We start from the raw sequence: 56861 nt of genomic DNA, 5'->3' as shown, positions 1-56861 counted from the left end.
CATGCAGCGCGAGCCGAAGCGCCGCCTTCTCCGCGTCGGTGAACAGCGGGCTCTCCTCGAACGTCCAGATCGCCGCGATCTTCTCGTCGGAGACGCCGTAGACGCTGGAGAGGTTCGCCATGTGGCCCTGGCAGTAGCGGCATCCGGCCGCCGAGCTCGACATGTAGGCGACCATCATCTTGAGGTCTTCCGGAACGGTGCCCTCGTAGAGGATCGCCTGGTTCAGCAGCATGAAGGCCTCGGCGATCTTCGGCCGCCGGCTCATGGTCAGGATCGAGTTCGGCAGGAAGCCGCGGATGCGGTCGTAGCGTTCGAACAGTTCGGCGAACTGCGGCAGGGTCTCGCGGTCAAGCGGCGTCACGTGGGGCATTGTCGTCCTCCCGGGTTTCGAGCCTGCGCCAGTTCGCCGGCCGGCGATTGCGACGGGCGGGAAGCGCTCTGCGGCTCCGGCCGCCGGTTGATCCGGCGGCCCCTTTGTCTGGCGTGCGCTCCCGGTGGGGCCGGGCGCGCGGTCGACGCGTCGCTCCGGTCAGTTGCCGGTTTCGGCCGCGATCGCCTTCATCTCGTCCTTCAGGGATCCGAACGCGCCATCGCCGTCGGCGGTGTGGATGTCGTCGATCACCACGCGGCCGTTCTCCTCGACGACGTCGAAGCGCGTCTCGGAGACCGCCTGGTATTCGGGCTCGCTGCCGAAGCAGGTCAGGAACCTGTAGCGCGCGACGACGACGCTCGGCGGTCCGGCGCCCGGCTCGGCCGCGATCGCGATGTCCTTCAGCGGACAGCCGTCCTGGGCATTCACGATCACGTCGTAGTCGAAGGGCGTGCCCGCCTCGCTGGCGAACGCGCTCTTGCTGGCCTCGGCGAACAGCGCCCGGAAGTCCCGGCTGTAGAGCTGCGCCAGCCGTTCGTCGGAGAACAGCGGCTGGAAGTCCGAGCCGTCGTCCGCCCAGTTCGACTGGGTCAGCTTCATCACCTCGACGACGGGCGCGGTCGCGTCCGCCGCGAACGCCGGTCCGGCGATCAGCAATCCGGCCAGGGCCAGGCCCGCAAGCCTAGCCATCGTATTTCTCGACCGTCTGCTCGATGGCGCCGAAGATCGAGTGGTGCTTGTCGTCCATCATCTCGATGCGCACGGTATCGCCGAAGCTCATGAACGGCGTCTTCGCCTCGCCGGTGTCGATGGTCTCGACGGTGCGGATCTCCGCCAGGCACGAATAGCCGACGCCGCCTTGGTCGACCGGCTTGCCGGGGCCGCCGTCGAGCTTGTTGGAGACGGTGCCCGACCCGATGATCGCGCCGGCGCCGAGCGGGCGCGTCTTGGCGGCGTGGGCGACCAGCGTCGGGAAGTCGAAGGTCATGTCGATGCCGGCATTGGCGCGGCCGAACGGCTTGCCGTTGTAGTCGACGCAGAGCGGCAGGTGCACCTTGCCGCCGTCCCACTTGTCGCCCAGCTCGTCGGGGGTGACGGCCACCGGCGAAAAGGCCGACGACGGCTTCGACTGGAAGAAGCCGAAGCCCTTGCCGAGCTCGGCCGGGATCAGCCCGCGCAGCGACACGTCGTTGACCAGCATGACCAGGCGGATGCGTTCGGCGGCCACCTCGCGCGACGCGCCCATCGGCACGTCGTCGACGATCACCGCGACCTCGCCCTCCATGTCGATGCCCCACGCCTCGTCGGCGAGCCGGATCGGATCGCGCGGGCCGAGGAAGGCGTCCGAGCCGCCCTGGTACATCAGCGGGTCGGTCCAGAAGGTCGCCGGCATCTCCGCGCCGCGCGCCTTCCGCACCAGCTCCACGTGGTTCACGTAGGCCGAGCCGTCGGCCCACTGGTAGGCGCGGGGCAGCGGGCTCATGGCGTCGTGCTCGTGGAAGCGCTCGGCCGGCACCGAGCCGTGCTCGAGGCTCTCGGCGAGCGCGGCGAGCTTCGGCCCGCAGCGGGTCCAGTCGTCAAGGGCGGCCTGCAGGGTGGGGGCGATCTCGCCCGCGTCGGTCATCTGCGTCAGGTCGCGCGACACGACGACGAGGCGGCCGTCGCGGCCGCCGGACTTCAAGGTTGCGAGTTTCATCGATCCCAGTTCCCTTCGGGCGTTCCATCAAAGCGCTTCTTAAGGCCGTCCCAGCAGTCGTGGTAATTCTCCTGCAGGGTCTTCGTTTCCGAAGCGTAGCGCGTCAGGTGCTGGGGGTATCGAGTTTCGAACATGAAGGCCATGGTCTCTTCGAGCTTGGTCGGCCGAAGCTCGGCGGTGGACGCCTTCTCGAAGCCGAACGCGTCGGGGCCGTGCGGCAGCATCATGTTGTGCAGGCTCATGCCGCCGGGCACGAAGCCCTCTTCCTTGGCGTCGTACTGGCCTTTGATGAGGCCCATGAACTCCGACATGATGTTGCGGTGGTACCAGGGCGGCCGGAACGAATGCTCGGCCACCATCCAGCGCGGCGGGAAGATCACGAAGTCGATGTTCGCCGTGCCCGGCTCGCCCGACGGCGCGGTCAGCACCGTGAAGATCGACGGATCGGGATGGTCGAACAGGATCGCGCCCACCGGCGAGAAGGTCGACAGGTCGTACTTGTAGGGCGTGTAGTTGCCGTGCCAGGCGACGACGTCGAGCGGCGAATGGTCGATCTCGGTCTCGTAGAAGCGCCCGCCCCACTTCACGTGGACGCGGCACGGCACTTCCTTGTCCTCGTAGGCGGCCACCGGCGTGCGGAAGTCGCGCGGATTGGCGAGGCAGTTGGCGCCGATCGGGCCGCGGTCGGGCAGCGTGAACTTGGCGCCGTAGTTCTCGCAGACGTAGCCGCGCACCGGCCCGCCCGCGAGACCCACCTTGAACATCATGCCGCGCGGGACGATGGCGATCTCGCCCGGGGCGACCTCCATGCGGCCGAGCTCGGTGAACAGGTCCAGCGTGCCGTCCTGCGGCACGAACAGCATCTCGCCGTCGGCGTTGAAGAAGTAGTCGTCCTCCATCGCCTCGTTGAAGGCGTAGACGTGCGCCGCCATGCCCACATGGGTGTGGACGTCGCCGGCCGTCGTCATGGTGCGCATGCCGTGGACGAAGGTCGTCGCCTCGTTCGGCATCGGCGTCGGATCCCAGCGGAACTGGCCGATCGGCAGCGTGCTGTCGTCGAGGTTGGGGGCGCTCTTCCAGTTCGGCGCCTCGAACGGCGTGAAGCTGCTGGTGTGGCGGACCGACGGGCGGATGCGGTAGAGCCACGAGCGCTCGTTGGTGCCGCGCGGCGCGGTGAACGGCGAGCCCGACAGCTGCTCGGCATAGAGGCCGTAGGGGCAGCGCTGGGGCGAGTTCTGCCCCTGGGGCAGCGCGCCCGGTAGCGATTCGGTCTCGAAGTCGTTGCCGAAGCCCGGCATGTAGGCGATGCCCATGGCGTTCTCCCTGTCGCGAAATTCAGCTGCGTTTCTGTCAGGCCCCGGGCCCGTCGGGCGGGGCCCGGCCCGGTCGGATCGGGCGGGCGCGCTCGATTGCGGCCGGCGGCGCCGCGCCGCGCCATTGCCTCGACGGCCCGGACGGGCCAGATTGGCACGCAAGATCATATCATCTGAAACGGTTGTCAACCGAATGACGGAACCGCGTCCCGACGCCGAGGCAGCCTTCCACCTCGACGATTTCCTGCCCTACCTGGTCAACGTGCTGGGCACGCGGCTGTCGGTCGAGCTCGGCGCGGACTACGGCCGGCGCTTCTCCATCTCGATCCCGGAATGGCGGGTGCTGGCGCATCTCTCCCAGTACGAGCACGTCTCCGTGCGCGAGATCTACCGGCGGGTGGAGATGGACAAGGCGAAGGTCAGCCGGGCGGCGGCGCGGCTGGAGGCGGCCGGGCTGATCCGCAAGGACGTGCCGGAGGACCGCCGGCTGGTGGCGCTGTCGCTGACGGAGAAGGGGCGGGCGCTGTTTTCCGAAATCGCCCCGCTGGCGCTCGCCTTCGAAGAGCGCTTCCTGGAGAAGCTCACGCCCGAGGAAGCGGAGACGTTTCGCCGGCTGGTGGGCAAGCTTCTGCGCTGAGGGCGGCGGTCGCCGCGTCGGCGCTGGAAAGCGCCTTGTCGAGCAGCGCCAGGAAGGTCTTGCGTTCGGCGGCCGTGAGGCCGGCCAGAAGGTCTTCCTCCTGCCGCAGCATGTCGGCCTCGATGAGGTCGGCGACCGACGCCCCGGCCTCCGACAGCCGCAGCTCGAAGGCGCGGCCGTCCCGGGGCGAGCGGACGCGGGCGACCAGACCCGCCCGCATCAGCGGCGTCAGCGCCTGCATCAGCGTCGGCGCTTCCACCTGCAGCAGCCGGGCGAGCGCCACCTGGCTGATGCCGGGGTTGGCGCGGATGAGCAGCAGGATGCCGCCCTGCACCGGCGTGGTGGACACACCGAGCGCCCGGAACCAGTGGCCCCAGTGGGTGATCCAGCGGGCCTGCAGCCGGCGCAGCCGGTAGCCGACGATCCCCTCAAGGGGCGTCAGCACCGGCTCGCCGCCGGCGGAGGGGGCGTCGCCGTCGCTCAAGCGCCCCGCACCGCGATCGTCGTCTCGCCGATGCCCTGCATCCAGGCCTGCATCACGTCGCCCGGCACGACCGGCGCGACGCCTTCCGGCGTGCCGGTCAGGATGACGTCGCCCGGATAGAGCGTGTAGGCCTTCGAGGCGACGGCGATCAGGCGCTTCACGTCGAAGACGAGGTGCTGCGTGTTCGACTTCTGCCGCGTCTCGCCGTTGACCTTCAGCTCGAAGTCGAGGGCGCTCGGGTCCGGCAGCTCGTCGGCCGTCACCACCCACGGGCCCAGCACCGTGAAGGTGTCGAGGGACTTGCGGTAGCTGCGGTCCTCGGTGCCGCGGATCGTCATGTCGAAGCCCATCGTGTAGCCGGTTACATAAGACAGGGCGTCCTCCTCGGAGATCCGGAAACCCTGTTTGCCGATCACCACCGCCAGCTCGATCTCGTGGTCGATGCGGCGGTCCGACCAGTCGGCGACGACGCCCTCGCCGGGGCCGACGAGCGAGCTGGTCGCCTTCAGGAACACGCCGCACTCGGCGATGGTCTTCACGCTGGAGCCGAAGTTGATCTGGGTGTCGACGCGGGATTCGTCGAGGTGGAGCTGGTAGTTCACCGGCGCGGCGACGATCTTGCCCGGATTGGCGATCGGGCTCAGCAGCTTCACCTCGCTCAGCTTCTTCGCCGGCGCGTCCGGGGCGAGCCGCTCCATGGCCGCGCGCATCTCGCCGAAGTGGGCCATGAACAGGTCGCCGTGGGGCAGCGGCCAGCGGACCGGCGGCAGGGCATCGGCGGCGGCCGTCACGTCACGGACGGTGTCGCCCTCCACGAGGCCGAGGCGGTTGTCGTCGAACCGGCAAAAGCGCATGCATGTCTCCCTGAATTTTGTTGGATTTTCGTGAGGCAGGACCGCTCGCCCGGCCGCCATGGGCCGGCCGGGCAGGGCTGTCCGCTTGGGCGTCGTGTCAGCCGCGCTGTTCGCGGAACAGGCCGAGCTTCTCCTGGGCGACCCGGTCGGACAGGCAGAACAGGAAGGAATCCTCTTCCGCCTTGAACGAGCGCCACGCCCACGCCGGCAGCACGACGACGTCGCGCGGGCCGTAGGTGAACGTCTTGCCGCCGGTCGTCACCTGGCCGCGGCCTTCGGCCACGCACATGACGATGCCGTCGGTGGAGCGCATGCGGGTGGTCTCGAAGCCCTTCTGCACGTGGGTCATCCACGCCGACATGGTCGGCATCGTCCAGCCGCCGTCGACCGGGTTGGCGTAGCGCAGCGTCGTCGCCAGGTGCGGATCCGGGGCCTCGCCCTTCGCCGCCGTCACCAGCGCCTCGCGGGTGCGCTCGTAGGGATAGTTGAAGATCGGCGTGGTCTGGCCGTAGCGGCGGCCGGAGTCGTCGAGCGGCAGCATGCGGCTGCCGAAGCGGGCCAGCGCGTCGCCCTCGGGCCGGGTCAGGCTCTGGCTCTTGTCGTTGTAGCCTTCCGAGAACACGGTCTCGAAGAAGCGCACCATCGGGATGTCCAGGCCGTCGAGCCAGGCGCACGGGCCGGAGCCCTCGTTGCCGTGGTCGTGGTAGGCCCAGCTCGGCGTGATGACGAAGTCGCCGGCGCGCATGGTGGTGCGCTCGCCGCCCACGGCGGTGAAGGCGCCTTCGCCCTCCAGCATGAAGCGCAGCGCCGACGGGGTGTGGCGATGCGCCGGCGCCGTCTCGCCCGGCATGATCAGCTGCAGCCCGGCATAGATGGTGGCGGTGGCGCGGCTCTCGCCGGTGAAGGCCGGGTTCTCGAGCACCAGCACGCGGCGCTCGGCCTCTTCCGCCGTCAGCAGCCCGCCGGATTCCATCAGCAGCGGCCGCACCTCTTCGTAGCGCCACTGGTGGGGCACCGCCTTGGAGGTCGGCTCCGGCGGCATCAGCCCCTTCAGCACTTCCCACAGCGGGGCGAGGTTGTTCGGCGCCAGCCGGTCGTAGAACTCCTGGCGCTTGGCGCGGGTGGCGCCGTCGATGGTCTCGGTCATCGTGTTTCCTCCACAAGCGGGGTTGCCGGAAGGCGAACCCGTCATTGTCCCGACCGCCTGGCGGATCCGGCGCGGCACGCCGTGTCGCGGGTCCGAAAGCGCGGTTGATTTAGTTAGGTATACTAAGTAAATCGATCTCAGGCAACGGTGCGACAAACTGGACGTCGCGCGCGTATCGCCCGATCGCGGGATTGGTGTATGAAGCCGGTCCGGCCGTTTCTGGACTTGCCAAATCGGCGTCGCTGCGCAAGCGTCGCCTGCGCTCGCCGGGTCCCGCGGGTTCCGGCGCGACGAGATGACTTGGTTACGACGTGGCGGGGCGGCCGGCTTGGGTCGGGCCCCGGAAGACTGTCAAGAAGACCGTGAACGTGCCCGTCGCGCCCGTCCTGCGGCCGACGTGTGAACCCAGTTCGGGAGGAACCGCCTCATGACTTTCAGGGCCAATCGCAGAACGTTTCTGGCCGGATCGGTCGCCGCCGTCGGAACGCTGGCGATGCCGGCGATCCTGCGCGCCGAGACCATCAAGCTCGACATCACCCACTACCTGCCGCCGACCCACGGGGTCGAGGTCGACATGCTCCGCCCGTGGGCCGAGCAGCTGCGCGAGAAGTCGAACGGCCAGGTGGATTTCGAGATCCACAACGTCTCCAGCGCGCTGGGCCGGGCCGATCGCCAGGCCGACCAGGTGCGCGCCGGCGTGACCGACATCGCGTTCGGTCTGGCGGGCATTCCGCGCGGCCGCTTCCCGCACACCTCGGTCATCGAGCTGCCGTTCGTGGTGGAGAAGGCCGGCGCCGGCAGCCGCGCGCTGTGGGAGCTCTACAACACCGGCCAGCTCGGCGGCGAGTATGACGGCTTCAAGGTGCTGGGCCTGATGACCCATCACGGCGCGCTGTTCCACACCGTCGACCGGCCGATCAAGCAGCTCTCCGACCTCAAGGGCCTGCGCATCCGCTCGCCCGGACCGGCCGTCAACGCGATGCTGGAGTTCGAGGGCGCGAGCGCCATCGGCATGCCGCCGTCGCAGATCTACGAGGCGCTGCAGAAGGGCGCGCTCGACGGCGTGGCCACCACCTGGGATCTGGTCGGCGCGATCAAGCTCAACGAGGTTCTGAAGTATCACACCGACGCGCGCGTCTATGCCGCCGCGTTCTACATCGTGATGAACCCGAAGTCGTACCAGGAGCTCCCGGAGAACGCCCGGAAGATCATCGACGAGACCACCGGCGAAGCCTGGCAGTCGCAGATGGGCCCGTGGTGGGACAAGTGGGACGCCGCCGGCAAGAAGGACGCCGTCGATCGTGGCCAGGAGATCATCGTCATCGACGACGCGACCCGCGACCAGTGGCGCGACGAGCTGAAGCCGATGATCGACTCCTACCTCGACAGCCTGAAGAAGGAAGGCGTGGAGAACCCGCACGAGCTCTACGAGAACGCGCTCGCGCTCGTGCAGAAATACTCCAACTCCTGACGGGCGGCGGGCGAGCGTGAGTGAACTCGGAGAGATCGATCCCGGAATGCAGCAGACGGGCGGGATGCGCTTTGCGCCCGCCCGCGGCCTCGGCCGCCTGACGTTCTGGCTCGCTCTGGCGGGCATCTCCACGCTCCTCGTGGCGATCCTGCTGACCTGCGCCGACATCCTGTGGCGGCAGCTGGTCGGCGGGGCGTTCATGGACACCGCCGACATCACCAAGCTGTGCCTGGTGGCGGCGGCCTCGCTGTCCATCCCCTACGGCTTTGTCCTCGGCTCGCACATCACGGTCGACCTCCTGGCCGACCGCTTTCCGCGCGGCGCGCGGATCGTTCTCGACGTGGTCGTGTCGATCGTCTCGGCCATCCTGCTCGGCTTCCTGGTCTGGCTGACCTGGCAGGGGGCGATGCTCCACTACGCCTACGGCGACACCACCCCCAACCTGCAGATCCCCGTCATCTACTACTGGGGCATCTTCCTTCTCGGTCTGGCGCTCGGCGCGCTCGCGGCGCTTGCCCGCGCCGCCGAGACGATCGTGTCCGGTCCTGCGGAGAAGCCCCTTTGAGCCCTGATCTCGCCGGTCCCGTCGGCTTTGCCGTCGTCGTGGCGCTGATCGCGCTGCGCGTGCCCATCGCGCTCGCCATGGCGCTGGTCGGCACGGTCGGCTCGATCTGGCTCGGCGGCTGGTCCAGCGCCACCTATGTGCTGTCGAACCTGCCGTACGAGGCGATCTCCAACGACGGCATGGAAGTCGTGCCGCTGTTCATCTTCATGGGGGTGTTCGCCACCTATTCGGGGCTGTCGGCCAACCTCTATGCCGGCGTGCAGGCGCTGATCGGCCACTGGCGCGGCGGCATCGCCATGGCGACCATCGGCGCCTCGGCCGGCTTCGGCGCCATCTGCGGCTCGTCGCTGGCCACCGCCGCCACCATTGGCCGGGTGGCGATGCCGGAGATGCGCGCCCGCAACTACTCCGACAGCCTCGCCTCCGCCTCGGTCGCCGCCGGTGGCACTCTGGGCGTGCTCATCCCGCCGTCGATCATCCTGATCCTCTACGCCATCCTGACGGGTGAATCGATCGGCGCACTGTTCGCCGCCGCCCTGCTTCCCGGTCTCCTCGCCACCGCCCTCTACATGGCCGCCGTGCTCGTCCAGGTGCTGCGCAAGCCCGAGCTCGGGCCGGCGGGACCGCGTTACTCGTTCCGCCAGAAGCTGGTGGCGATGGGGCGGATCTGGGACGCCGCGCTGCTCATCGCGCTGGTCATCGGCGGCATCTACGGCCGCATCTTCTCGCCCACCGAGGCCGCCGCGGTGGGCGCCGGCGGGGCGCTGCTGATCACCATCCTGCGCGGCAAGCTCACCGCGAACATCCTGGTGAAGGGCCTCGCCGAGACCGCCGGCATGACCGGCATGATCTTCCTCATCCTGATCGGCGCGTCGCTGTTCAACTACTTCATCGAGCTCAGCCACCTGACCTCGGTGCTCACCGACGCGATCCAGGCCTCGGGCCTGCCGCCGCTCGGCATCCTGCTGCTGATCATCGTCTTCTACCTGGTGCTCGGCTGCTTCATGGACAGCCTGTCGATGGTGCTGCTCACGGTGGTGCCGCTCTACCAGCTCGCCACCGGCATCGGCTTCGACGGCATCTGGTTCGGCATCCTGGTGGTGACGGTGGCCGAGATCGGGCTGATCACGCCGCCCATCGGCATGAACCTGTTCGTCATCCAGGCGGTCACGCCGGGCCTCGCGATCAGCACCGTCATCCGCGGCATCCTGCCCTTCATCACCGCCGACATCGTCCGCGTCGCGATCCTGATCGCGTTCCCGACAATCGCGCTCTACCTGCCGCGCCTGTTCGGCTTCTGAGCGGCGCTTCGCGCCGGCGTCCGAACCGCCGGCGCCCCGGCGCGCTGCGTGCACCTTGAAATTGCCGGTCAGATCGGGCACCCCGCTGGGTGTGCGGTGCGGCATTCGGATCGGTGCGGGGAAATGGAATGAGCGGCGGAATGGGTGGCGGACAAACGGGAGTGCTCGGCCTGGCGCGGAAGGAAGGCCCCTTCTTCGCCGGGCTTCTGACGACGGTCGTCTTCACCCTCTACGGCAAGGCCTGGCTGGCCGATCTCTCCAACCCGGTCATCACCGCGGTGCTCTTCATCTGGCTGTTCGCCGCGATGCTGTGGGCCGCCTTCGGCGTCGTCCGCCACGCCGACTGCCTCGCCGAACTCCTGGGCGAGCCCTACGGCACGCTGATCCTGACGGTCGCGGTCATCACCATCGAGGTGGCGCTCATCTCGGCGATCATGCTGACCGGCAGCGAGACGCCGGAGCTCGCCCGCGACACCATGCTCGCCGTCATCATGATCGTGCTCAACCTGATGATCGGCCTGGCGCTGCTCATCGGCGGCCTGCGCCACCGCGAGCAGGAGTTCAACTTCCAGGGCGCCCGCGCCTACATCGGCGTCCTGCTGCCGCTCGCCACCCTGTCGCTGATCCTGCCGAACTTCACCCATTCCACCGACACGCCGACGCTCACCACCTTCCAGGCGATCTTCTTCGGCGGCCTCACGGTGGTCCTCTACGGCACCTTCATCGCCATCCAGACGATGCGGCACCAGAGCTTCTTCGTGCAGCCGCGGTCGAGCGGTCCGGCGCTCGACGCGCACGGCGACGTCGAGGACCTGGGCGGCCATTCCGGCCACAACCCGGTCAACGTCCCCTTCCACGCGGTGATGCTGTTCCTCACCCTCGTGCCGATCGTGCTGCTCTCCAAGAAGCTCGCCGTCCTGGTCGACTACGGCACCGGGCAGCTCGGCGCGCCGGCGGCGCTCGGCGGCGTGCTGGTCGCCATCCTGGTGCTGGCGCCGGAGGGTCTGGCGGCGCTGGAAGCGGCCGGCAACAACCACCTTCAGCGCTCCGTCAACATCTGCCTGGGCTCGGCGCTCGCCACCATCAGCCTCACGGTCCCGGCCGTCGTGGTCATCGGGCTCGTCACCGGCGACCCGGTGGTGCTCGGCCTCGACTCCACCGAAACGGTGATGCTGGTGCTGACGCTGCTGATGAGCATCGTCACCTTCGGCGCGTCGCGCACCACCATGCTCCAGGGCATGGCGCACCTGGTGGTGTTCGTCGCCTACATGGTTCTGATCTTCGACCCGTAACGGCTGCGGGAAACGCCTAGCCGCTAGGAGCCTCAGGCCCCCCGGCGGAGCGCCACCAGCTGCCTGAGCGCCTCGGCGAGATCGTCGCCGGGTAGCCGGTCGTGGGGCAGGCTCCCCATCTTCTGCTGCACGTCGGCGATGGCGTCGCCGAGCGCCCCGTGCAGCCCCAGCTCGGCGACCGTCGCGGCGCTTTCGCGCATCTCCTCCGACCGCCGGATGCCGTGCTTCAGCGTGCGCTCGAACTGGTAGGGCGCCAGCGCCGGCAGGTCGAGGCCGGGATACGACGCCGCCAGCGACTTCATCGTGTAGTCGAGGCAGCCCGAGGCCGAGGCGGCCAGCAGCGTTTCCACGGTGATCGCCTCCAGCCCCTTCACGAACTGGCTGCGCACCATCTTGATTGCCGTGGCGGCGCCGAGCGTCTCGCCGACCACCTCCAGGTCGAAGGCGAGCGCCGCGAGTCGATCCAGGAACCCGTCCGGCAGCGCGCCCGCCACCAGCACAGGGGTGCGGTGGCCGCGCGGATGCACCGGCGCCATCACCGCCATGTCCACGTAGGCCGCGCCCTTCGCCGTCATCGGCGCGGCGGTCTCCTGCTTGCGGCCCGGCGACACCGAGTTGATGTCGATGAACACCTGCCCGGGCCGGATCGCCGGCCCCACCGACTGCCCGGCCGCCAGGCTGGAGCTGGCGGTGACGGCGGAGACGATCCAGTCGGCGTGGGCGATCGCTTCCGACGGGCTGCCGAGTGCGGCGACGCCGGCGGCGCGCGCGGCCTCCGCCGTTGGCCCGTCCATGCCCTGGCTGTCGAACAGGATGTCGTAGGCGGAAAAGCCGAGCGCCGGGTCCGTCGCCGCCAGGCTGTCGCGGAAGGCCCGGGCCGCTTCGCCGAAACCGATGAAGGCGATCTTCATGATGAGGGATCCGTCGGGGCGGCGTTCGCGGTGGCGGCGCCGCGTCGTTGCGCTACTCGATGATCGTCTCGCCCACCGGCGGGGTGCCGTGGGTGTGGAAGCTCTCGATGGTCTTCAGGCCCCAGGCCTGGCCCTTGCGGCGCTCCGCCTCGGTCCAGGTCACCGTCTGCCAGTCAGGCGCCAGGATCAGCCGCGCCCCGGCGTTGGCCACCTCGACCCGGTTTCCGGCGGGCTCGTAGACGTAGAGAAAGAACGTCCCCTGGATCGCGTGCTTGTGCGGCCCGGTCTCGATGAACACGCCGTTCTCCAGGAAGATGTCGGCGGCGCGCAGCACGTCCTCGCGCTGGTCCACGGCGTAGGTGATGTGGTGGAAGCGGCCGGAGGCGCCGGAATGGTCCTCGGTGAAGGCGACGTCGTAGCTCTTGTTGTTCACCGTGAACCAGCAGCCGCCGAGGCGGCCGTTGTCGAGCTGGATCTGCTCGGTGACCCGGCTGCCGAGTGCGGCCACCATGAAGTCGCGGATCTTCGAGACGTCGGTGGCGAGCAGGTTGAGGTGGTCGAGCCGGCGCACCGCCACGCCGCGCCCGTGATAGCGCTGGGCGATGTTCTTCAGCGCCGGGCGTTCGGCCTCGGGCGCCACGTATCGGCGGGTGTCGTAGTAGAGCTCGAAGACGTGCCCGTCCGGGCTGCGGAAGCGGTAGGCGCGGCCGTGGCCGAGGTCGCCGTCGGTCCAGCCGATGCCGCAGCCCATCGCCTCGATCGCGGCGACGCGGCGGGCGAGCGCCGCCTCGGAGGTCGCGCGGTAGGCGACGTGGCCCATGCCGGTGGTCGCCGCGGCGGTCAGCTTCAGGGTGTGGAACTCGTAGTCGTCCCAGGCGCGCAGGTAGACCGAGTCTCCCTCGCGGCCGCTCTCGGTCAGGCCGTAGACGTTGACGAAGAAGTCGAGGCTCTCCTCCGGCCGGTCGGTGAACACCTCGACATGGCCGAGATGCGCGACGTCGAAACAGGGTTCGCTGTCGGCCATGGGCGGTCTCCTCGTGCGGTCGTGTCTCTCAGCCGGTGCTGGCCGGCCGCGGCTCTCCGGCCGCCGTCGACCGATAGGCGAGAAAGGCGAGGGCGACAATGCCGACGAGCCGGGCGACGATGGTCACCGGCTCCGTGGAGGCCACGTCGGTCGGCCACAGCACCAGCAGCGACGCCACGATCATCGCCATCCGTTCCGCGAAGACCAGCGGCCGCACCAGCCACCCGGCGAAGCCCACCGTGATGCCCACCACGCCGATCCCCGCGAACACGATCGACAGGAAGATCTGCGTGCCGGTGCCGATCATCAGCAGGCCCGGCATGGTGACGAACAGGAACGGCACCAGCAGCTTCACGAAGCCGAGGCGCACCGCCTCCATCGCCGTCTTCGTCGGATCGCCGCCGGAGATCGAGGCAGCCGCATAGGCGGCGAGCGCCACCGGCGGCGTGATCGCCGACACCAGCCCGTAGTAGAAGATGAACATGTGCGCGACGATGATGGGCAGCCCGAGCTGGGTCAGCGCGGGGGCCACCAGCACCGCCAGCAGCAGGTAGGCGGCCGACGTCGGCAGCCCCATGCCGAGCACGAACGAGGCCGCCGCGGTCAGCAGCAGGATCGCCCAGATCTTGTCGCCGCCGGTCTCGACGATCAGGCTCGACAGCATCAGCCCCAGGCCGGTGAGGTTCAGCACGCCGATCACGGTGCCGGCGGCCGCCACCGCGGCGACGATCGGCAGCGTGGCGATCAGCGTGTCCCGGCACACCAGCACCAGCCCGGCCGGGCCGACGCGGGTGTCCTTGCGCCAGGGCGAAATCGCCAGGCCGAACACGATGCAGATCACCGCCGCCTGGGTGGGCGTGTAGCCGTTGGCCAGGAAGGCGATCAGCGCGATCAGCGGGATCAGCAGGTAGCCGCGCTTCAGAAGCGTCTCGCGCAGCAACGCCAGGCCGGCGGTGGTGTCGCGCTCGAGGTTCAGCTTGCCGGCTTCCAGGCGCACGGCAACCATCAGCGCGACGACGTAGAGCAGGCCGGGCACCAGCGCGGCGAGCGCGATCTGCGAGTAGGGCACGCCGATGATCTCGGCCATCAGGAACGCCGCGGCCCCCATGACCGGCGGCAGGATCTGGCCGGCCGAGGAGGCAGCCGCCTCGATGGCGCCGGCGAGCGCCGGGCTGTAGCCGACCCGCTTCATCAGTGGAATGGTGAAGGTGCCGGTGGTCACCACGTTGGCGACGGCGCTGCCGTTGATGGTGCCGAGCAGCGAGCTCGACAGCGCCGCCGACAGCCCCGGCCCTCCCTGGACGCGGCCGGTGATGCCGCGGGCGAGGTCGACGAACACCTCGCCGGTGCCGATCTTCATCAACAGCCCGCCCAGCAGCGCGAACAGGAAGATGTATTCCACCGCCACGCCCATGGGGACGCCGTAGACCCCTTCGGTCGACAGCATCAGCGTCGAGGTCAGGCGGTGCAGGTCGTAGCCGCCGTGGCCGTACTTGCCGGGGATCAGGTAGCCGAACCAGGCGTACGCCAGCGACAGGATCACGAGGATGACCAGCGTCCAGCCGAGCGTCAGGCGGGCGAGCAGCAGGATGACGGCCATCAGGCCGACGAAGATCCACAGGTCCGGCGGCGTCGCCATCGCGCCGCGCATGACGATGTCGATGTAGGACTGCCAGAGGTGCAGGCCGGGGATCGGCGCGAACAGCGCCAGCGCGTAGCACAGCACGCGCACCCAGCCGGACTGGGTCTTCAGGCCGAGATAGAGCAGGCCGGAGGCAGCGATCAGCGAGAAGAACGCCGAGCGCAGGATCAGCGCGGTGATCAGGCCGTAGTAGGCGCCGTAGATCACGAGTGCGGTGGCGGCGACCGCGCCGGCGGCGACGAGGGCGGAAACGATGACCGTTTCCGTCCCCGGCCGCTCGACGGCGGGCCTCAGACGCAATTGTTCAAGGCCGAGATTCATGTCGCCGCCGCCCGTTTCTTACTTTTTCTCGTCGAAGTAACGCTGGGCACCGGCCTGCAACGCGATCGGCGTCTTGGTCGCGGTGTCGAGCTTGATGGCCTTCGCCTGCGGATGGATCTGGCCGAGCTCGTCCAGGTGGTCGAACAGCGTCTTGGTGATCGTGTAGATCATGTCGGCGTCGGCATCCTCACGGGTGAAGATCGTCGCCGGGTCGTTGATCACCGCCACCGCTGCGGTCTGGTCCGGGTAGGTGCCGGCCGGGATCTCGTAGACCTGGTAGAACGGGTACTTCTTGATCATGTCGGCGACCTTGGCTTCGTCGACCGGCAGCAGCACCATGTCGCGCTGGGCGTCGAGGTCGATCAGGGCCGAGGTCGGCGCGCCGGCGAGCACCACGGTGGCGTCCACGGTGCCGTTCATCAGCGCGTTGGTGCCTTCGGTGTACGACAGGAACTGCGCCTTGCCGGGATCGAACACGCCGTAGGCCTCGAGCAGGCGCTGGGCGAGCACGGCGGCGTTGGAGCCCGGAGGTCCGAGGTTCACCCGCTTGCCCTGCAGGTCGGAGAGCGACGCGATGCCGGTGTCCTTGATGGTCGCGACCTGCAGGACCGCCGGATAGAGGTAGGCCATCGCGGCGACCGGCTGGGCGCCGTCCTTGAACGGGCCTTCGCCGTTCTTCGCCTCGTAGAGGGTCGACGACGACGAGAAGCCGAACGTCATCTGGTCGGCGCCGACGCGGCGGATGTTCTCCACCGAGGCGCCGGTCACCTCGGCGCGCGCCGTGGTGTCCTTCATGTGCTTGTTCAGCACGTCGGCCATGCCGGCGCCGATCACGTAGAACAGGCCGCCGGTGCCGCCGGTGCCGATGGAGATGCGCTCCTCGGCGGCGGCGGGCGTCGTCAGGATGGCGGCTCCGAGTGCGAGTGCCGTCAGTGCGTGGGTCAGCTTCATGCCATTCCCTCCCAGGGTTTGTTGCCGGTCAACGTGACTCAGGCGGGGTGAAACGTCTGCACCCGGCTCTTCCGGCCGGGTTCCGCGAGCGCCTTGAAGCTCGCGAAGCTTGTGGAGACGAGCTCGTCGATGGCGCGCTCGTGGTCGCCGCCGTCGGTGCGCCCGTCCGAGAGGCGGGTGATGCGCTCCGGATTGATCAGCGTGTAGTAGAGCGAGCCGAGCAGGAACTGGCAGCGCCAGACGATCGCGTCGCGGTCGGCGCCGGGCAGGCAGCCCGCGATGGCGTCGATGAAGGCGCGGGTCGTTGCGTCGAACGCGTTGGCGATGATCTGGCGGGCTTCCGGGTTGCCCTCGGCCGACAGCACCGCGCGCATCCGGGTGAAGCGCGCGCCGCCGCCGGAATCGGCGTGCGACGAGGTGAAGGCCGGCATCACGTAGGCCCGCAGCACCGCCATCAGCCGTTGGTCGTCGTCGGAAATCCGCATCGCCTCGCCGATCAGCTCCAGGCGGCGGGCGTTCATCGGCTCGGTGTGGGCCGTGTAGATCGCTTCCAGCAGGCCGAGCTTGTCGCCGAAGTGGTAGGTGACGCTGCCGACGTGGACGCCCGCCGCGCGCGCGATCTCGCGCAGCGGCACGGAACCGAAGCCGCGCTCGGCGAAAAGGTCCTTGGCGACCTCGAGAATGGTCTGTCGCGTATCGGCGCGGGCCACGTCGGTCCATCCGGTCGGGCGGGGCGGCTGCCCCCTCGTTTGGCTCTCCCCTACAGGGGACTTGCCCTTCTGTCTATCGCATTTGGACGATTGTTCAAAGACGTGCGACGGCGGGTCGCGGCGCCGGCGCGCGCCGGGGGAGCGGCCCGGCCCTTCCGCCATGACCGCCCGCCTTTCCCGAGAATGACCGGCCGGCGGGCGGCGCGGCCCGGCGGATCCGCGTATACATTTCCCTGATTGCGCCCGCGCGCGCCCGGATTTTGACCGCATTTGCGCTGTTGGACGGGGACGCGTCCGTGCGACGCATGCACGTGCAACGGAGCCTGGAGGGCAACCATGGAATGGGGCGGTGGTTTGGACGTTGACAGAAGGCGCCTGCTGATGGGCAGCGCGGCGCTGCTGGCCGGGCTCGGGGCGCCGCCGTTCGTCAGGCTGGCGCACGCGATGACGGAGCTGCCGCTGGATCCGCCCACCCGTTTCGATTTCGAGGTCCTGAAGGAGCGCGCCCGCGCGATCGCCGCCAGGCCCTACGTGGCCCCGCCGGTGCCCCACGCCGACCTCCTGGAGACCGTCGACTTCGACGCCTACCAGTCGATCACCTTCCGGCCGGAACGCACCCTCGGCCCGGGCGAGGACACGACCGTTCCCGTCCGCCTCTTCCATCTCGGCCGCTACTTCAAGGTGCCGGTTCAGCTCTATCTCGTGAAGGACGGCGAGGCGCGCGAGATCGGCTACGACCACAACGCCTTCACCTACAAGGACAAGGCGCTGGAGCAGAAGCTGCCGGACGATCTCGGCTACGCCGGCTTCCGGCTGATGAACGCCGGCTCGGAGACGGACTGGCTCGCCTTCCTGGGTTCCAGCTACTTCCGCTCGTCCGGCCCCGAGGGCCAGTACGGCCTGTCGGCGCGCGGTCTTGCCATCGACACCGGCATGGCGCGTCCCGAGGAGTTCCCGCGCTTCTCCGCCTTCTGGCTGCACGGCGCCGGCGACGATCCCGACGCGATGATCGTCGACGCGCTGCTGGAGAGCGAAAGCTGCACCGGCGCCTACCGCTTCACCATCTCCAAGCCCGGCGACATCCTGATGGACGTCGACGCCTACCTCTACATCCGCAAGGACATCGAGCGGCTGGGCGTGGCGCCGCTCACCAGCATGTTCTGGTACTCCGAGGCGAAGCGCTTCCAGGGCGACGACTGGCGCCCCGAGGTCCACGACAGCGACGGCCTGGCGCTGTGGACCGGCGCCGGCGAGCGCATCTGGCGGCCGCTGAACAATCCGAAGACGGTGCGCACCAGCGCCTTCGTCGACAGCGCGCCGAAGGGCTTCGGCCTGCTCCAGCGCGACCGCGACTTCGACAATTATCAGGATGACGGCGCCTTCTACGACAAGCGCCCCGGCATCTGGGTCGAGCCGCTGTCGGACTGGGGCAGGGGCGAGGTCCAGCTCGTCGAGATCCCCACCGACGACGAGATCTACGACAACATCGCCGCCTACTGGAAGCCGGCGGAGCCGGTGCGCGCCGGCGACGCGCTGCACTTCCCCTACCGGCTCCACTGGGTCTCCACCGAACCGTTCCCGCCGAAGTCGGTGGCGCGCGTCGTCGGCACGCGCATCGGCCGCGGCGGGGTTCCCGGCCAGGCGCGCCGGGGCGACACCAAGAAGTTCGTGATCGATTTCGCGGGCGGACCGCTCGACGGTCTCAAGCAGCGGTTCGACGTCGATCCGGTCGTCGACGCCTCGCGGGGCAAGGTCAGCGGCCGCTACGTGGTGAAGGTGGTCGGCACCGACCGCTGGCGGGCGTTCTTCGATCTCGACGTGACCGGCACCGACGCCGTCGATCTCCGCTGCTACCTGAAGCTCGGCGACGAGGTGCTGAGCGAGACGTGGATGTACCAGTACCTGCCGTTCGACTTCCCCGGCTGACCGGCAACCCCGCGGCGCCCGTCCGGGGCCGCGCGAGATGGGGGTGCGGCGTCCTGCCGCACCCCTTCGCCCGCCCGCGGCGGCGGGCTCGGCGTTAACCATCCCGCGGTTGGAAACTGGCCGATTACGGCCCTCGCGACCGTCGCCGATCGGGCGCCGACGGCCCGTCGGGCGCCCCCGTCGGACCCGTCCGGGCGGCCGCCGGAGCGGCCCCGTCGGGACCCCTGAAATTTCAGAGTCGCCGCCGTCCGATTTTGGGCATCATCTGCTGCGCCGCACCATCCCGGGACCTGCGATCCCCCGGGGACCGGCGGCGGCCGAACGTACGCGCAAGCAAAGGGTCGCGATTGCAAAATAAGCAAGCAATCGCCCCCTCGCCCGCACGTCACGGCCACAAGAACGTCACGAATTAATCCACTATATCACCACGTTAACGGCGGAACTCTTGAGCCCCTACGCGGGTTTTTGCAGTGCGACGTGAATTTGTCTGGGGTGGGGTATCCCGCAGTGCATGATCCGGCTGATGGCCGAAGCAGGGGAGGACTGATGCTCAGTCGTCGATCCGTCATTGGCGGAATGACCGGTGCGCTTGCGAGCGCGACGATTGCGCGGAGCGCGCGCGCCCAGGAGGCTGGCGCGGCTCAACCGGCGGAGCAGGCGCCGGCCGGATTCTCCTTCGAGGCGCTGACGGCCCGCATGAAGGACGCGGCGACGCGTCCCTACGAGAAGCCGAAGGTCGACATCCCCGACGCCATCCGCAACCTCGACTACGAGGCCTACAAGCAGGTCGCCTTCCGTGGCGACCACGCGCTGTGGGGCGACACCGACCTGCCGTTCCGCGTTCAGGCCTTCCACGCCGGCTGGCTGTTCAACGTGCCTGTGCGGCTGTTCGTGGTGGAGGGCGGCCAGGCCAACGAGGTCACCTTCAGCGCGGCCGACTTCGAGTACCGGCCGCCGCTCAATCCGGCCGACTTCGAGAACCTGCCGTTCCCCGGCATCGCCGGCTTCCGCCTGCACTTCCCGCTCAACCGGCCGGACGTCTTCGACGAAGTGATCGCCTTCCAGGGCGCCAGCTACTTCCGCGCCGTCGGCCACGGCAACGTCTACGGCATCAGCGCCCGCGGGCTGGCGGTGAACACCGCGACCGGCCGCGAGGAGGAATTCCCGCGCTTCAGCGAGTTCTACATCGAGAAGCCGCAGCCCGACGCGCGCTCGATCATGATCTACGCGACGCTGGAGAGCCCGAGCCTCACAGGCGCCTACGCGTTCCGCGTGATCCCCGGCATCGACACCGTCACCGACATCACCGCGCGGCTGTTCTTCCGCGCCGACGTCGACCGGCTGGGCGTCGCGCCGATGACCTCGATGTTCCTGTACGGCGAGAACAACCGCACGGTCTTCGACGACTACCGCGAGCGCGTCCACGATTCCGAGGGCCTGCGCGTGGTGCGCCGCAACGGCGACGAGCTCTGGCGCCACCTGAGCAACCCGCACGTGCTGGCCAATTCCTTCCTCGGCGAGGACCAGCCGGTGTCGTTCGCGCTCAACCAGCGCCACCACAGGTTCGAGGACTACCAGGACGCCGAGGCCCATTACGAGAAGCGTCCGTCGCTGCGCGTCGAGACCGGCGAGGGATGGGGCAAGGGCTACATTCAGCTCGTTGAGATTCCCGCCGACGCCGACCATATGGACAACATCGTCGCATTCTGGACGCCGGCCGACCCCGTGACCGCTGGAAGCGCGCTCGCGCTGAGCTACCGGCTGGTCTGGGGCACCCCCGGATCGGAGGAATCGAGCCTCGCGCGGGCCATCAGCACGCGGACAGGCGTCGGTGGTCCGTCCGGCGTACGGAACGATGATGGACTTCGTAAGTTCGTCATTGACTACGAGGGTGGAATGCTGCCCGGCCTCGAGCCGGATGCCGGCATTTCGCCCAATGTGACCATTTCGGGCGGAGAGGTGAAAACCTCCTCTCTGCACCGCATCAAAGATGGAACGTGGCGTTTCGCCTTCGATGTTCTTCCGGCCGGGGATGGTCCGGTGGAACTCGCTGTCCGCCTGGACATGGCCGGACGCCGCCTTTCAGAGACCTGGCTATACCAATGGAGACTGGGTGATGAGCAACGACGTTACTGATGCCGGAATGACCCTGGCTTCCATCGAGCAGTCGGAGCGGATCGCGTTCATGGACGCGTACGCTCCGCCGTCGGCGCCGATGGCGATGCCGGTACAGACCCTCGAGGTCGGCTGGACGGCCCGCCTGCGACTGGCCTTCTTCCGTCCGTCCCTGAGCGGCGCGGTTCGCTGAACCGCGCCTCCATCCTGCACGCCTTCCGCCAGCAAGGGATCTGATGGTCTATTATTACCGGGTCCTCACCCTCACGGCCGCACTGATCCTGACCTACGTCGCGACGTCGCTCTTCTTCGACTACGTCGCGTCCGACGATCTGGATGCGCTCGACGTCCTGCGGGTCGCCCTGCTGGCGATCACCTCGTTCGGCATCGCCTGGGGTGCGACGCTGGCGTTTGCCGGCCTGTTCGCGCGGGATCCGAAGGCGCCGCCGCCCGGCCCGCTGTCGCGGCCGCGGCGCACCGCCGTGCTGGTCCCAATCTACAACGAGGATCCGGTCGGCACCTTCTCGCGCGTTGCCGCGATGAGCGACAGCCTCGTCGCCACCGGCCGCCACGACGACTTCCACTTCATGATCCTCTCCGACACCCGCGATGACGCCATCGCGGCCGAAGAGGAGAAGTGGTTCCAGCGGCTGGTCCAGGAGACGGGCGCCGAGGGCCGGATGTTCTACCGGCGCCGCGCCGTCAACCACGGCCGCAAGGCCGGCAACGTCGCCGATTTCGTCCGCCGTTCCGGCGCCGCCTACGATTTCATGCTGATCCTCGATGCCGACAGCCTCGTCGAGGGCGAGACCATGGTCGAGATGGCGCGGCGGATGGACGCCGACCCGACCGTCGGGCTCATCCAGACGCTCCCCAAGGTGATCAACGCCAAGACCTGGTTCGGCCGCTCGATGCAGTTCGCGTCGTGGTTCTTCGCGCCGTCGTTCTCGCGCGGGCTGGCGGCCGTGCAGGGCACCGCCGGCACCTTCTGGGGCCACAACGCCATCGTCCGCACGGAGGCGTTCGCCGCCACCTGCGGGCTGCCCAAGCTTTCCGGCAAGCCGCCGTTCGGCGGCGACATCCTGTCCCACGACTACGTCGAGGCGGCGCTGCTTTCCAGCGGCGGCTGGAAGCTGCGGCTCTATACCGATCTGGAGGGCTCCTACGAGGAGGCGCCCGACGACCTGATCGCCTACGCCAAGCGCGACCGGCGCTGGTGCCAGGGCAACCTCCAGCACATGCGGCTGCTGTTCGCCCCGAAGCTGCGGCTGTGGAGCCGCTTCTTCCTGGTCCAGGGCATCATGGCCTATCTGGCCTCGCCGCTCTGGCTCGCCTTCCTCGTGTCCAGCCTCATCGCGCCGTTCTTCGTCAGCGGGCCGGTGTATTTCCCCGAGCAGGGCATGCTGTTCCCGCGGTTCCCGCATGTGGACACCGCCAAGGCGCTGATGCTGCTGATCACCGTGTTCGGCCTCCTGATCGTGCCGCGTCTCCTCATCCTGGTCCGCGCCTCCGGCTCCGCCCGCCACCACGGCTTCTCCGGCGCCGCCGCCGTGGTCTGGTCGACGCTGGTGGAGGTGATCTGGTCCAGCGTGATGGCCCCGATCATGCTCCTCTACCAGAGCCGCTCCGTCTTCCAGATCGTGACCGGCTCCGACGGCGGCTGGCCGGTGTCCGACCGCGAGGAGGGGATTTCGCTCGCCGAGTCCTGGGCGGGAAGCTGGTGGATTTCCGCCGCCGGCATCCTCGCGCTCAGCGTCGCCGGCGTGTTCACGCCCGACCTGCTGCCCTGGCTGCTGCCCGTCGGCATCCCGATGGTGCTCGCCCCGCTGATCGTCTACGGCAGCTCGACCCGGGGCAGCGGCCTGCTCGCCGCGCGGCTCGGCCTGTTCGGCACGCCCACCGAGATCGCGCCGCCCAAGCTGGTGCTCGACCGGCGGGCCGTGCTCGCCCGCTGGACCGGCCAGGCCTATGCCGTCCCGGCCGACCGTCCGCTGCCGGACGGAGCGACCCCCGCGCCGCACCCGCTCCCGTAAGCCGCCTCCCGGCGCCGGCCATGGCGCCGGTGCCGTGCCGCGCGCGTCAGCCCTTCCGGGCCGCGGCCACCGGCGTCCAGATGCCCTGGCGGGCGAGATCGGCCGCCAGTTCCTCCATCAGCCTCTGCACCCGCTCGACGATGCCGGACGGCTGGCGCTGCCCGTCGTAGGCGACGCTCCAGACGATCCGCATGGTGCCGATCGGCCGGCCCACCACCGCGCCGCTGGCGAGCTCCTCGACGACCGAGCAGCCCGGCATGAGCGCGATGCCGATCCCCGCCTTCACCAGCTCCACCATCAGCGTGCGCGAGTTCACCTCGGCGGACAGCTGCACGCCGAGGCCGTGGCGGGCGTTCATCCGCGTCAGCCAGTGGCGCATGAAGTTGCCCTCGGGATGCGCGACGATCGACTGGCCGGCGAGGTCCTGCCAGTCCAGCCGCGTGCGGGTCGTCAGCGGGTGGTCGGGCGGCATCACCGCCAGCAGCTGCTCGGCGGCGATGGGGGAGGTGTGCAGCTTGCCGCGCCGCGTCTTCGGGCTCACCAGGATGGCGAGGTCGAGATGCCCCTTCGACAGGCCGATCTCCATGTTCTCCGAAATGTCCTCGGTGATCGCCAGCGTCACCCGGGGGTGACGCCTGGCGACAAGCGCCACCAGCGGCGTCGCGAACACCCGCGAGGTGGAGATCGGCAGCCCGATCCGCACGCGGCCGCCCGGGTCGGCGTCGAAGTCGGTGAGCTCGCGGACCGTCGCCTCGTGCAGGTTCACCATCTCGCGGGCGCGCTCGACGAAGATCTGGCCGGGCTCGGTCAGCCGGACGCCGCGCTTGCCGCGGTCGAGCAGCCGCGAGCCGTAGGCCTGCTCCAGCGCCTGCACCGAGCGGCTCAGCGCCGACTGGGACACGCCCAGCCGTTCGGCCGCCGCCGTCAGGTTGCCCTGCTCGGCGATTTCCAGGAACCGGTAGAGGTCGCTCAGGCTCTCCGCCGCCCTATCCATGCGCATCTCGCATCACCACGATCTCCCCATTTGCGTTTTTAGCATGAAAGGTCGGCGCTACAATCGATTGCAACGAGGCAGCAGCGGTCGCGTCCGGCGACCGGCAATGGAGGACAGGACCATGGCCCCCCGTATCGAACCCCTGAGCGACGACGAAGCGAGCGGCACCCAGCGCCTCTTGATCCAGACGGCGGAACACAACGGCGCGCCCGATCCCCTGTGCGCGCGGATCTACGTCCGCGCCGAGGCCGGCCGCAACTGGCTGCGCCACTGGAACGAGCTCCTGAACGGCGGCGTGCTGCCGGTCCCGCTCAAGGAGATGTGCCGGGTGCTGATCTCGATGAAGCACTTCTGCGGCTACTGCTCGACAGTGCGCTCGCGCATCGCCCAGGAGGCGGGCCTGACGGAGGAGAAGCTCATGGCGACCATGGACTTCGAGGCGAGCCCGCTGTTCGACGCGCGCGAGAAGGCGGCGCTGCGCTTCGCCACCGCCTTCAAGGCGGGCGACGACGCCATCGACGACGACGCGGTTTACGAGGATCTGAAGCGGCACTTCAGCGACGAGGAGATCGTCGAGCTCGGCCTCGTCTGCGCGGAGACCGACGGCGTCGGCAAGTTCGCCCGCTCGCTGCAGATGCGCACGTGGGGCGAGGCCTGCGAGCTGCAGCCGATGCTGCGCGGGCTCGACACGATGGAAACGGCCTGACGGGGCCACGGAGAACCGCCAGATGTTCGAAGTCATCTTCGATGCCGAGGGCGTGGCCGTCGGCAAGATGCGCAACGAGGTGACGCTCACGGCCAGTTCGCCGTTCAAGAGCGTCAACGTGCTCGCCACCGACGAGGGGCCGTTCCAGGGCGGCGAGGGCACCGCTCCGACGCCGCTGGAGTATTTCCTCACCGGCCTGGTCGGCTGCCTGATGACCCAGATCCGGGTGTTCTCGCGCAAGATGCGCGTCGAGATCTCGGACCTGAAGGTCAACTGCCGGGCGGAATGGACCGCCGAGAAGGGCGAGCTCGGACCCTACGAGGGCTTTCCGCGCAGCTTCAGCGTCGACGTCGATCTCAAGTCGGAGGCGCCGGCCGAGGACGTCGCGCGGCTGATCGAGGCCTCGAAGCGGGCGTGCTTCGTGGAACAGACGCTCGCCGTCTCCAACACCGTGGCGCACCGCCTGCGGATCAACGACGGAGGCTGGACCGACGCCTGATCGGGCGTCGGGTGGCGCCGGCCTGGCCCGCGGCATCGCGGGCGAGGGGAGGCCGGCGGCACGGGGCCGGACGTGGTGGTCCGGCCGGAAATGCCTTCCCGGACATGCGCGCCGGGAAGGCCGGGTCCCGCAATGTTCGCATCGGACATATTGGGACTTGGCGCGGGGGGGCGCCGACAGCAGGCTGATCGCGAGCGCTTAAGCGATCGGAACGAAAACAAGACGTCAAAAAGGGAGGAAAACGAAATGCGTAACCTGAAGAAGCTGGGGTTGGGCCTCGGCCTCGCGGCGCTGATGACGGCGCCGGCGATGGCGGAGGAAACGATCAACCTGACGGTGGTGTCCGGGTTCTCGCCCAGCGTCGCCGCGGTGAAGATGCTCCAGGAGAGCTTCATCCCGACGGTCGACGCCGAACTCGCCAAGACCGGCGACTACAAGATCAACTGGCAGGAGGCGTTCTCCGGCACGCTGGCCACCCCGGGCGGCGAGCTGGAAGCCGTGCAGACCGGCCTCGCCGACGTCGGCGTGATCATCACCGCCATCCACGCCGACAAGATCCCGCTCTACCTGATCGGCTACGTCACCCCGTTCACCACCACCGACATGGTGCTGGTGCACAAGGTCGTCGACGGGCTGGTGGAGAAGTATCCGGCGTTCAACGAGACCTGGGACAAGTTCGACCAGGTGACCCTGTCGGCCTCCGGCATCGCCGACAACTACATCATCTGCTCGTCCAAGCCGATCAAGTCGGTCGACGACATCGACGGGCTGAAGATCGGCGGCATCGGGCCGAACCTGCGCTGGGTCGAGCCGATCGGCGCGGTCGGCGTCAACGCCAACCTCGGCAACTTCTACAACATGACCCAGACGGGCGTGACCGACGCGATCCTGGTGTGGGGCGAGTCCGTCGTGTCGCTGAAGTTCTACGAAGTCTGCCCCTACTACTTCAACGCCAACCTCGGCGGCGCCAACACCTACGCGGTGAACGTCAACAAGTCGAAGTGGGAACAGCTTCCTGAAGAGGTCCAGGCGGCCCTCGAGAAGGGTGCGCAGGCCTACAGCGTTGCCATCGGCGAATTCGCCGCCAAGCTCGGCGAGAAGGCCATCGCGACCTTCAAGGAGAACGGCGGCACCGTCGTCGACATCGACGAGCAGGAACGCCTCGACTGGGCCGCCAAGCTCCCGAACATCGCCCAGGAATGGGCCGACAACCTGGAAGCCAAGGGCATCCCGGGCAAGGCGATCCTCCACGACTACATGGAGGCGATGCGCGAGGCGAACCAGCCGATCGCCCGCCAGTGGGACCAGAACTAGCACGCCGTCCGGCGACGCGGCCCCACCGCCGCGTCGCCCTGGAGGCCTGGTCGGTGCCGGCCCGCCGATCCGCGGGATCATGGCGGCCGGCCTGCCCGCCGCCCGCCGCGGCGCTCCGGGCCGGTCGGACGGCCCGCCCGCCCGGCGGCCGGAAACGCGCTTTCGTCGCATGAGATAGAGGCTATCCTCCCCGTCCGGGCCCGCAGGCTCCGGGCGGGGATAATGTGTCAGGGGGAGGAACCATGTCCGGGCCATCGCACGAGGCTGCCGGGGAGGAATCGTCCCGGGATCACGCCGGCTACGTCCCCGGCCTGACGCCCGTCGTGACGGGCATGAACGCCGTCGGGGCCGTGGTGGTCCTTCTGATGGCGGTGCTCGTCAACACCGACGTCCTCGGCCGCTGGCTGTTCAATTCGCCGCTCGACGGCGCGGTCGAGCTCACCGAGATGGGCATCGTCGCCATCGTCTACCTGCAGCTCGCCCACGCCATCGCGGTCGGGCGGCTGACGCGGTCGGAGATGCTGCTCGATCTCACCGAGCGCCGGATGCCGCGGGTCAACCTCACCCTCCGCATGGTCTTCAACCTGATGGGCGCCTTCGTCCTCGCGGTCATCGTCTACGGCCAGTTCCCGCGCCTCGTCAGCGCCTGGGAGAACGGCTTCTACAAGGGCAACCCCGGCGTCTTCCAGGCGCCGATGTGGCCGCTGGAGGCGATCCTGCTGGTCGGCGCCCTCTTCGGCATCGTGCAGTTCCTGGTGCTGGCCTGGCACAACGTCGCGCTGATGCGCGCGCTGAACGCGAACCAGGGGCCGGCCCGATGATCGTCGCCCCCTACGAACTCGGCCTGATCTCGATCGGCGCCATCGTGCTGCTGATCTACGCGGGCTCCTACATCGCCGTCGCGCTGTCGCTCGTCTCCTTCGTGCTGGTGGCGGTGCTGCGCAACGACCCGGCCATCGCCGTCCACCTTCTGACGCTCGCCGCCGCCGACAGCATCGCCAGCCAGACCTTCGCGGTCATCCCGCTGTTCGTGCTGATGGGGCTGATCATGAGCGCGTCCAACGTCGGGCGCGACGCCTACGACGTGGCCGACCATTTCCTGCGCCGCATCCGCGGCGGGCTGGGGCTCGCCACGGTGACGTCGAACGCGGTCTTCGCCGCCGTCACCGGCGTGTCGATCGCCGCCGCCGCGGTGTTCACCCGCGTCGCCGTGCCGGAGATGCTGCGCCTCGGCTACCACCCGCGCTTCGCGGTCGGCGTCGTCGCCGGCTCGTCGGTGCTGGGCATGCTGATCCCGCCGTCGATCCTGCTGATCATCTACGCGATCCTCACCGAGCAATCGATCGGCATGATGTTCTACGCCGGCATCGGGCCGGGCCTGCTGCTGTCGGGCGTCTACTGCGCTGGCATCATCGGCATGGCCTACCTGACGCCGCGCTTCGTCTACGATCTCGACGGCCGCTTCTCCGACACCCATTCGGGCGCCGAGCGGCCGCGGCTCACCGGCGGTGAACTGGCCCGCAAGGCCGGCCCGCTGCTGCTCCTCATCACCATCGTGCTCGGCGGCATCTACGGCGGCGTGTTCACGCCGACGGAGGCCGGCGCCGTCGGCTCGCTCGCCGCCCTCGCCATCGCGCTGGCGCGCCGCAGCCTGTCGCTGCGCAGCTTCTGGAACGTGCTCCTGGAGACCGGCCACATCACCGCGTCGGTGTGCTTCCTGATCATCTCGGCGACCATGTACAGCCGGGCGCTGACGGTGGCCGGCGTGCCGTTCTGGCTCTCCGGCCTGGTCAGCGGCGACGGCGACAGCTTCCTGATGGTGATGCTGATCTACATCGCCGTGATCCTGCTCCTCGGCACGATCATCGATTCCGTGTCGATCATCCTGATCATGGTGCCGCTGTTCCTGCCGATCCTGAACGGCATGGGCGCCGACATCGTCTGGTTCGGCATCGTCACCATCATCTCGGTGGAGATCGGGCTGCTGACGCCGCCGCTCGGCATGGCGTGCTTCGTCATCAAGGGCTCGCTGCCCGACGAGCGCATCAAGCTTGGCGACATATTCGCCGGCGCCGCCCCCTTCGCGCTGATGATGCTGTTCGTGGTGGCGCTGCTGGTGAGCTTCCCCGACCTCGTCTACATCGGCCGCTGGTTCGGGCAGTAGCGGCCCGGACCGGTGCCGGCGCCCACGCCGTCGCTCAGGCCGTCACGCGCTCCAGCACGGTCAGGAGCGCGTCGATGTCGATCGGCTTGTCCAGGAAGTGCGAGGCCCCCAGCCGGGCCGCCTCGCGCCGCATCTCGTCGGTGGCGCGCGCGCTGATGACCACGGTGGTCAGCCCCTCGTAGGTGCGCTGCAGCCGCTCCAGCGCCTGCAGTCCGCTCATCCCCGGCAGGTTCACGTCGAGGATGACGCAGCTCCGGCTGTCGAGGGCGGCGCCGTCGAACAGCTCCTCCGCGCTCTCGAAGCCCGTCACCTGATAGCCGTCGAGCTCCAGGACGGTCAGCAGCGCCTCGCGCACGGCGGTGTCGTCCTCGACGATCACGACCGGCGGCCTCACCGCCGCATGCTCCGCGCACCCGGAACCACCGATGGAACAGTCTGCATGGTCGTGTCTCCGCGGCGGCCGGCCCCGGCGATCCCCCGATCGCCCGGTGCGCGTTGCTCCGATTGGAATCGCCCCGCCTCTCCCCGGCCTCTTATGACGGGTGTCCGGCCGCCTTTCGAAGTCCGGTGCGCTACGTACGGGAAACTACCTACGGAGAATGCCTGAGTTTCGGTCGCCCGGGGCAAGGCGCATATCAAAGGTGTCCGAGGCAAGATGGGGGATGGGTCATGTTGCACGCACACGTTTCAGGCCGGCCGGGCATCGTCCCGCACGCCGGATGTCTGGCGTCGGGGCCGGAGGCTCCCGAGGAAGCGCTCGACCAGACGCTTGAGGAGCTCGGAACCGCGATCGCCGTCGACCGCAACGCCGAGATCTTCGCCCAGGGCGAGCCGGTGACGCATTTCTACAAGGTGGTGTCCGGCGTGGTGCGGACCTGCGTCTATCTCGAGGACGGCCATCGCCAGATCGGGTCGTTCCAGCTTCCCGGTGACCTGTTCGGCATCGGCATGGGCGACCGTCACGCCTTCTCCGCGGAGGCGGTGACCGACTGCCAGCTCGTCCGGGTGCGCCGCTCGGCGCTTGAGGCGGCCTCGAAGCGGCGGCCGGAGCTCTGCCGGGCCATGCTCGCGTGCACGTTCCGCTCGATGGAGCGCCTGCGCGCCCACGTCACGCTGCTCGGCCGCCGGAGCGCGCTCGAACGGGTCGTGGCCTTCCTGCGCGCGCTGTCGGAACGCCAGCACCAGCCGTCCGTCATCGAACTCCCGATGTCGCGCCAGGACATCGCCGACCATCTCGGCCTCACCATCGAAACCGTGTCGCGCACGATGACGCAGCTCCAGGACATCGGGCTGATCACGCTCGACGGATCGCGCCGCGTCCGGGTGCGCGAAAGCCGGCTCGCGGCCTAGGCCGCGGGTCCCGGCCGCTCCGCCGCCACGGGCCCTCCCGCCCGGGCGCGGAGCCGCCGCAGCCGTCCAGTTGAGGAGCAAAGCGCGTGACCGCCTCCCGTTCCCCCGTCCCGTCGCCGGCCGCGGTGCTGCCGCTGCCGCCCCGGTTGCCCGCGACCGTCCCGGCGCCGGCCGCCCAGGCCGCGGAGCCCGACCCGCTCGACGTTTTCGCCGACACCATCGACCGGGCCTCCCACGCCGCGGTGGCGCGGATGACCGGGGGCCTCGCCCCCACCGGCATGTCGGAGGCCTTCACCGACTGGGCCGTCCATCTCGCCTCGGCGCCCGGCAAGTCCGTGCAGCTCGCCGGGAAGGCAGCGCGCAAGTGGACCCGCTACGCCGAGTTCGCCGGCCGCAGCCTGGTCGAGGGGGCGGACGGCGCCGCCTGCATCGAGCCGCTGCCCCAGGACAAGCGCTTCGCCGACCCGGACTGGCACGTCTTTCCCTTCAACCTGATCCAGCAGGGGTTCCTGTTGCAGCAGCAGTGGTGGCACAACGCGACCACCGGGGTGCCGGGCGTCTCGCGCCACCACGAGCAGGTGGTGGAGTTCGCCACCCGCCAGGTGCTCGACATGTTCTCGCCCGCCAACTTCATCGCGACCAACCCGGTGGTGCTGAAGAAGACGTTTCAGAGCGGCGGCGCCAACCTGGTGGAGGGGCTCGGGAACTTCCTGGAGGACTGGCAGCGCGAGGCCACCGGGCGTCCGCCCGTCGGCGCCGAGGACTTCGTGCCGGGCCGGACCGTCGCCGTCACCCCCGGCAAGGTCGTCTACCGCAACCGGCTGATCGAGCTCATCCAGTACGCGCCGCGGACCGAGACGGTACACCCCGAGCCGGTGCTGATCGTGCCGGCCTGGATCATGAAGTACTACATCCTCGACCTGTCGCCGGAGAACTCGCTGGTCCGCTATCTCACCGGCCAGGGCTTCACGGTCTTCATGATCTCCTGGCTCAATCCGACGGCGGAGGACGCCGACCTCTCCATCGACGACTACCGGACGCTCGGCGTCGGCGCCGCGCTCGACGCGATCGGGGCGATCGTGCCGGACCGCAAGGTGCACGCCACGGGCTACTGCCTCGGCGGCACGCTGCTGTCGATCGCCGCCGCCGCCATGGCGCGCGACGGCGACGACCGGCTGAAGACGGTGTCGCTGTTCGCCGGGCAGTCCGACTTCGAAGAGGCGGGCGAGCTGACGCTGTTCATCTCCGAGAGCCAGGTGCGCTTCCTGGAGGACCTGATGTGGTCCCAGGGCACGCTCGATTCCAAGCAGATGGCCGGCGCCTTCGAGCTGCTGCGTTCCAACGACCTGGTCTGGTCGCGGCTCGTCCACTCCTACCTGATGGGCGAGCGGGCGCCGATGTCGGACCTGATGGCCTGGAACGCCGACGCGACGCGGATGCCGGCGCGGATGCATTCCCAGTATCTGCGCGAGCTGTTCCTGGAGAACGACCTGTCCGAGGGGCGCTTCGAGGTGGGGGGGCGGCCGATCGCGCTCACCGACATCCGCGCGCCGATCTTTGCCGTCGGCACCGAGCACGACCACGTCGCGCCCTGGCGGTCGGTGTTCAAGATCCACCTCTTCTCCGATGCCGACGTCACCTTCGTGCTGGCGAGCGGCGGCCACAACGTCGGCATCGTCGCGCCGCCGTCCAGCCCCAAGGCGCATTACCGGATCCTGGAGAAGAAGGAGCAGGCGCCGTACGTCGATCCCGACAGCTGGCTGGAGCAGGCGGAGAAGCGCGACGGCTCGTGGTGGGGGGCGTGGACGGGCTTCCTGACGGCGCAGTCGTCGGGCGAGCGGGTCGCGCCGCCGACGCTCGGCAACGCCGCGGCGGGCTATCCGCCGCTGTGCGATGCGCCCGGCACCTACGTGATGCAGGAATAGGGCGTGGGAAACGACCCGCGGGAGCCGCGGCAGGCGCCGCCCCCGTCGGTCAGGTGCGTGTGGCCGAAGGCCTCAGGCCGTCTCGCGGCTCACCACCGCCTGGGATTCCTGCGCCAGCTTGGCCGATTCCGCGCTGAAGTCGCCGATCGCCTCTTCCACGAACTCCGACTGGGCGTCGATGGCATCGGCGATGGAGCCGCACTTGGCGAGCTGTTCGCACAGGTTGGCCTGGGCGGCGAAGCGGCGGCCGGCGAACCGCATCATCTCGGCCGTCATGGTCATCGGCACGTCGATCATCATCGTCTTCCAGACGTCGGCGAACGGGGCGCGGGAAGCGAAGAGGTCGCCGTACGGGCCGCCGAACTTGAAGGCGTTCGCGAACGGACCAGCAAAGTCGAGCGTGTCCTTGAACGGGTTGCCGACGTGCTTCGGGGACTTGTCCTGCATGGTCTGATCCTTCGGGTTGGGACGGCGCGATTGGGGCGCAACCATGGATTGGGCGGCGCCGGAACGCATTGATCGGTGTCAACGTTTCGGTCGCGGCCGGCCCTCTTGAAGGGGCCGGCGGCCGGGCGCACGTTTGGAATGGACGCAACGCCTGTCCGGCGCCGGTCGCCGGACTTGACGTGTCGCAAGGCGACGGCGCGCGGAAGCGCCGATAAGCAGTCGAAGGCCCCCTGTCCGGGGGCGAACAGGGAGAGGCAGGACCATGAAGGTCGGTGACATCATGACGGTGGGCGCGGCGACGGTATCGCCGGACACGACGATCGGCCAGGCCGCGCAGCTGATGCTCGAGCATCACATCAGCGGCATGCCGGTGGTCGACGCGGAGGGCAAGCTGCTCGGCATGGTGACCGAGCGCGACCTGCTGCGCCGCACCGAGATCGGCACCGAGCAGGAGCATCGTCACTGGATGGAACTGGTGATGAGCGCGGGCACGCTGGCCGACGAATACGTGCGGGCCCACGCCCGCAAGGTCTCCGACGTGATGTCGCGCGACGTGGTCACCATCTCGCCCGAGGCCGACCTCTCCGAGGTGGTCCGGCAGATGGAGGAGCACGGCTACCGCCGTCTGCCCGTGGTGGCGGATGGCAAGGTGACCGGCATCGTCTCGCGGTCGAACTTCCTGCGGGCGCTGGTGCGCCGCGCCGACCCGGCGCCGGCGATCACCGTCGACGACCTCGGGATCCGCAACCACATCGTCGACGAGATCCACCGCCACGGCTGGGTGCCGTCGTCCAGCATCGACGTGACGGTCCGTTCCGGCGCGGTGGAGCTGAAGGGCGCCGTGATCGACCCGCGGATCAAGGACGCGTTGCGCGTCGCCGCCGAGAACACCCCGGGCGTGAAGTCGGTCGACGATCAGGTCGAACTCGTCCCGCAGATGCCCGGCTGGATCTGACCGGCCCTCGGCCGGGGCCGCGTCAGGCTCCGGCCTTGCGGCGGGCGAGCGCCTCCGCCAGCAGCGCCGACGACACGGTGAGCAGCGTCACCAGGCTGCGTTCGGTGGCGGGCGTCAGGTCCTGCTCGCGCACCACCAGGCTCAGGCTCGCGGTCGTCGGGGCGTCGGTCTCGCGCACCGGCACCGCCAGCCCCGCCAGCCCCGGATCGATCTCGCCCCGCGCCACGCAGTAGCCCTGGCGGCGGACCACCCCCAGCGACTTGCGGAACGCATCGCGGCGGGCATCGTCCGAAAGGTCGCTCGCCCGGGCGATCAGCTGCTTCAGGCGCCGCGTCGGCAGATCGGCCAGGATCACCTTCGAGGTCGCGCCGCGCAGCAGCGGCATCGGCCGTCCGCGCTCGTAGCTCGAGCGGAAGGCCGGCGTCCCGGCGGCGGCGTCGGCGACGCACATCACCGTGTCGCCGTAGAGGCTCGACACCAGGCCGACGCAGGCCATCCCCGCCCGCTCCACCAGGCTCGCCAGGATCGCCGCGCCCTCGATGGTCAGCGGATCGGTGAGCCGGATCAGCCGGTCGAACTCCAGGAACGCGGTGCCGAGCCGGTAGTGCGCCTCGCCGGCGGGCGCCAGGAAGCCGTCCGCCACCAGCGCGCGCACGCTGCGGTAGACGGTGCTCGCCGGGATCTCCAGCCGGTCCGCGATCCCCTGCACGGTCCACGTGGGCGCGGCCTCGTCGAACAGGTGCAGGATCGCGGTGAATCGTTCCAGTCCGGCCAAGTCGCTCTCCTTCGACGCGTCCGCCATCTTGGCAGAAACGGGCATTTCTGGGAATTCGGGCGGACCATATTTACAGAATTATCATTTTTTGATAATTATGCGATGACGAACGAAGGAACCCGCCATGACCCTCACCACCGTGCAAGCCGGCGCCTATCTCCATCACGTCGCGTTCGAGAGCGCCGAACCGGAACGCCTCGCCCGCTTCTATGCCGAGGCGATGGACATGCGCCTGGAGAAGATCGGCGACGACGAGTGGCGCTGCGAGGGGCCGCAGCGGCGGTTCGTCGCCCGCAAGGGCGCCGACCGGCAGCTCGCCTATGCCGGGCTCGCCTGCCGCGACGGCGAGGGCCTTGCCGCCATCCGGGCACGGGCCGAGGCGGAGGGCATTCCCATCGAGGCGTCGCCGTCGCCCTATTTCGAGGCGGGCGCCTTCGGCGTGCGCGATCCGGACGGCAACCTGATCTGCTTCGGGCTCGCGACGCCCCAGGCGGAGGGCTTCACCGGCCTGCACGCCCCCACCCAGCACCTCACCTTCGCGAGCTTCGACGTCGAGGCCTTCCGCGCCTTCTACTGCGACCGGCTGGGCTTCGCCCTGTCCGACCGGGTGCTGCATCCGGACGGCGAGATGGCCACCTGCTTCGTTCGCTCCAACCACGAGCACCACACCATCGCCTGCTTCAAGTCCGACCGGCAGGGCGTCGACCATCACAGCTACGAGGCCGGCACCTGGGACACCATCAAGAACTGGTGCGACCGGTTCGGCGCCATGCGCATCGAGCTCATGTGGGGGCCGGGGCGCCATGGGCCCGGCAACAACCTGTTCGCCTTCATCGCCGATCCGGACGGCAACTGGATCGAGATCTCGGGCGAGCTGGAGGTGATCTACGATCGCCCGTCGAAGGACTGGCCGCAGGAGCCGCGAACCCTCAATCTGTGGGGCCGTGCGATCATGCGCTCCTGACCGCGCGGGACCGGCTTGGCCGGGACGGCCGGGTGCTGCAGGGATCGGACATGATGGCTGAGACGACCGCGTTGCCGAGCGAGACCGGGGTGCTGATCGTCGGCGCCGGCCCGACCGGGCTGACGCTCGCCAACCTGCTTGGCGGCGCCGGCGTCTCCACCGTGCTGGTCGAGCGCAACGCCGGCACCGTCGACGAGCCGCGGGCCGTCTCCATCGACGACGAATCCATGCGCACCATGCAGGCGATCGGCCTCGACGGCGCCGTGGAGGCGATCGTCTCGCGCGGCTACGGGTCGCGCTACTACGGGCCGTCGGGCGACCTGTTCGCCACCGTCGACCCGGTCTCCCGCGACTACGGCTTCGACAAGCGCAACGGCTTCCAGCAGCCCGAGCTCGAAGCCGTGCTCGCCGCCGGTCTCGCCCGCCACGCCACCGTCACCGCCGCCTTTCGCACCGAGCTCGTCGGCTTCGAGCAGGACGGAGCGAGCGTCACCGCGCGCCTCCGCTCCGCCGGGTCGGACGCGGAGCGGACCATCCGCGCGGCCTATCTCGTCGGCGCCGACGGGGCGCGGTCGTTCGTGCGCAAGCAGCTCGGGATCGGGCTGGTCGGCTCGACCTTCTCCGAGCGCTGGCTGATCCTCGACCTCGCCCAGACCTACAACCGCTTCCGCCACACCGAAGTCTACTGCGACCCCGCGCGCCCCTGCATCACGCTGCCCGGGCCGGACGGCATCCGCCGCTACGAGTTCATGCTGTTCGACGGCGAAGGCGAGGAGGTCGCCACCGACGAGGCCTTCGTGCGCGGGCTGATGGCCGCCGTCGGTCCCGACCGCGACGCCCCGATCCGCCGGTCGCGGGTCTACACCTTCCACGCCCGCCTCGCCGAGCGGTGGTCGGAGGGCCGCGTCTTCCTCGCCGGCGACGCCGCCCACCTGACCCCGCCGTTCGCCGGCCAGGGCATGAACAGCGGCCTCCGCGACGCTCACAATCTCGGCTGGAAGCTCGCCGCCGCGCTCGTCCGCGATGAGGCGAGCAGCAGGTCCGATGGAGCCCCTGCCATCACGGCGCCGGAGCCGGGCACGGCCGACCGGCTGCTCGCCTCCTACGAGACCGAGCGCCGGCCGCACGCCTGGTCGATGATCGAGCTCGCCATGACCATGGGCCGGCTGATGACGCCGTCCTCGCGGGCGCGGGCCTTCGCGGTCCGCACCGGCTTCCGGCTCCTCGGCATCTATCCGCCCGCCCGCGACTACGTCTCCCAGATGCGCTACAAGCCGCCGCCGCGCCTGACCGACGGTCTCATCTGGCCGGACGGGCGCTCGAAGAAGGCAACTTTGGTCGGCAAGCTGTTCCCGCAGCCGACGGTGGAGCGGCCCGACCGCTCGCGCCTGCTGCTCGACGACCTCGTCGGCAACGCCGCCTGCCTGATCGCCTTCTCCGACGCGCCGGACCGGACGCTGCCGGCCGCGGCGCTGGCGGACGCCCGGGCGAGCGGCCTGCAGGTGATCGGCCTGACGCCGGAGGGCATGAACCCCCAGGCGGCCGATTTCCCGATCGTCCGGGACGCGTCCCGGCACATGAGCGGCAAGGCGCGGGCCGGCTACCGCGAGCACGCGATCCTGCTCCGGCCCGACCATTACGTGGCGGCGACGGCGCCCATCGCCGACGCCGCGACCCTCGTGCGCATCGGCCGCGACCTCGCCTGAGCGCGCACACCTGAAAAACGCAGAAACGCGCAAAAAAGCGCAGAAACGCGCAAGCGCGTTCTAGCCGCCCAGGGCCTGCGCGTTGACGCAGTTGCGTAGCGGTTCGCCCGCCTGCAGCCGCCGCACGTTCTCCGCGAAGGCGGCCGAAATTCCGGCATAGGACACGTCCGTGACCCCGGCGATGTGGGGCGTGGCGACCACGTTCGGCATGGTCAGCAGCGGCGAGGCCGGGTCGAGCGGTTCGGTCGCGAAGACGTCGAGGCCGGCGCCGGCGATCCGGCCCTCGGAAAGCGCCGCCGCCAGCGCCGCCTCGTCGACGAGGCCCCCGCGCGAGGGGTTGATCAGCACGCCCTGCAGGCCGAGGCGGTCGAGCGCCGCCCGGTCGATCATCTCCCGGGTTTCCGCCGTCACCGGCAGGCAGAGGAACACGATGTCGGCCTCCTGAAGCAGCGCCGGCAGCGCCTCCATCGGCCGCACCCAGTCCAGGCCCAGCCGCGTCGCCTGGGCCGGATCGGGCGTGCGGCGCACCCCGATCATCCGCATCCCGAAGGGGCCAAGCCGGGCGGCGACTGCCTCGCCAATGCCCCCAAGGCCGACGATTCCCGCCGTCTTCCCGAGCAGCGCGCGGCCGGCCGGCTGGCCCCATGTGCCGCCCGAGCGGATGCCGTCGAGGCAGGCCGGCAGGTGCCGCGTGACCGCGATGGCGGCCATCACGCACCATTCCGCCACGGATTCCGCGTTGCCGGTGCCGGCGGTGGGCAGGTTGGCGACGGCAATGCCGCGCGCCGTCGCGGCCTCGATGTCGACCCCCTCCAGCCCGGAGCCGAACTGGTGGATCAGCCGCAGCCCCTCGATGCGGTCCATCAGCGCTCCGTCGACGCGCGTCATCGCCGGAATGAGGACATCGCAGCCGGTGCCCCCGTCGCGCAGCACCGCGCCGTCGATCGCGTCGATGCGGGCGCCGGCCACGGCGTCGCGGAGGTGGGAACGGGCCGTCTCGAAGCCGGCGCTGGCGAAGATGATGGAGAGGGTCACGGGGCGCACTTCGGCTCGGGAACGACGGGTGGGGCGGCGGCAAGATGCGAGGCGGTCAGGGTAGCATCCGCGACCGTCCGCTCAATGCCCGACCTGTCGGCATCGCTGCCCGTTTCCCGGTCGGCGGGCGTCAGGACGTGGATGTGGCGACGATCCGGTCGAGGCTCGGCCTGAGCGACCAGAGGAGCCCGGTGGCGAACACGGTGTAGGCCGCCATCGCCAGATACTGGGCCTCCAGACGCACGCCGGCGTCGAGCAGGACGCCCATGATGGCGGGGGCGAGGGCGGTCGAGAACACCACCGCGGCAAACGCCACCGAGCGGATCGCCCCCAGGTGCCGCACGCCGAACAGCTCCGCCCAGAGCGCGCCGATGAGGGTCTGGGCCGCGCCGTTTGTCACCGCCGCGAGCGCCATGAACACCGGCGCGGCATAGAGCGAGTCGGTGACCGCGAGCGCGGTCACGCCCACCGCCAGCGGCAGCAGGTAGAACGGCAGCAGCTGCCGCGCCGTGAACCGGTCGATGAGGGCGCCGGCGACGAGCGCGGTGGCGACGCTCGCCAGCGCGTAGACCGGGAACCAGGCGGTGAACCAGGCGAGCGTCCAGCCCTTGGTGGCCACCAGCGTCGTCTGGTGGAAGAGGATCCCGGTCACGATGAACGGCGGCGTCACGATGCCGGCCAGCAGCGCGTAGAACACCGGCCGGCGCAGCACGTCGGCGCGGCTCCAGTCCCGGCGCGGGGCGGCCGGGCTGTCGGCGGCCTCGGCCGCTTCGCCGGGCGAGGGTTCGCGGCGCAGGAAGAAAAGGACCAGCGGCACCGACACCAGGCAGAGGAAGCCCGCCACGATCTGCCACGTCTCGCGCCAGCCGACCGCGCCGATGAGCGCCACCGCCGCGAACGGCATCACCGCTTCGCTCGCCGGGAAGCCCAGCACCGCGACCGACATCATGCGGCCCCGGCGGCGGACGTACCAGCGCCCGACGCCGGTCATCGCGAGGTGGCCTAGAAAGCCCTGGCCGAACAGGCGAAGGCCGAACAGCACCGGCAGGAGCAGCATCGCCGACGGCGCGAACGACATGGCGACGGCGGTCGCGGCGAGACCGACGAGCACGATCACCGCGAGGCGGCGGATGCGGAACAGGTCGGCGATGCGGCCGGCCCACATGAGAACGGCGGCGCTGGCGAGGGTGGCGACCATGTATAGGGTCCCGAACGACCCGTCCGTCAGGCCCAGCTCCTGCTTCAGCCAGGGGGCGAACAGACCGATGAAATAGGTCTGGCCGAACGCCGAGGAGAGCGTCATCACGAAGGCGGCGGCGACGAGGGTGGTCGGCGCGCGCGTGCGTTGGGTCTGCACGGAAGCTATGCTCCGGTTCGGGTCGTCGGACCGCGCGGGCGTGCGGCAGCGGTCCCGCACGCTCCCTATCCCCGCGGGGCGCGGAGGGAAAGAGGTTTGAACAGGTGCCGGCCATGACCCTTTTCCGCCCCATGCGCCGGTGCCGCCGATGAGCGGGACGCAGGCGCTCGACGGGAACGGCGCGGACGCCGGGCCGGCGCCGGATGCCGAGGCAAGCGCGGCGGCGGGTCGGGACGAAAGCTATTCCGGCTTCGCCCGGATGACCTTCTGGCAGGCCAATCTGATCGCATTTGCGTTCTACGTCGTGTTCGCGTTCACGGCGCGCGCGGTGTTCTACGAGAATGTCCGTCACGCGGTGATCCTGACGGCGCTGCTGGACCCGCTGACGTTCGCCTACACGATCTTTCTGCGCTGGATCTATCTGCGCGAGCTCGCCTCCGGCGTGAAGCTCACGCGCGCCGTGCTGCTGGTCATCGGCCTCAGCCTGTTGGCCGGGCTGGTGCTGACCGGCTGCGTCAACCTGCTGCGCTCCTACGTCATCCTGACCGGGCGCTTCCACGAAGGGTTCGGCGGGCCGTTCATCCAGCTCTTCTTCTTCACCACGGTGCTGGTGAGCTGGTCGGTCGCCTGCTTCTGGCTGATGGCCCACTCGGAGATGCGGGCGGAACGCCTGCGGCGCATCGAGGCGGAGGCGGCGGCACTGAAGGCGGAACTCCACCAGCTGCAGATGCAGCTCGATCCGCATTTCCTGTTCAATGCCCTGAACACGCTGGCCGCCCAGATCCCCGAGAATCCCGAGACGGCGCTGGAGATGAACCGCCTGATCGCCGCCTATCTGCGCGGCGGGCTCGACCGCCGGGCCGAGGTGCTGTCGCCGCTGTCCGCCGAGCTGGAGCAGGCGCGCGCCTACGTCCGGATCCAGGCGCTGCGGTTCGAGGACCGCCTCGATGTCAGTCTCGACGTCGACGAGGCGGCGCTCGGCGTCATGGTGCCGCCGCTGGTGCTGCAGGGGCTCGTCGAGAACGCGGTGAAGCACGGGCTGACCTCGTCGCCGGGCCCCCTGCACGTGCGGGTCCGGGTGGCGGGAGACGCGGCACGCCTGCTGATCGAGGTCGCCAACGAAGGCGTCTACGCGCCCCGGCCGGGTCCGGGCCGGGGGCTCGGGCTCGACAACACCCGCCGCCGGCTGGCCATCCACTACCCGGACCGGCACAGCCTGTCGGTGTCACAGGAGGGTGAGCTGGTGGTCGCCAGGATCGTGCTCGAGGGGCCGCCCGCCTTCGCCTGATGCCCCGGACCTCGGCGCAAAACACATCGAGTTTCAAAGACTTGAACATCGGTTGTCGGGGCGGGCCCTTCCGTCCGGCGCCGACTTGCTCTAGTCTTTTCGTCTGTGCCGCAAGGCTGGAGACGATCGACGCGAGGCTTTTCCCACGGGGGGAAGCGCCGCGATCGTGGATCGTTTCATGTTGGCCGGCGGATGTGGATCCCGATGCGGGAGTGATCCGATGGTGCCCGATCAGCGCAAGACGGACGACGACGACAGTCGGCAGATGGGCGGCCTTACGGGCGGCGCGTTCGCGGTCGGTGCGATGGTGCTCGGCGCGCTGATGGTGGGGCGTCGGGCGCTGAGTTCGGCGCGCAACCGGCGCCGGCGCGGCGCCGGCGACCCGCGCACGACCGAGACGAAGAGTGCCCAGCCTGCCCAGCGGCCGGGCGACGGCGGCAAGCGCGGCGACGGCAGCGACGGCGCCGCCGGATAGGCGCGGGGCGGTCAAGCCCCGCCTCGCCACGATATCCCAAGCTCTGGACTCCTGAACCGGGGATCTAGCTGCGTTTGCGCGAGGGCTCGGCCCAGCGGACCTGGTTGCGACCGCCGTTCTTGGCGTCGTAGAGCGCCAGATCGGCGCCCAGAAGCAGTTCGTTCAGGTGCCAGTCCGAGCCGTGCGGCGAGGCGTGCACGCCGGCGCTGACGGTGCATTGCACCGTTCCGCTCTCTGTCGTGATCTCTTCCTTCTGGAAGCGCCGGCGGATGCGGTCGGCCACCAGGATCGCCTCGGCCTCGCCGGTTCCGGGCAGCACCACCGCGAACTCCTCGCCGCCGATGCGGGCCGCCAGGTCGGTGGCGCGCAGGGCCTGCCGGCAGATCACCGTGAAGCGGCGCAGGACGAGGTCGCCCACGGCGTGGCCATGGGTGTCGTTGACCATCTTGAAGTGATCGAGATCGAAGATGATCACCGCGACCGTGTCGTGGGTGCCGCTGGCGTTGCCGATGTCGAGAAGCGCGCGGCGGTTGAGCAGGCCGGTCAGCGCGTCGGTCATCGCGTCGGTGCGATGCTGGTTGGCGATCCGCTCGTGCACCAGCGTGAGCAGCAGCGCGCCCATGGCGGTCAGCCCGAACACGGTGACGATGCCGTTCAGCGTTTCGAGGATCGTTTGCGGGATTCCGAGGAAGTCCGGCTCCTCGAAGAGGAAGAGGTGTATCCCGCACAGCAGGAACGTCGTGCCGATGATCGTCGCCAGCACGGCGAGGCTGGTCATGTAGAGCCGGGTCTCCTTCCGGGCCGACCAGAACACCGACGCCATGTCCATCAGGCTGAGGAACATGACGATGTTGAAGGCGCCGACCATGGTGCCGGGGAGTCCGGCAAGCGCCGGCGCGGCGATTGCGACCTGGGCGATGACGAAGCGCGCGACGCCGCCCCACAGGGCCGGCCGCCGCCGCCTGAGGTTCATGGCGGTCATCCAGCCGCCGATGGCGCCGATGACCGTGGTGGACGCGGCGATCCAGCCGATCAGCAGCGAGGGGGTCTGCTCGTAGAAGCCGAAGGCGCCCGACGATCCGACGAGGATCAGGGTCGCGATGGACCAGATGAGCAGGAAGCGTTCTTCCCGGTGCGACAGCCACACGATGAAGGTGAGGACGGACAGCCCCCCGCAGGTGACACCGACCATCACGATGATTGTGCCAATGTCGAGGATCATCCGGATCCGTCACCCTTGAAACAGCATCGCGCGGGGTCCGTGCGATCGCGCGCGGCCGATGCCGCCCGGGCTTCTGCGGCGCAGGGGCAACCGGGGCAGACTATAGCGCTTGCGGCGAGTGCGGACGAGGGTTGGCGCGACGCGGAACGAGGACGTTGCGACAGGGTAGAACGGGCCGGGGACCGGCCCGACCATGTCATCTAGTAGCGCCGTTGCTGAGGCTCGCGGGCGAACCGGATCACGTTGAGGGCGCTGCGGGAATCCGGGGTCGATGCTGCCTTGTCGACCGCCTCGAAGATCTGCTCCGCGGCGTTCCACTGGCCGAGATTGTAGTGCGCGTAGCCGCGCAGCAGCATCAGGTCGCGCTGCTCCGGCGCCAGGCGCGAACGCTCGTCCAGGGCCATGATGGCGTCGGCGTACTTGCCGTCGCGGTAGGCGGCCAGCGCCCGCTGGGTGATGAGCTCGCGGGCGATCTCCGCCCGGCGGGTGCGGGGCTGCGGCGACTTGGTCGCGGCGACGGCGGCCTCGTTGGTCAGATTGGACGCCGCCTTGGACAGCGTCTCGCCGTAGGCCGCGTCGGCGATGCGCTTGGCGTCGAAGGTGTTCGTATAGGCGGCCTCGAAGGCCATCGCCGCCTCGACGGGCCGCTTCAGCTCCATCAGGCACCAGCCGCGGGCCAGCGCGTCGCCGCCCCTGAGCGCGCCGCGCTTGATGGCGGCGTCGGTCAGGCCGACGCACTGCCGGTAATTCCCGCTGGAATAGGCGGCCCTCACGGCCGGCGAGGCATTGGGCGTGTTGTCGATCAGCCGGTTGCGCGACGTCGGCCGGGACGGTCCGGCCGGAAGGTCGGTGTTGATGGCGATCACGTCCGGGCCGCCGGTGGCAATCACCGTGGCGGTGGAGGTGTCCTGCCCCCAGTTCGGCGCGCCGCCGGTGTAGATGATCGCGCCGCCGCTGGAGGCCTGCCCGGCGCGGGGCTGGTAGCCGCCGTAGGAGGTGTTGGTCGAGCCCGACCCGGTCACGTCGAAGGCGGCGGCCGGCTGCTCGTCCATCTGGAACGCGCCGCCGGTGGCCGTGGTCGTGCGCATCGGCTCCGTGGTCGTCGTCCGCACCGGCTGGGAGGTGGTCGCCACGGGACGCTGGGCGGGCGCCGTCGCCACCGGTGCCATCGTGCCGTCGCGGCGCGGCGTCGGCGTGCGGCTCACGCGCTGCGGCTCGGCGGCGACGGGCTGGCGGCCGGTTCCGGTCGTCGGGGTCGTGGCGCGGTCGCGGGCACGTGCTTCCTCGGCGCGGTCGCGGATCGCCGTCGTGCCGCAGTCGATCTGCTGGACGCCGGACTGGAGCAGCGTCTCGTCCGGGTTCTCGGTCTGGCTCGGCGCTTCCGGCTGCACGCCGCTGCCGGTGCGCAGGCTTTCCACGGCCGGGTAGACCGGACCCCATTCGTTGACGACCTCGTCGAAGCCGACGGTGTCGCCGAGCCGCAGGCGCGCCAGCGCCAGGCCGAACAGGGCGGCCTCGGACGGCTTCCAGCCGGCCGACGTCACGAACCAGTCCTCGGCGCTCTGGAACTGGCAGGTGTTGTAGGCGTACCAGCCCAGCGCCTGGGCCCCGTTGGGGTCCTTCTGCTGAACGACCACAGGGGCGAACCGCGTCACGGTCTCCTGGTCGATGGCGTAGATGTCCTTGCCGGTCAGGAAGGTCGCGACGGCTTCCAGGTAGATGGCCATGATGTTCTTGGAGGTGTCGCGCCAGATGTAGGCCGCCTCGCGCGCCCGCGCCTCGTCCTTCATGGCGCGCAGCGACAGGATGAAGCCCTGCGCGGCCTCCACGCCGTGGCCGCGCTCCAGCGCGAAGCGGAACCATTCCAGCCCGTCCTGCGGGTTGTCGTGGCGGTAGAGGTACCAGCCGAGCAGCGTCGCGTCGTTGGTGTCGCGGCCGGTGGCGGCCTCCTTGGCGAGCACCTGGAGCTGGGCCTCCGGCACCGTGATCGACGGGTCCTCGGCGGCCTTGCCGACGGCGCGGCGGATGGTGTTGAGCTGGACGACGGCGAATTCGTTCTCGCCATCCGGACCGGTGCGGCCGAACTGGAAGAGCTGTTCGAGCAGGTTGTCCGGCAGCAGCTCCGATGCCTTCTCGACGGTGGCGATGCGCTCCTGGGTGTCCGGGCAGTTCTCCAGCACGTAGGCATAGGCGTCGTAGGCGCGCTGCGCCTTGTCGGTCTTGGCGAAGGCCTCGGCGACGCGCCACAGCACGTCGACGTTGCCGCAGACCAGCAGGTTCGGATTCTCCGACGCGATCCGGATGACCGCCTGCCACTGCTCGAGCTTCGAGGCGTTGGTCAGCCGTTCGCGGGCTTCCGCCTCGTTGAGGGCGTTGACGAGGGCGGTCGGCGCCTCCCAGTTCGGGTCGCGCTGCTGGCGCTGGGCCAGAAGCTCGCGGGCCTCGCCGAAGCGGCCCTCGCCATAGAGGTTCCAGATCTGCTGGGTCTGCTGGTCCTCGCCGACCGGATCGAGCAGGTTGGTCGGCGGGTCCCAGTCGGGATAGAGCGCGCGCAGGCGGCGCAGCTCCGCTTCCAGCCGGTCGACGTCGCCCTGCCGCGCGAAGTAGCGCAGCGCGCTTTCATCGGCCGCCGACGGCGCCGAGACCTTGCTGCCCGACTGGCTGGCGAACGAGAGGCCTTCCTGGGCGCCGGCGGGCAGGAGGAATTTGTCGGTGCCGTGAGGCCAGGGGCCGATGTTGAGAAGGTAGCCGACCACCAGGGCGCACACGGCACCGATGATCATGTGATGCTTGCGGTTCAGGCGCGCGGCCGCATCGCCCGGATGCGTGCCGAACCCGTCGCCGGCGAAGGCCGAGCGGAGACCGTTGAGAATCTCTGCGGTGGGCGTGTCGCGCCGCGAGCGTCTCAGCGCGTGCGGCTTCCACCTGTCAGGTCCTGGCTCGTGGCCGGCACTCATTACATCTCTACTCCGACAGCCTCGACGAGGCGGCTATCGCCCGATCCTTCGCATTGCGTTGAGCGCCGATTGTGCAGCACCACAGAGACAGCAAGGAAATCTGCACGCCCGACCATGCCGTGACACGGTTAATAGATAGTAAGAGGACCCGTAAGAAGCGGCAGAAACATACCTTTTCGCGACTTTAACGCGCGAGCAACCTGCCCAGAAGGGCAAGTTTCGGCCCATCGCCGCACATCGGAACAATTGGTTAACGGTGCGCGGAGGCGCCCGGAGGTCCGTTGCCGGGGCCGGCGGCGCTCAGGTCGCCAGGCAGCGGGGGTAGTTCTCCCGGGCCACCGCCAGGGCGAGAAGCTGCAGCGAGGACGGGTAGTAGCTGGTCGGCTGGAAGGTCTGCAGGTCTGAGGGGATCGGCGTCTGCCGGAGGGCGCAGGCGACCAGCGCCGCCAGGATCCGGTAACCGGGGTCGTCCAGCTGCTGCATGATCTGGTCGGTGTTGACGTTGACCACGGCGGGACGGCCGGCGCCGCTCTGGTTCCAGGCCTTGTCGTAGGGCTCCAGAAGCGTCCGGTCCGTGATGCCGGCCTGGATCAGGTAGAGGGGGATGCGGATCGAGTTGTAGCCGAACTCCGGCTCGAAACCCTCGGCCGGGCGCGGCGGCTGGTTGGCCTGCATCGACACCCAGTCGGACGGCAGCTTGAAGGTGCCGAACTGCGCTTCCTTCAGCAGGATCAGGCCGCTCGCGCGCACGCCGCTCCAGTCGGTCTGCGGATCGAGGCTCTTGATGGCCTCGATCGCCGAGAACACCCAGTAGGACGGGTTGACCACCGGTCCGTCCGGCCGTTCGGCCTTGGTGAAGCCCTGGGAGCCGGGAAGGATCAGGCTCATCCGGCCTTCCGGAATGATCAGGGTCTTGCCGATGGTCTGGGCCATCCGCTGCGCGTGGTCGCGGTAGCGGTCGATGCCCCAGCGCTCGGCGGCCTTCAGAAGCGCCCACACGATGAGTATGTCGCCGTCGGTCGCCGTGTTGATGTCGGCGATGTGGGGATCGGCGTCCGGCACCCATTTCCAGGCGGCCAGCCCGTCGTCGCGGATCAACAGCTGGGTGAGCGTGAAGGTCCAGATCTGCTCGAAGGTCGCCCGGTCGTCGGCGGCGACGGAGAGCAGCAGCCCGTAGCCCTGGCCCTCCGAGTGGCTGATGTTGCCGTTGCCGGTGTCGACGATCCGCCCGTCGGGGGAGAGGAACTTCTCGCGGTAGCTGGACCACTCCGGTGCGGAGATGGTGGGCGCGGTGGCGCTCATGCCGACGCCGTAGTCCTGCGCGGTGGCGGATCCGGCCGCACCGGCGAGGAAGAACGAGAGGATCATCGCGGGAAGTGCCAGTGGCGCAGCGAACCGGCGCATCAGCGTCGTTTGCGGTGTCACTATTTTCTCCCCATCGGCTGAATGACCCGGTGCGTGAAGACGCCCAGCACCACGGCGGCGAAGATCATGACCAGAGCATAGATGCCGTTGTTGAGCGAGAACCAGTTCGCCGCGATCAGGCGCATATTCTGGAAGCTGAGCGGCTCGGTGACGACGAACACCGGGTTCTCGGCGGGCATCACCTGGACGGCGTCGGTGTCCAGCTGGAACGCGGTGAGGCGGCCGCCCATCCGGTCCCACTGGCCGGACGCCGAGATCGAGGCGATGCTGGCCGACAGCAGCGCCGGCGTGGGGGCGGTGACCAGCGTCCACGCGTCGTCGACCGATTGCGGCGCGGCCGCCTGGGCGATGATCAGCGTCGCCTGTTCCATGACCTGCGGGCCGGCGTCCTGGCCGTTGCGGTTGGAGAGGGCGTCGAAGGAGACGTCGAACTGCCGTCCGAACCACTCGCGCAGCCTGCTCAGCTGGCCGGCGAGGCCCTCGCCGTGGCGCACGTCGGTCTTCCAGCGGTCGTAGAGTTCCTCCGTCTGGCTGCGCTCGTCGGTCATCAGGTCGTCGGTGGACTGGAACTCGTCGAGCGAGACGTTGCGGTTGCGCAGAGTGTCCTCCTCGCGGGTCTGCTCGCGCATCCGCTTCAGGATCTCGTCGTACTGGCTCAGCCCCTCGGGCTGGAGGCGGTTGCCGGTGGCGCGCGGTGTCAGCCAGCTCTGGGGGATGATCCGGTCGACCCGGGTCTGCTGGAGGACGAGCGGCGTCACCTCGGAAAATGCGCCGACGACGATCGCCGGACGGCCGATGAGCGAGGAGACGCTGTCCACGGCGACGGCGTTCAGCCGCTTGCCACGGGTCACCGCGAGGCGCGCCATCAGGCTGGCGGTCGCCCCGAGGGTGTCGCGGGAATCGCCGGAAACGCGCACCGCGATCGGCCGGTCGCCGATCGAATACGGGAAGCCGTCGGCGCCGAACGAGGCGAGATCGGGCACCCGCCCGATGCGCGCGAAGGCCGGGAACACGAACTCCGTGGTGTTGAACAGCACGAACCGCTGCTGGGTGGAGACGGTGCCGCCCGGCAGGCAGAGAGTGTCGGCGTCGGTCAGGAGATTGACCGAGATGCGCACGTCGTTCAGCCCCGGGCGGAAGTTCTTCAGCAGGATCCGGACCGGGAACTTGGAGAAGACGCGACCGTCCTTGGTGGTGAAGGACAGCGCCGTCGCGAGCGCGCCGTTGACGTAGACGTTCAGGCGGCTGCCCGGCAGCACGGCGGGAGTGTAGGCCGCGTCGAGCTCGATCGTCGCCTGTCCGTAGGCGGCGGCGAAGAAGTCCGGCGGAAGCTCGATCTGGAAATGGGTCTCGAAGCGCCGGCCCGAGAACTCCTGGGTGAACACGCCCGCGTCGCGCAGCGAGAACCGCTCCGCGCCGTTGATCTCGATGGCGTCCGGCGAATGCCAGGGCGGCGTCGCGGCGATCCGGTTCACCCGCGAGATCGGGTCGATCTCGGCTTCCAGGCGCCGGAGGGCCACGACCAGGCCGCGCTCGTCGGGCGCCGCCACGAACACCGTCGGTCCGATGTCGGGCCGGTCCTGCAGGACGGCGATCGGCATCGACTGGGCGTCCGGAGAGACGCCGCGCACCAGCCGGCTGATGTCGGCGAACGTGCCCATCACCAGGTTGACCACGCCGGGCTGCGGCGGGGCCGGCATGCCGGGCGTCAGGATTTCCACCAGCGGATGCTGGAAGCGTCCGCGGACGGCCATCGTCTGGACCGCCTCGAGAATGCGGTTCTGGGCGTTCGCGGTCATCGTCGCCGGCTGCAGCACGCGGATGCGGGTCGCGCCGGTGGTGTCGACGCCCACCGCGGGAAGATCGGCGAGGCTCTGCAGCGGCACGTCGCCGCCGCGGAACGACAGCCCGGTCAGCCGCGGCTCGATGCGGGTCCACAGCTCGTAGGTCGCCTGCAGCGAACAGTCGATCCGGTGCCGCTGGTCGACCTCGAATCGGATCGCGTTGGCGCCGGGACGCACCATGTCCGGGGTGATCGGAACCGCCACGACCTTGGTGTTGTCGGGCGAGTCGATCTGGGTGGTCAGGATCTCGCGCGTGTTGAGATAGACGCGCAGCTGCGAGGCCTCGGGCAGCACCAGCACGGAGTTGGTGAAGGCGACCGTGAGGGTCGCGCCGCGGGCCGCCTGGGCGGCGCTCAGGTAGAGGGTCCAGCTGCGGAAGTCGATCTCGCCCTCCAGCCGCAGGTGCGAGAACGGCACGATCGGCCGGTCGACCGCCGGCAGCGCGCCCTCGGAGGTGCCGAGCGACACCTCCATGGTCCGCTGCCCGGTGTCGGTCTCGTCCTCCAGGAAACGGTTCAGTTCGTCGAGCTGGTCGGAGGTGTCGACGGCGAGCGGGTTCTGCGGGCTGCCGAGCTGGTCGCCGGTGGGCGTCTGCTGCGCGTTCCAGCCCGGCGCCCGGCTCGGATCGAGGAGCGTTTCGACCGGGGGAAGGCCCTGGTTCGGCTGCCGGCTCGGTGCCGCCTGCTGCGCGCCGCCCTGGTTGCCCCCTCCCAGCGAGAACGGGGGAGGGGTGGCGGAGCTGTCAGGCTGGGGCTGGTCGATCGACTGCAGCGTCGGACCGGATCCGGACGGGTTCGGCGAGAAGTACTGGGAGGCGGTGTCGCTGACGGTCGGCGACCCGAAGGCGGGCGGGGGCTGCTGCGCGCCCGACCCGAACGCGGCCGGCGGCTGGCCCTGGCTGGCCGGCGCGCGGCCGGACGGCTGCGCCGGGGCGCTCGGCCGGCCGGAGGGGCTGGCGGAAGAAGAGGGCGCAAGCGGCGAGATCGGCGAGCCCGAGGCGTCGTCCGGCGCCATCTGGAACGGGGCCGGGCCTTCCTGGGCATGGACGGCGAGGCCGCCGACCATGGCGATGGCGCCGGCAAGCACCATGCGGCTGAAGAGGCGCGCGCGACGGCGGTCCATCGGATACCTCATTCGGCCGGCACGGCGCGCGAGCCGTGCGGCGAAGGCGAGACGGGGCCGTCGTCGAAGTCGTCGTAGCTGCCGGTCGGGTGATCCGGCGGCGGCAGCCGCTCGGGCGGGCCCTGCTGCGCCGTGCTGGCGTTGTCGGAGGAGATGCCCTGGTCGGAAGCGATGTCCTCGTCCTTGCGCGGGAACAGGTAGGAGAGGCCGCGAACGGTCTGGTAGAACGCCATCACGAAGAACTCGACGATCCCGCGCAGCACGCCGATGTCCTTGCGGCGGCCCTTCTGGAAGGCCACCCATTCGTCGGACTCGGCGAACACCAGGTCGGCGACCAGCCGGAAATGGGCCGCTTCCTTGGTGGCGAACTGGCAGCCCAGCGCCTGGCCGCCCTGGTCGCGCATGATGCCCATCACCTTCAGCGGCAGCGCGTTGGTGGCGAGCTTCGCCTTCGGCTCGAAGCGCATGATGACTTCCTGGCCGCGCTTCAGGCCCCTGAGCGCCTTGGCCGGCACCAGGATGCGCGTCCCGGTCACCGAGACGTCGTCGATCTTCGCCGCGACGACCTCGTCGCCGAAGACGATCTCCGCCTTGCGGTTGACCGTCACGCGCTGGCTCTGGCGCAGGTTCCGGCGCTCCGACACGACGCCCAGCGCCGCGCCCATGATGATCAGGTTGAAGATGTTCCAGCCGCCCACCACGATGGCGATGTCGGCGACGTAGGGCTGGGTCCAGACGCGCCAGACCGTCACCAGCACGGCGAACGCCAGGATGAAGAAGATGATGTAGAACGGCCAGCCGAGCTCGGAAATCCGGCTCTTGGTGGTGGTCTCGCCCTTCGCCGTCACCTTGAAGGTCGGCTTTCTCGGGTTCACCAGCACGCCGCCCAGCGCCTTGATCAGGTAGATCGACTGGATCGTCTCGTAGAGCTCAGAGATGAACGGCCATCGGAAGCTCGAATACAGATAGTTCTGCATCAGGATGTTGATCAGCATGTACGTCATCGTGTAGGCGGCGAATTCCGCCCCGGACGCATTGAAGATCTGCAGCGAGAAGAACAGGTAGGCGAGCGGCGCGAACAGGAAGGTCAGCCGCGCGAACGGAAACAGCCAGAACATCGACGCGGCCATGTAGCAGAGCCGCTGCGGGATGCGCAGGCCGCGCTTCAGGAACGGCCGCTTCAGCAAGATGATCTGCAGCATACCCTGGGCCCAGCGCGAGCGCTGGCCGATGAAGCTGGCGAAGGTTTCCGGCTGCAGACCGGCGATCATCGGGCGGTCGACATAGGCGCTGCGCCAGCCGCGCGAATGCAGCTCCAGCGCCGTTTCGGCGTCCTCGGTGATGGACACGCCGGAAAAGCCGCCGGCCGTCTCCAGCGCGGAGCGGCGCAGCACCGCCGCCGACCCGCAGAAGAACGAGCCGTCCCACTTGTCGAACCCCTTCTGGATCATGCCGTAGAACATCTCGTTCTCGGACGGCATCCGGTTCCAGGTCTCGAGATTGCGCTCGAGCGGGTCGGGGTTGATGAAGAAATGCGGCGTCTGCACCAGGAACAGCCGCTTGTCCTGGCGGAACAGGCCGACGGTCTGCTTCAGGAAGTCGCGCGCGGGGGCGTGGTCGGCGTCGAACACCACGACCAGCTCGCCGTGGGAATGGGCGAGGCCGTTGTTGAGGTTGCCGGCCTTGGCGTGGAGGTTCTTGGCGCGGGTCAGGTAGCGCGCGCCCATGTCGCGCGCGAGCTGCTGCAGTTCGCGGCGGCGGGCCTGGGCCTGGGCGGCCTTGTCCAGGTCCTCGTCCTCGCACTTCTGGTCGGTACCGCCGTCGTCGAGCAGGTAGACGATGAACTTGTCGGCCGGATAGTCCATCTGCCGCGCCGCCGCCAGCGTGGTCGCCAGCAGCGCCGGTTCCTCGTTGTAGGTCGGCACGAAGACGTCGACCATCGGCTGGTCTTCGTCGGGCAGGATCGGCGCGGGCGGGCGCTCGAGCGGGTCGGACACCGCGAACAGGCTGAGAAACAGCATGAACACGCTGTACATCTCAGCGAGATAGAGAATGACGCCCGGAATGAAGTCTTCCAGCTGGCCGATCGGCGGGATCGTGCTCGTCGTGCGCCAGTAGCAGTAGCGCAGCACCACCGAGGTTCCGAGCGCCAGAACCACCAGGCGCAGGGCGCCTTCGCGCTTGAAATACTTGAGGATCGCGATGACCGCGGCGACCAGCATCGCCGTGACGAAGTGCGTGTTGATGTCGATCGGCTGCGTCACCATGAAAATCATGATGAGAACGAACAGCATCCACGTGGCTACATTGAAGATCCTAGCCATTCAGCTTACGCCATGCGCTTTCGTCGCCGGTGATGGTCAATGCGAGGCAACAGCGCTTGACTCTTTGCCTGTCCGCGATTTGGGGGCATCGTACCCGGCCCAACGTTAACAGCCTCTGACTGCCTCAATGCAGCCACTCTTCGTCAAGGTCTAGACCAAAGCGCATCGCGGGGTCGCCCAAAAAACGTCGCAGCGCGCCGATCCGCTCGCCGTTCGCGAGTATAGACCTTCCTTCCCGGAAAATCCCCGCACACCCGTTCCCTGCGGGCCGGAAGATTATGGTTAACCGATTCTCAACGCTTGGACGGTAGCACCATTGAATCCGCGTGTTCTGCGGCTCCGCGCCCGATTCGGTCGGGTGGGACGGCGCGTCGTTTGGGCGGACGGTACGAGAGTGGAAGGCCCCATGGTGAAGCTTCTGGCGCGGTCGAGTCTGATCGTCTGTCTCGTTCTGGCGGTGGCCGCCTGCTCCTACAAGCCGCGGGGCCCGCGCCTGGCGACGCTCGCCAACAAGGTTTCGGTCGAGAATGCCTTCATCAGCACGCCGCCGGGCGGGCCCCAGCCGATCGCGATCATCGAGCAGCGCTTCTCCAACGCCGTCCTGCAGGAGATCCTGCTGGAGAACCCGACGAGCTCGGCCGGCGAGAACGTGCTGGTTGTCCGCGCCTTCGGCCCGATGGGTGACGACCGCGGCATGGAGCGCATGTCGCTCGACGAGCCCACGACCGCTGACATCCGCCGCGAGATGCGCGAGCGCTTCCCCGGCGTGAACATGACGATTTCGGAATCCTACGTGCAGAACCGCTACGGCCCGTTCGCGTTCGCGACCGGCCAGCTGCGCAACGGCGTGAGCTGCATCTACGCCTGGCAGGAGATCCGCGCCAAGAAGAGCGTGCTGTTCCCCGGCTATCGCGGCGCCGTGACCTGGCGCCTGAGGTTCTGCGACGCCAATGCGACGCCGCGCGAGCTCCTCTACCTGCCGTACGGCCTCAACGTGAACGTCTACTTCCTGCAGGACAACTGGAACATCTACGGCAATCCGCCGGAGCCGAACCCGGACATCGGCAAGCTCGGCAAGCCGCTCGGACCGGACAAGGTCGTCGAGGACCTGTCGATGGCGCCGCCCGCGGGCTACGGCAACTATCGCCGGAACCAGAAGACGACGACCCGCCGGCGCTCCGCCCCGGTGGCCACCGCGCCGGAGCAGCGGCTGATGGAGAACGAGCCCGCCGCCGGCGCCGCCGTGGTGCCGCCGCCGGATCGCGCCGCCACCCTGCCCAGCGCCAGCCGCGGCCCGACGGTGATCACGCCGAACCAGCCGCAGGTGCAGCGTGCGCCATCGATCTCAGCGCCTTCGGGAAGCGGCGCCGGCATCCCGCCGCCGCAGTCCCAGGGCCAGGATGTTCCGGCCACCTCCATCAAGCCGACGGTCCGGGCGCCGTCGATCCCGGCGCCGACCACCTCGGATGCGATCCCGACGCCGCAGTCGGGGGGCTCGGGAGGCACGACCACCGACGGCGTGCGGACGGTCGGTCCGTCGACCAACCTGGCGCCCGCGCCCAAGGCGCCCAACGTGATCAGGTAGACCGGCCGGGCATCCCGCCGGCTCGCCGCCGGAAGGCCAGATCAGGCGCCCGCGATCCCCGTCGCGGGCGCCTTCTTGTTGGTGGAGATTGTCGTCAGACCAGACGGAAGCGCGGCGCCAGGTGCACCAGCACGATCCGCGACACGATCAGGATGGGGACGGCCATGAAGGCGCCGAGTACGCCCCAGATCCACAGCCAGAAGACCAGCGCCAGGAACACCACCAGCGGCGTCATGGTGAAGCGCCGTCCCAGGATGGTGGGGGTGGCGAACTGCCCCTCCAGCAGGTTGAGCCCCACGTAGACCAGCGGTGGCAGCACCGCGGCCGACATGCTGTCGTAGCTGATGGCGGCGACGCCCAGCAGGATCACCGCCATCGCCGCGGGCCCGATGTAGAGCGCGAAGTTGAGGACTGCGGCGAGCGCGCCCCAGAGGTGGGGCGAGGGCAGGCCGAGCAGCCACATGGCGATCCCGACGATGACGCCGAAGCAGGCATTGATCGCCGCGATGGTCAGCACGTAGTGCGACAGCGATCGTTCGATGTCCCGGAACATGCGCGCCGCCGCCCGCCGTCGCCGGAAGCGCACGAAGCTTCCGAGCACCTGCCGGCGAAACGCCGTGCGTCCGGCCAGGAAGAAGTACAGCGTCGCCAGGAAGATCAGGATGTGGGCGCTGACATCCGGCGCCGAGGAGACCATCGCGGTGACGATGCCGGGATCCTTCACCGCCACCTGCATGGTGGCGTCCTCGTCGCTGTCCGTCGCCTGCTGAACCTTCTTCTCGACCTGCTTCAGCCGGTCGAGCGGCTCGCGGACGTCCTCCCATTTGGCCTGCAGCTCGGAGGTGATTTCCGGGATCCGGGCGGACCACGTCTCCAGGGGCACGGCCATCGCCACCACGAGGCTCGCGATCGCCGCCACCGATCCGATCACGATCAGCGCGCTCGACAGCGCGGCCGGAAGGCCCCTCCGCCCCATCCAGTCGACGATGGGGGCGAGCGTCAGCCCGACCAGCAGTCCTGCGAAGGTCGGGGCGAGGACGTCGCGGCCGAAATGGAGCACCGCGGCGAGCGCGATGATGAACAGCCCGACGGTGGCGAAGTTCGATGCGTTGGCGAGCGGCCGCCGGCCGCCGCCGGTGTCCTCGGCGTCGGCGGAGGCGAGTGCCGCGATGGTCGGTGGTTGGGAGGGCGGTCTATCCAAGGGTCGCCGCCCGTCGCGTGTCGGCGGTCCGGACGGCCGGGCCAGGCGTGGCGGACCGGGCCTGCGGGGGCGGTTTGGTCGGGCGCACGGGGAAACCCCTTGTTGTTTTTTGGCGGGCGGTGCGGGGGGTCAATGCGGCAGCGCGACAGCGGTTCCCGAGAAATGCCCCTTCTGGCGCCAAATAGCGGCTACACAACACCTGCGCGAAGGAACTTTTGACGTGCATGGCACGTTGATTGCTCAGTGGGCGGTGGGTCGCTGTGACGCGTGGAGGAAACTATCATGATGTTGGATCAGATCCGCGACAATTGGCGGCCGATGAAAGGCGCGGTGCAGGAGCGCTGGTTTCGCCTGACGGACGATGACCTCGACCAGATCGACGGGCGCCTCGAGCGTCTCGTTCGGCGGATCGAGGCGCGCTACGGCATCTCGTCCGATGAAGCGGTTGCCCAGATCAACCAGTGGTACGCGCTTCTCATCCCCGAATGCTCGCGCTCCATCCGGACGGTGGTCAGGCCGACCGTCCACGTCTGAGCGCATGTGACGGCGCGGCACGCGCCGCCGCCGCCATTCGCCAATCCTTCGCGCGCCGACCCGGAGTGACATCCGGGGCGGCGTTTTTTATTGCGCCCGTCCGTCCTTCCGGGCGGCCTGAATGGCTGAACGTCAGCTTAGGGATTTTTCATAGGTTAAATATCAGGGGAAATCTAAGAAGTATTCGCGTCGAATTGATGAATTAAGTCTTCGATCCGGCGCATTTTCGAAGCGTTCGACCCGGTTATATTGACCTGCCTGGGCAACGGGAGCCGACAGAGCCCTGCGGCGGATTGACTTGCCATGGCTCAACTGACACGTTGCTGCCGGAATCGTGTGGGTGGCGCGCACGGCGGCGACCGCAATCGCGCTGGCATGTGGCGGATGCGCGTCCGTGCCAGGGCCGCCATCGCGCCCGGCCGGCGCGGTGGCGCTGTCCGGTCCGCCCGCCGCAATAAGCAAAACAGGAAGCACCATGTTCAAGAAGCTCATGCTCCCGATCGACCTGGCGCACGTCGCCAGCCTCGAGAAGGCGCTGAAGGCCGCGGTGGATCTTGCCCGCCTCTACGACTGCCCGATCTGCCTCGTCGGCGTGACGGCCGAGGCGGCGACCTCGGTCGCCCACACGCCGCGCGAATACGGCGAGAAGCTCGCCGCGTTCGGTGCCGACCTCGCCGCGAAGCAGGGCGTCGCGGTGGAAACCGCCTCCTACGCGGCCCACGACCCGTCGATAGACCTCAACAAGACGCTGCTGACGGCGGTCGGCGAGACCGGGTCGGACCTGATCGTCATGGCCTCGCACGTGCCGGGCCTGCCCGACCATTTCTTCAGCTCCCACGGCGGAGCGATCGCGTCGCACGCGCCCGTATCCGTCTTCGTGGTGCGCTAGCGCGGGCGCCGTTCCCGGCCGGGCGATCCCCGCCGGCAAAGACACGTGCCGCCGACGTGACGGGGCGACCGCCCGACCGGTCCCGCCCTTCGCCAACGGCGGAAATGAAACGAAAGGAACCTGAGACGTGAGCGACGATACCACCGTCTCCCCCGATGGGGACGTGACCCCCATCGAGACCGACTACACGGTTGGCCAGGACAACATCCAGCCGCAGATCGGCCCGTTCGGCATGGACATCCACAACCCGGTGTTCCTGATCTCCGGACTCACCATCGTCGCGTTCGTGGTCTTCGCGATCCTCGCGCCGGAACAGGCCGGGACGCTGTTCGGCTGGCTGCGGCCGGCGCTGACCTCGACCTTCGACGAGGTGTTCCTGTTCTCCGGCGACGTGTTCGTCATCCTGGCGCTGGTGCTGATGGTCTCGCCGCTCGGCAAGGTGCGGATCGGCGGCACGGAAGCGACGCCGGACTACTCCTATGCCGGCTGGTTCGCGATGCTGTTCGCGGCCGGCATGGGCATCGGGCTGATGTTCTTCGGGGTGTCGGAGCCGATCTCCCACTACACCTCGTCGCTGGCCGAAGCGGCCGGCTCGCCCGACAGCTGGGCGCCGCTCGGCGGTGCCGCCGGCGTCGAGCTCGAGGCGCGCCGCCTCGCCATGGCCGCCACCATCTTCCACTGGGGCCTGCATCCCTGGGCGATCTACGCGATCGTCGGCCTGTCGCTGGCGATCTTCGCCTACAACAAGGGCCTGCCGCTGTCGGTGCGCTCGATGTTCTACCCGATCTTCGGCGAGCGGGTCTGGGGCTGGGTGGGCCACGTCATCGACACGCTCGCGGTGTTCGCGACGCTGTTCGGCCTGGCGACGTCGCTGGGCATCGGCGCCCAGCAGGCGAACGCCGGCCTGAACTTCCTGTTCGGCATTCCCGAGAGCAACGTCTCCATGGTCGTGCTGATCTGCGGAATCACCGGGCTCGCGCTGCTCTCGGTGGTGGCCGGCCTCGACGCCGGCGTGAAGCGGCTGTCGGAAATCAACATGGT

Annotated in this window: 50 protein-coding genes (2 of these 50 running past the window's edge); 25 read left to right on the top strand and 25 right to left on the bottom strand. The window is 69.2% G+C overall.

Annotated elements, in window-relative coordinates:
* From AB7M35_RS12395 to hmgA, 4 genes are all read right to left on the bottom strand, one after another.
* Positions 1 to 370, bottom strand: the 5' portion of a protein-coding gene (locus AB7M35_RS12395; protein WP_453960183.1) for a carboxymuconolactone decarboxylase family protein. The gene continues 227 nt to the left of window position 1, outside the view; only the first 370 of its 597 coding nucleotides appear in the window; the start codon lies at positions 368 to 370; its stop codon lies off the left edge, out of view.
* A 159-nt stretch (positions 371 to 529) separates the two neighbouring features.
* The gene (locus AB7M35_RS12390; RefSeq protein WP_453960182.1) at positions 530 to 1060 is read right to left on the bottom strand and encodes a hypothetical protein; all 531 of its coding nucleotides are present in this window, start codon (positions 1058 to 1060) and stop codon (positions 530 to 532) included.
* Positions 1053 to 2066 carry a fumarylacetoacetate hydrolase family protein gene (locus tag AB7M35_RS12385; RefSeq protein WP_453960181.1) on the bottom strand — a complete coding sequence of 338 codons (1014 nt, stop codon included), beginning with the start codon at positions 2064 to 2066 and terminating at the stop codon, positions 1053 to 1055. The genes AB7M35_RS12390 and AB7M35_RS12385 overlap by 8 nt, the downstream gene beginning before the upstream one ends.
* Positions 2063 to 3379 carry a homogentisate 1,2-dioxygenase gene (hmgA, locus tag AB7M35_RS12380; protein WP_453960180.1) on the bottom strand — a complete coding sequence of 439 codons (1317 nt, stop codon included), beginning with the start codon at positions 3377 to 3379 and terminating at the stop codon, positions 2063 to 2065. The genes AB7M35_RS12385 and hmgA overlap by 4 nt, the downstream gene beginning before the upstream one ends.
* A gap of 193 nt (positions 3380 to 3572) precedes the next feature.
* Here hmgA and AB7M35_RS12375 point away from each other — a divergent pair, with 193 nt between their 5' ends.
* Positions 3573 to 4016: a MarR family winged helix-turn-helix transcriptional regulator gene (locus AB7M35_RS12375; RefSeq protein WP_453960178.1), complete on the top strand. Its 444-nt coding sequence runs from the start codon at positions 3573 to 3575 to the stop codon at positions 4014 to 4016.
* Here AB7M35_RS12375 and AB7M35_RS12370 read toward each other — a convergent pair.
* The 3 genes from AB7M35_RS12370 to gtdA form a co-directional block, all read right to left on the bottom strand.
* The gene (locus tag AB7M35_RS12370; RefSeq protein WP_453960177.1) at positions 3961 to 4500 is read right to left on the bottom strand and encodes a MarR family winged helix-turn-helix transcriptional regulator; all 540 of its coding nucleotides are present in this window, start codon (positions 4498 to 4500) and stop codon (positions 3961 to 3963) included. The genes AB7M35_RS12375 and AB7M35_RS12370 overlap by 56 nt on opposite strands.
* Positions 4497 to 5354, bottom strand: a complete 858-nt coding sequence (locus AB7M35_RS12365; protein ID WP_453960175.1) for a fumarylacetoacetate hydrolase family protein — start codon at positions 5352 to 5354, stop codon at positions 4497 to 4499. Before AB7M35_RS12365 ends, AB7M35_RS12370 begins: the two co-directional genes overlap by 4 nt.
* A 97-nt stretch (positions 5355 to 5451) precedes the next feature.
* Complete coding sequence (gene gtdA / locus AB7M35_RS12360) at positions 5452 to 6501, bottom strand: gentisate 1,2-dioxygenase (RefSeq protein ID WP_453960173.1); 1050 nt, start codon at positions 6499 to 6501, stop codon at positions 5452 to 5454.
* 427 nt (positions 6502 to 6928) lie between these two features.
* Between gtdA and AB7M35_RS12355 the strand changes: the two genes are divergently transcribed.
* The 4 genes from AB7M35_RS12355 to AB7M35_RS12340 all read left to right on the top strand — a co-directional run bounded on the left by AB7M35_RS12355 (position 6929) and on the right by AB7M35_RS12340 (position 11130).
* Entirely contained in the window at positions 6929 to 7972 is a 1044-nt protein-coding gene (locus AB7M35_RS12355; protein WP_453960171.1) for a TRAP transporter substrate-binding protein, read from the top strand.
* A 16-nt stretch (positions 7973 to 7988) separates the two neighbouring features.
* Complete coding sequence (locus AB7M35_RS12350) at positions 7989 to 8537, top strand: TRAP transporter small permease (RefSeq protein WP_453960169.1); 549 nt, start codon at positions 7989 to 7991, stop codon at positions 8535 to 8537.
* Positions 8534 to 9838, top strand: a complete 1305-nt coding sequence (locus AB7M35_RS12345) for a TRAP transporter large permease (RefSeq protein ID WP_453960167.1) — start codon at positions 8534 to 8536, stop codon at positions 9836 to 9838. The genes AB7M35_RS12350 and AB7M35_RS12345 overlap by 4 nt, the downstream gene beginning before the upstream one ends.
* Positions 9839 to 9978: 140 nt before the next feature.
* Complete coding sequence (locus AB7M35_RS12340; protein WP_453960166.1) at positions 9979 to 11130, top strand: calcium:proton antiporter; 1152 nt, start codon at positions 9979 to 9981, stop codon at positions 11128 to 11130.
* Positions 11131 to 11162: 32 nt separating this feature from the next.
* On the opposite strand, the gene AB7M35_RS12335 is transcribed toward AB7M35_RS12340, so the two are convergent.
* From AB7M35_RS12335 to AB7M35_RS12315, 5 genes are read right to left on the bottom strand one after another with little or no spacing between them, the layout of a single operon-like run.
* Positions 11163 to 12041, bottom strand: coding sequence for a DUF1932 domain-containing protein (locus AB7M35_RS12335; RefSeq protein WP_453960164.1), 879 nt, complete (start codon positions 12039 to 12041; stop codon positions 11163 to 11165).
* A 52-nt stretch (positions 12042 to 12093) separates the two neighbouring features.
* Positions 12094 to 13065, bottom strand: a complete 972-nt coding sequence (locus AB7M35_RS12330) for a catechol 2,3-dioxygenase (RefSeq protein WP_453960162.1) — start codon at positions 13063 to 13065, stop codon at positions 12094 to 12096.
* Positions 13066 to 13093: 28 nt separating this feature from the next.
* On the bottom strand, positions 13094 to 15028 hold the full coding sequence (locus AB7M35_RS12325) for a TRAP transporter permease (protein WP_453960160.1): 1935 nt from the start codon (positions 15026 to 15028) through the stop codon (positions 13094 to 13096).
* Positions 15029 to 15046: 18 nt separating this feature from the next.
* A complete protein-coding gene (locus tag AB7M35_RS12320; protein ID WP_453960158.1) occupies positions 15047 to 15979 on the bottom strand; it encodes a TAXI family TRAP transporter solute-binding subunit in 933 nt (310 codons plus the stop codon).
* A 38-nt stretch (positions 15980 to 16017) separates the two neighbouring features.
* Positions 16018 to 16689 (bottom strand): TetR/AcrR family transcriptional regulator, encoded by a 672-nt coding sequence (locus AB7M35_RS12315; protein ID WP_453960156.1) that lies wholly within the window; start codon positions 16687 to 16689, stop codon positions 16018 to 16020.
* A 354-nt stretch (positions 16690 to 17043) separates the two neighbouring features.
* Between AB7M35_RS12315 and AB7M35_RS12310 the strand changes: the two genes are divergently transcribed.
* The 4 genes from AB7M35_RS12310 to mdoH all read left to right on the top strand — a co-directional run bounded on the left by AB7M35_RS12310 (position 17044) and on the right by mdoH (position 22763).
* A complete protein-coding gene (locus tag AB7M35_RS12310) occupies positions 17044 to 18615 on the top strand; it encodes a glucan biosynthesis protein (protein WP_453960155.1) in 1572 nt (523 codons plus the stop codon).
* Between the two features lie 546 nt (positions 18616 to 19161).
* Entirely contained in the window at positions 19162 to 20751 is a 1590-nt protein-coding gene (locus AB7M35_RS12305; protein ID WP_453960153.1) for a glucan biosynthesis protein, read from the top strand.
* Complete coding sequence (locus AB7M35_RS12300) at positions 20732 to 20923, top strand: hypothetical protein (protein ID WP_453960152.1); 192 nt, start codon at positions 20732 to 20734, stop codon at positions 20921 to 20923. The genes AB7M35_RS12305 and AB7M35_RS12300 overlap by 20 nt, the downstream gene beginning before the upstream one ends.
* Before the next feature lie 43 nt (positions 20924 to 20966).
* Positions 20967 to 22763, top strand: a complete 1797-nt coding sequence (mdoH, locus tag AB7M35_RS12295; RefSeq protein WP_453960150.1) for a glucans biosynthesis glucosyltransferase MdoH — start codon at positions 20967 to 20969, stop codon at positions 22761 to 22763.
* A gap of 46 nt (positions 22764 to 22809) precedes the next feature.
* Here the strand turns inward: mdoH and AB7M35_RS12290 are convergent, their stop codons facing one another.
* Positions 22810 to 23757: a LysR family transcriptional regulator gene (locus tag AB7M35_RS12290; protein WP_453960149.1), complete on the bottom strand. Its 948-nt coding sequence runs from the start codon at positions 23755 to 23757 to the stop codon at positions 22810 to 22812.
* Between the two features lie 121 nt (positions 23758 to 23878).
* Here AB7M35_RS12290 and AB7M35_RS12285 point away from each other — a divergent pair, with 121 nt between their 5' ends.
* From AB7M35_RS12285 to AB7M35_RS12265, 5 genes are all read left to right on the top strand, one after another.
* Positions 23879 to 24463 (top strand): carboxymuconolactone decarboxylase family protein, encoded by a 585-nt coding sequence (locus AB7M35_RS12285; protein WP_453960147.1) that lies wholly within the window; start codon positions 23879 to 23881, stop codon positions 24461 to 24463.
* Positions 24464 to 24485: 22 nt separating this feature from the next.
* Positions 24486 to 24962, top strand: a complete 477-nt coding sequence (locus AB7M35_RS12280; RefSeq protein ID WP_453960146.1) for an OsmC-related (seleno)protein — start codon at positions 24486 to 24488, stop codon at positions 24960 to 24962.
* 246 nt (positions 24963 to 25208) lie between these two features.
* Complete coding sequence (locus AB7M35_RS12275; RefSeq protein WP_453960144.1) at positions 25209 to 26276, top strand: C4-dicarboxylate TRAP transporter substrate-binding protein; 1068 nt, start codon at positions 25209 to 25211, stop codon at positions 26274 to 26276.
* Positions 26277 to 26518: 242 nt separating this feature from the next.
* The gene (locus AB7M35_RS12270; RefSeq protein WP_453960142.1) at positions 26519 to 27097 is read left to right on the top strand and encodes a TRAP transporter small permease subunit; all 579 of its coding nucleotides are present in this window, start codon (positions 26519 to 26521) and stop codon (positions 27095 to 27097) included.
* Positions 27094 to 28440, top strand: coding sequence for a TRAP transporter large permease (locus AB7M35_RS12265; protein WP_453960140.1), 1347 nt, complete (start codon positions 27094 to 27096; stop codon positions 28438 to 28440). Before AB7M35_RS12270 ends, AB7M35_RS12265 begins: the two co-directional genes overlap by 4 nt.
* 34 nt (positions 28441 to 28474) lie before the next feature.
* On the opposite strand, the gene AB7M35_RS12260 is transcribed toward AB7M35_RS12265, so the two are convergent.
* On the bottom strand, positions 28475 to 28834 hold the full coding sequence (locus AB7M35_RS12260) for a response regulator transcription factor (RefSeq protein ID WP_453960139.1): 360 nt from the start codon (positions 28832 to 28834) through the stop codon (positions 28475 to 28477).
* Between the two features lie 275 nt (positions 28835 to 29109).
* Between AB7M35_RS12260 and AB7M35_RS12255 the strand changes: the two genes are divergently transcribed.
* Positions 29110 to 29790: a helix-turn-helix domain-containing protein gene (locus AB7M35_RS12255; RefSeq protein ID WP_453960137.1), complete on the top strand. Its 681-nt coding sequence runs from the start codon at positions 29110 to 29112 to the stop codon at positions 29788 to 29790.
* Between the two features lie 86 nt (positions 29791 to 29876).
* Entirely contained in the window at positions 29877 to 31715 is a 1839-nt protein-coding gene (locus AB7M35_RS12250; RefSeq protein ID WP_453960135.1) for a PHA/PHB synthase family protein, read from the top strand.
* A gap of 72 nt (positions 31716 to 31787) precedes the next feature.
* Here AB7M35_RS12250 and AB7M35_RS12245 read toward each other — a convergent pair whose 3' ends face one another.
* Complete coding sequence (locus tag AB7M35_RS12245; RefSeq protein WP_453960133.1) at positions 31788 to 32162, bottom strand: phasin family protein; 375 nt, start codon at positions 32160 to 32162, stop codon at positions 31788 to 31790.
* Between the two features lie 262 nt (positions 32163 to 32424).
* Here AB7M35_RS12245 and AB7M35_RS12240 point away from each other — a divergent pair, with 262 nt between their 5' ends.
* Positions 32425 to 33117: a CBS domain-containing protein gene (locus tag AB7M35_RS12240; RefSeq protein WP_453960131.1), complete on the top strand. Its 693-nt coding sequence runs from the start codon at positions 32425 to 32427 to the stop codon at positions 33115 to 33117.
* Between the two features lie 22 nt (positions 33118 to 33139).
* Here the strand turns inward: AB7M35_RS12240 and AB7M35_RS12235 are convergent, their stop codons facing one another.
* Entirely contained in the window at positions 33140 to 33892 is a 753-nt protein-coding gene (locus tag AB7M35_RS12235; RefSeq protein WP_453960130.1) for an IclR family transcriptional regulator, read from the bottom strand.
* A gap of 124 nt (positions 33893 to 34016) precedes the next feature.
* Here AB7M35_RS12235 and AB7M35_RS12230 point away from each other — a divergent pair, with 124 nt between their 5' ends.
* A complete protein-coding gene (locus tag AB7M35_RS12230; RefSeq protein WP_453960128.1) occupies positions 34017 to 34856 on the top strand; it encodes a VOC family protein in 840 nt (279 codons plus the stop codon).
* A 53-nt stretch (positions 34857 to 34909) separates the two neighbouring features.
* Positions 34910 to 36562: a bifunctional 3-(3-hydroxy-phenyl)propionate/3-hydroxycinnamic acid hydroxylase gene (locus AB7M35_RS12225; RefSeq protein ID WP_453960126.1), complete on the top strand. Its 1653-nt coding sequence runs from the start codon at positions 34910 to 34912 to the stop codon at positions 36560 to 36562.
* Between the two features lie 60 nt (positions 36563 to 36622).
* On the opposite strand, the gene AB7M35_RS12220 is transcribed toward AB7M35_RS12225, so the two are convergent.
* Positions 36623 to 37597 carry a 2-hydroxyacid dehydrogenase gene (locus AB7M35_RS12220; protein ID WP_453960124.1) on the bottom strand — a complete coding sequence of 325 codons (975 nt, stop codon included), beginning with the start codon at positions 37595 to 37597 and terminating at the stop codon, positions 36623 to 36625.
* Between the two features lie 130 nt (positions 37598 to 37727).
* Positions 37728 to 38954 carry an MFS transporter gene (locus AB7M35_RS12215; RefSeq protein WP_453960122.1) on the bottom strand — a complete coding sequence of 409 codons (1227 nt, stop codon included), beginning with the start codon at positions 38952 to 38954 and terminating at the stop codon, positions 37728 to 37730.
* A gap of 148 nt (positions 38955 to 39102) precedes the next feature.
* Here AB7M35_RS12215 and AB7M35_RS12210 point away from each other — a divergent pair, with 148 nt between their 5' ends.
* Together AB7M35_RS12210 and AB7M35_RS12205 are read left to right on the top strand one after the other, a co-directional pair.
* Positions 39103 to 40242, top strand: coding sequence for a sensor histidine kinase (locus AB7M35_RS12210; RefSeq protein WP_453960120.1), 1140 nt, complete (start codon positions 39103 to 39105; stop codon positions 40240 to 40242).
* A gap of 220 nt (positions 40243 to 40462) precedes the next feature.
* Positions 40463 to 40717 carry a hypothetical protein gene (locus AB7M35_RS12205; RefSeq protein WP_453960118.1) on the top strand — a complete coding sequence of 85 codons (255 nt, stop codon included), beginning with the start codon at positions 40463 to 40465 and terminating at the stop codon, positions 40715 to 40717.
* A 64-nt stretch (positions 40718 to 40781) separates the two neighbouring features.
* Here the strand turns inward: AB7M35_RS12205 and AB7M35_RS12200 are convergent, their stop codons facing one another.
* The 5 genes from AB7M35_RS12200 to bcsA form a co-directional block, all read right to left on the bottom strand.
* On the bottom strand, positions 40782 to 41939 hold the full coding sequence (locus tag AB7M35_RS12200) for a diguanylate cyclase (protein WP_453960117.1): 1158 nt from the start codon (positions 41937 to 41939) through the stop codon (positions 40782 to 40784).
* Between the two features lie 200 nt (positions 41940 to 42139).
* Complete coding sequence (locus AB7M35_RS12195; RefSeq protein ID WP_453960116.1) at positions 42140 to 44896, bottom strand: hypothetical protein; 2757 nt, start codon at positions 44894 to 44896, stop codon at positions 42140 to 42142.
* A 300-nt stretch (positions 44897 to 45196) separates the two neighbouring features.
* Positions 45197 to 46321: a glycosyl hydrolase family 8 gene (locus tag AB7M35_RS12190; RefSeq protein ID WP_453960114.1), complete on the bottom strand. Its 1125-nt coding sequence runs from the start codon at positions 46319 to 46321 to the stop codon at positions 45197 to 45199.
* Positions 46321 to 49287 carry a cellulose biosynthesis cyclic di-GMP-binding regulatory protein BcsB gene (locus tag AB7M35_RS12185; RefSeq protein ID WP_453960113.1) on the bottom strand — a complete coding sequence of 989 codons (2967 nt, stop codon included), beginning with the start codon at positions 49285 to 49287 and terminating at the stop codon, positions 46321 to 46323. The genes AB7M35_RS12190 and AB7M35_RS12185 overlap by 1 nt, the downstream gene beginning before the upstream one ends.
* Positions 49288 to 49295: 8 nt before the next feature.
* Positions 49296 to 51611: a UDP-forming cellulose synthase catalytic subunit gene (gene bcsA / locus AB7M35_RS12180; protein ID WP_453960111.1), complete on the bottom strand. Its 2316-nt coding sequence runs from the start codon at positions 51609 to 51611 to the stop codon at positions 49296 to 49298.
* A 406-nt stretch (positions 51612 to 52017) separates the two neighbouring features.
* On the opposite strand from bcsA, the gene bcsN reads away from it, so the two are divergent.
* A complete protein-coding gene (bcsN, locus tag AB7M35_RS12175; protein WP_453960110.1) occupies positions 52018 to 53196 on the top strand; it encodes a cellulose biosynthesis protein BcsN in 1179 nt (392 codons plus the stop codon).
* A gap of 94 nt (positions 53197 to 53290) precedes the next feature.
* On the opposite strand, the gene AB7M35_RS12170 is transcribed toward bcsN, so the two are convergent.
* Complete coding sequence (locus AB7M35_RS12170; protein ID WP_453960109.1) at positions 53291 to 54397, bottom strand: AI-2E family transporter; 1107 nt, start codon at positions 54395 to 54397, stop codon at positions 53291 to 53293.
* 285 nt (positions 54398 to 54682) lie between these two features.
* Between AB7M35_RS12170 and AB7M35_RS12165 the strand changes: the two genes are divergently transcribed.
* Positions 54683 to 54931, top strand: a complete 249-nt coding sequence (locus AB7M35_RS12165) for a CsbD family protein (protein WP_453960107.1) — start codon at positions 54683 to 54685, stop codon at positions 54929 to 54931.
* A 162-nt stretch (positions 54932 to 55093) separates the two neighbouring features.
* Here the strand turns inward: AB7M35_RS12165 and AB7M35_RS12160 are convergent, their stop codons facing one another.
* A complete protein-coding gene (locus tag AB7M35_RS12160; protein WP_453960105.1) occupies positions 55094 to 55423 on the bottom strand; it encodes a hypothetical protein in 330 nt (109 codons plus the stop codon).
* On the opposite strand from AB7M35_RS12160, the gene AB7M35_RS12155 reads away from it, so the two are divergent.
* Entirely contained in the window at positions 55407 to 55820 is a 414-nt protein-coding gene (locus AB7M35_RS12155) for a universal stress protein (protein ID WP_453960103.1), read from the top strand. The genes AB7M35_RS12160 and AB7M35_RS12155 overlap by 17 nt on opposite strands.
* A 127-nt stretch (positions 55821 to 55947) precedes the next feature.
* A protein-coding gene (locus AB7M35_RS12150) for a BCCT family transporter (protein WP_453960101.1) crosses the window boundary here: on the top strand, positions 55948 to 56861 show its 5' portion. The gene runs 703 nt beyond the window's last position; the window shows 914 of its 1617 coding nt (coding positions 1-914); its start codon is at positions 55948 to 55950; the stop codon falls past the right edge of the window.

The organism is Amorphus suaedae (assembly GCF_053629675.1).
The sequence above is the reverse complement of the archived record's forward strand: the minus strand, read 5'-3'. Positions and strand labels throughout refer to the sequence as shown.

Excerpts from the sequence above, each read along its gene's own strand:
- AB7M35_RS12390 (WP_453960182.1), bottom strand. The coding sequence starts at position 1,060 with ATGGCTAGGCTTGCGGGCCTGGCCCTGGCCGGATTGCTGATCGCCGGA.
- AB7M35_RS12385 (WP_453960181.1), bottom strand. The coding sequence starts at position 2,066 with ATGAAACTCGCAACCTTGAAGTCCGGCGGCCGCGACGGCCGCCTCGTC.
- hmgA (WP_453960180.1), bottom strand. The coding sequence starts at position 3,379 with ATGGGCATCGCCTACATGCCGGGCTTCGGCAACGACTTCGAGACCGAA.
- AB7M35_RS12375 (WP_453960178.1), top strand. The coding sequence starts at position 3,573 with ATGACGGAACCGCGTCCCGACGCCGAGGCAGCCTTCCACCTCGACGAT.
- AB7M35_RS12365 (WP_453960175.1), bottom strand. The coding sequence starts at position 5,354 with ATGCGCTTTTGCCGGTTCGACGACAACCGCCTCGGCCTCGTGGAGGGC.
- gtdA (WP_453960173.1), bottom strand. The coding sequence starts at position 6,501 with ATGACCGAGACCATCGACGGCGCCACCCGCGCCAAGCGCCAGGAGTTC.
- AB7M35_RS12355 (WP_453960171.1), top strand. The coding sequence starts at position 6,929 with ATGACTTTCAGGGCCAATCGCAGAACGTTTCTGGCCGGATCGGTCGCC.
- AB7M35_RS12340 (WP_453960166.1), top strand. The coding sequence starts at position 9,979 with ATGGGTGGCGGACAAACGGGAGTGCTCGGCCTGGCGCGGAAGGAAGGC.
- AB7M35_RS12335 (WP_453960164.1), bottom strand. The coding sequence starts at position 12,041 with ATGAAGATCGCCTTCATCGGTTTCGGCGAAGCGGCCCGGGCCTTCCGC.
- AB7M35_RS12330 (WP_453960162.1), bottom strand. The coding sequence starts at position 13,065 with ATGGCCGACAGCGAACCCTGTTTCGACGTCGCGCATCTCGGCCATGTC.
- AB7M35_RS12325 (WP_453960160.1), bottom strand. The coding sequence starts at position 15,028 with ATGAATCTCGGCCTTGAACAATTGCGTCTGAGGCCCGCCGTCGAGCGG.
- AB7M35_RS12320 (WP_453960158.1), bottom strand. The coding sequence starts at position 15,979 with ATGAAGCTGACCCACGCACTGACGGCACTCGCACTCGGAGCCGCCATC.
- AB7M35_RS12305 (WP_453960153.1), top strand. The coding sequence starts at position 19,162 with ATGCTCAGTCGTCGATCCGTCATTGGCGGAATGACCGGTGCGCTTGCG.
- AB7M35_RS12300 (WP_453960152.1), top strand. The coding sequence starts at position 20,732 with ATGAGCAACGACGTTACTGATGCCGGAATGACCCTGGCTTCCATCGAG.
- mdoH (WP_453960150.1), top strand. The coding sequence starts at position 20,967 with ATGGTCTATTATTACCGGGTCCTCACCCTCACGGCCGCACTGATCCTG.
- AB7M35_RS12290 (WP_453960149.1), bottom strand. The coding sequence starts at position 23,757 with ATGGATAGGGCGGCGGAGAGCCTGAGCGACCTCTACCGGTTCCTGGAA.
- AB7M35_RS12285 (WP_453960147.1), top strand. The coding sequence starts at position 23,879 with ATGGCCCCCCGTATCGAACCCCTGAGCGACGACGAAGCGAGCGGCACC.
- AB7M35_RS12280 (WP_453960146.1), top strand. The coding sequence starts at position 24,486 with ATGTTCGAAGTCATCTTCGATGCCGAGGGCGTGGCCGTCGGCAAGATG.
- AB7M35_RS12275 (WP_453960144.1), top strand. The coding sequence starts at position 25,209 with ATGCGTAACCTGAAGAAGCTGGGGTTGGGCCTCGGCCTCGCGGCGCTG.
- AB7M35_RS12270 (WP_453960142.1), top strand. The coding sequence starts at position 26,519 with ATGTCCGGGCCATCGCACGAGGCTGCCGGGGAGGAATCGTCCCGGGAT.
- AB7M35_RS12265 (WP_453960140.1), top strand. The coding sequence starts at position 27,094 with ATGATCGTCGCCCCCTACGAACTCGGCCTGATCTCGATCGGCGCCATC.
- AB7M35_RS12255 (WP_453960137.1), top strand. The coding sequence starts at position 29,110 with ATGTTGCACGCACACGTTTCAGGCCGGCCGGGCATCGTCCCGCACGCC.
- AB7M35_RS12245 (WP_453960133.1), bottom strand. The coding sequence starts at position 32,162 with ATGCAGGACAAGTCCCCGAAGCACGTCGGCAACCCGTTCAAGGACACG.
- AB7M35_RS12240 (WP_453960131.1), top strand. The coding sequence starts at position 32,425 with ATGAAGGTCGGTGACATCATGACGGTGGGCGCGGCGACGGTATCGCCG.
- AB7M35_RS12230 (WP_453960128.1), top strand. The coding sequence starts at position 34,017 with ATGACCCTCACCACCGTGCAAGCCGGCGCCTATCTCCATCACGTCGCG.
- AB7M35_RS12225 (WP_453960126.1), top strand. The coding sequence starts at position 34,910 with ATGGCTGAGACGACCGCGTTGCCGAGCGAGACCGGGGTGCTGATCGTC.
- AB7M35_RS12210 (WP_453960120.1), top strand. The coding sequence starts at position 39,103 with ATGAGCGGGACGCAGGCGCTCGACGGGAACGGCGCGGACGCCGGGCCG.
- AB7M35_RS12205 (WP_453960118.1), top strand. The coding sequence starts at position 40,463 with ATGGTGCCCGATCAGCGCAAGACGGACGACGACGACAGTCGGCAGATG.
- AB7M35_RS12200 (WP_453960117.1), bottom strand. The coding sequence starts at position 41,939 with ATGATCCTCGACATTGGCACAATCATCGTGATGGTCGGTGTCACCTGC.
- AB7M35_RS12195 (WP_453960116.1), bottom strand. The coding sequence starts at position 44,896 with ATGAGTGCCGGCCACGAGCCAGGACCTGACAGGTGGAAGCCGCACGCG.
- AB7M35_RS12185 (WP_453960113.1), bottom strand. The coding sequence starts at position 49,287 with ATGGACCGCCGTCGCGCGCGCCTCTTCAGCCGCATGGTGCTTGCCGGC.
- bcsA (WP_453960111.1), bottom strand. The coding sequence starts at position 51,611 with ATGGCTAGGATCTTCAATGTAGCCACGTGGATGCTGTTCGTTCTCATC.
- bcsN (WP_453960110.1), top strand. The coding sequence starts at position 52,018 with ATGGTGAAGCTTCTGGCGCGGTCGAGTCTGATCGTCTGTCTCGTTCTG.
- AB7M35_RS12165 (WP_453960107.1), top strand. The coding sequence starts at position 54,683 with ATGTTGGATCAGATCCGCGACAATTGGCGGCCGATGAAAGGCGCGGTG.
- AB7M35_RS12155 (WP_453960103.1), top strand. The coding sequence starts at position 55,407 with ATGTTCAAGAAGCTCATGCTCCCGATCGACCTGGCGCACGTCGCCAGC.
- AB7M35_RS12160 (WP_453960105.1), bottom strand. The coding sequence starts at position 55,423 with ATGAGCTTCTTGAACATGGTGCTTCCTGTTTTGCTTATTGCGGCGGGC.